This window comes from Ureibacillus sinduriensis BLB-1 = JCM 15800, from assembly GCF_000772955.1.
Taxonomy (GTDB): Bacteria; Bacillota; Bacilli; order Bacillales_A; family Planococcaceae; genus Ureibacillus; species Ureibacillus sinduriensis.
This window is the reverse complement of record NZ_JPVO01000043.1, coordinates 1-57,671: the sequence shown is the minus strand read 5'-3', so window position 1 is coordinate 57,671 and position 57,671 is coordinate 1. Positions and strand designations below refer to the sequence as shown.

Below are 57,671 nucleotides of genomic sequence, written 5' to 3'. Positions count from 1 at the left end.
ATGCATTCATAAAGGCAAATACCAAATAAAGCGGCATTCCCCCTAAATTGTATACCATTAGGCTTCGGGCAAATACTTCGATTAGCCCTACCTGCGTGAAATAAAAAATCATCCCCACACCTACTTGCCAGATTGGCCGTTTATCTTTTCTTGATTCAAATTTCAGCACTTTTTTAAAACTATTTCTTACATCCTCGACAACGAGAAGGGATAGACCGAACATGACAATAAACAATAGTGGTATATGTATGACTTCAGCTTTTAACCATGTATAAGGTGTTGCCTTAAATATCGAAGTAATAGAACAAGACATGATGAATGCCAGAAGTATATTTTGAATCAGTTGATTTACTTTGAACAACTTCCATTCCTCTTTTCACATAATATACCTTTATAGTACAACAGAAGTTATATTAATAGAAAGTAGTAAATACTGTATCTTTTATACTAATTTTTAATAAATCTATGAAGCTCTAGTTAAAAAGGTATAACCTTAAGCAAATTGGTTATACCTAGTGATCTAATTTATTTTTATGTCCGTGTAGGTGCATTCCCCACCTTCAAAAGCATAAAAACCCCACATACCATGTTGGAAGGTATCATCTTGTACAGTCAACAAAAGTTCATCATTTATATAAAAAGATAAATTATTATCCATTGCTTTCAATTTTAAGCGGTACAACTCGCCATGCTTCCACCTGTAGTCGGCTTCAGCCAATAAAGTTGCCCCAAAATCCCGTGAACCGAGTATCACTTTATTTTCAGAGTCAAACCCTGCAAAATAATATTGCTCTATTCCAGACGATCTAAAGAGAATACCATGTGAATTTCCTTTTATAGGTTTAATATTGGCTTCAATAATCGCATCTTCCATAAAATAATGTCCCGTGAAACAAAATGCACCTTCATTGCTTTCCATTTTCATTGCATCCTCTTCGAGCGTCCATTTTCCCCGATGATGAGAAAACGGTGTCACGCACTTGAACTCGACAACTTGTTTTTTAAAATCAATTTCGTAGGACGGCTTACCATAAATTCGAAACTCATCCAAAAAGATTTTACCAAACGCCCTCTCTGTTCTAGAAGAGTCCGAGTGAATCATCAGACCCACTTCTTCTATTAAATCTCCTTTTGTATTTGGTACTGTGAATTCAATCGTTTGCCAGATCGAATTGACTATTATAGGATCCTTCGTCTTGATTATTTTTTTATCGGATGTAGTACGCACGTATGGCGTCAAAACGATGGCTTTACCATGCAACCGCTCCACCTTCACTTTCATGGAAACCGTTTGCCCACTATAGGCGGTGGGGGCAAAGGTTGGTGAATATTTTTCATCCATGAAAAGATTTCGCCTGTAAAAAGTTCTATAAAAAACTGTCGAAATATCCCCTTCATACATCCTAAATACGATAATTTCCAAGGAACCGTTTGTGGAAAACCCTTTATTACCGGAATTTCGCAAAAATGTTTTAAACGGATAACTCGTGCAAAATCCATGTGTTGACCCTGGCAATGTAAAATCAAAATAGATTTCCTTCTCTTTATAGCTTTCGACTAATCGGGGTGGCGGTTCTTCCCTTGCTTCCCGATAGCCCAATAGAGCAATCTGTTTTGCAAATGTAGGCAAATCCACGTTATTTAAATAACCCGAGACACTAGATGCAACGATGGCGTCATTGATAGGCTTTCGATAGTTGGAAGCAATTCCATCGAGCCCACTCAAGGCTCCAACAATCGATCCAACAGTCCCTGCATTACAATCCGTATCCCAACCACACATCGTTGCAATTTCAATTGTCCGGCTTACATTCCCTTCGCCGTATAAAAGGGCGAGGATGCATACACCCGCATTGGGGATGATATGGCAAACTCCAGTAAATTTATCGTATCCCCACTCGTCTTCCAAAAAATCGCGGCAAGCACGGAAATCATCAGGATGCAACTTATGAAAATCTATAACCGCTCGAACTACCTTGGCATAAGTACTTTCTGCAGGAATCTGTTCTAGAGCTTCCAAAAGTATTTCAAGTACTGTCTCCTTTGTGAATGCCAAAGCGATGCATGCAGCTATAAAACGCGCCCCATATATCCCGTTCCGATCGTGGGAGACACTCGCCGCAATTTCGGCGTATTGTGCTGCCTTGACGGGATTATTCGGAAAAATCAAACCAAAGGAATCAATAAAAATTTGACCGCCAATTTGTTCTGCCAGAATCTCACCATTCAGTTCGATTGATCCAGAACGTGGTGCCTGAATTCCTTTTTTCAAATTTAGATATACCGTATGCTCAGTGCTGATTTGGTCGCCCCCCCACCAAACCATGCCTAACCCTTCGCGCAAATAGTTCAGCCAAGTTTTCGCAACATCCTGCGGTTCTAATTGCCGGTTCCTTGCATGATCCAGCAAAGCCCTTATAAAAAATATCGGGCCGTTTGCATCATCATCTGCAGAAAAAACATCATACACCTTCACATAATCTTTGATTTCCCCGAAAACATCTTGAATCATTTCCGAAGTCCATTCAGGTGGTTCAACAGGCGCACCTAATCGTATTCCGGCGTTCATCGCCAAAATACTCGCATATACTTTTTCTAGATAGTTTTTTGGGATCATCTTATGGCCCCCCATTAATGCCCAATAATTCCTTCCTGTTTACGTGCAATTTGCAAGTCTCTTTCAAGTATCTCTTTTGCTGCTTCCGCGAAAGAGGCGGCTTCTGCATCAAAATCCAATCGGTTTGTCTTGGAGAGCAAATGGACATCTTCTTCTTCAATAAACTTTGTGCCATACATCGCTCCCAGGATTGCGCCCACCATAACACCAATCGAGTCTGTATCTCTTCCGGAATTTATGCCATCCAAAATAGATTTGTAATATCCCCCATCGTTATAGACGATGAAGGCCAATGCAAGGGGCAACTCCTCGATAGAGAACAATCGGCTTGGTGTATAATGGTTTGAAGGAATACCAACCTTCTCAATTTTGCGGTGCACATCGTCCCCCATTGGCGAAAAAGGTGCAATGCACTCATGCAAGATCGCCACCACTTCCTTGTATGAGCTATGGATTTTCTTTAACTCCCCCGCTTTTTTTGTAAGCGCTATTATTGCTTGTTTAGTGCCATCCTTAGCCAAAGCAATTGCGGTTTCAACAACATCTTCCACTGCTGCATCCGGTGAGAACGCACATGCCACACAAGCTGCCAATACTCCAGCCGCTTCAAGACCGTAGCTTACTTGGTGCCCCGAAGCAAAAGCTATTGCTTCATTATATGCAGCAAGTGGATTTCCTGCGTTTACGATTCCAATTGGGGCAATATACATCGCTGCACCACAGTTCACCATATTCCCCATCCCGCCTTCACGCGGCTCACAGTTTGCCAGCACATGGCGCAGGAAAATATGTTTTTCTGGGTAAAATAATCGATCCAATATAAAGGTCTCACGGTCAAATTCAGGAATAAACGTTTTGCGGAAAGCTATTTCTTTCGTAAACTCATTGGCTAAATCATAGGCATCCAAATGACGTTTTTCCTTCTTATATACACGACATAGCGCAAGAATCATCAAAGTATCATCAGTAATAATCCCGTTGCCTCTCCGTTTGCCAAGTGTCACCTCTTCCCCTGATGCTTCTTTATACCACCTTGTTTTTAATGTGGTGACATAGCCATATTTTTGTTCTATTTCTTCCCTTGACAATTTTTCAACAGGAGCACCGAGCGCATCGCCCAGTGCTGCTGAAATTAGAACGCCTTTCACACGATCCTCAAATGTTGTCATTTTGAACAGTCCTTTATTTTAACTTTTCATTCGCCAATTTTGTAATGTCCTCCCCACCTGCCCCGTACCATTCGTCTACAAATGTATCAAAGGCATCGATGGACACCTTGCCCGTAATAATATCCGCAGCATATTCCTTATATAAGTTTTCCATAGCATCCCATTGGCTTATATTTTCCTCGGGTATGGTGAAGTCGTTATCGGCCTCGTAAGACTCGATTACCGCATTTGTAGATGCTTGACCTGGAGGGCTTAATAGAGGCGTCCTCTCACTGATGGCCGTATCGAGCTTTATTGTTTGCGGTTCCCAGAATCGAGAAAACCATTCAGAATAATATTTATCTGTCAACACGATTTCGCCATTCTCGATATTGTAGTGCTCGCCTTCGTACCCCAATAAATCCAGCTTCATCCCTTCAGGACTAGCCAAAAAATCCAAGATTTCAAATGCAATGTTTTTGTTTGGCGACTGGGATGAAATTGCAAGTCCTCTCGGCTCCTTTGTAACGCTCGTTGCCGCATAGCCGGATGAGATGCCAGATGCCCCCGGCAATACAGTCAGCTCCGCACTCTCTCCATTCACTGCCTTTATGCGGGTATTGTATAAGTCGATTACTTTTCCATTTGTACCGACAATGACTCCCGCTTTGTTGTTATAGAAATCATCTTCTTTTACGTCCCATTGTTTTGTTAGATACTGATTATCCAGTAACCCACCAGCATAAAGCTCTGCATAAAATGCGAGTTTTTCCTTTTCGGCATTTGATACTTTTTTATATACATAGCCTCCATTTCCATCTTCCAACCAAGTTGATGTAACACCAAATGCGCGGTTAAAAATGAAATCAAGCTCCGCTATATCACCTGCGACAGTTATTCCATATTCGGTCAATCCTTTATCGACCAATTCTTGAAAGAAAGCCCGGTAGTTTTCAATAGTCGGATCGGCTAGCAAAGTTTCGGATGAAGATAGCTGTTCCAAATAGTCCGTTCGCACAACGGGTACTTTATGATTGATTGGTTTTACCCACAATAAATATGGATAATTATCCAACCTTGTACCATTGTGATCATACAAAATATCTTTCAAATATTCGGAGCCTTCGATATATGGCGTTAGATCTTCCAACAATCCTTGCGCTGCAATTTGTTCGTCACTTCCTTGGAAGTAAATGATGTCAGGAATTTCCCCGCTATAGAGAAGCAGATTTAACTTTTCCGCATAATCGCCTTGGGCAATTTCGACAATGTTAAATTCCACATCCAAATCCCGATGTTCCTTTAATGCGGCTTCAAGAGCATCATAATATTTCACAGAATCCTCACTTGAAGGTCCATCATCTTTATAAGCAATTGTAATGGCTGTTTTTCCATCCTCTGACGGCTCTGGTGCAACAGCTTCCTCATCCCCTTTGTCACTACATGCCACCAAGAAAATCGCAAGCAGCCCAAACAACATCCATAACAGTTTCTTCATTCCGTAACCCCCAAAATATATTTGTAGTCCCTCATTTCCAGGCGGTACCCGCGGAGATGGTAATCCCGCTTATTCCTTCACTCCACCATCCATAGTCCCTTTCGTAAAATACTTCAGTATTAATGGATAAAGCAATAACATAGGAATAACGGCCACCACTATCGTTGCAGACTGCAGGGAACCAAAATCCAGACTAGCCAGCAGTTCCGGTGTCATCCCTTCCACTCCTTTTAGCAATGTGGTGTTGTCTTGCGTTACAACAAATTGTCGCAACACCACTTGAAACGGCCATTTATTCGGATCTGTTAAATAGATGGTTGCCCTGAAGTACTCATTCCAATGATAGACGCCATAGAATAACGCTAAAGTAGCAAGGGCCGGCTTAGACAAAGGCAGCACAATGGTCGTGAAAATTCGGAAATGCCCTGCACCATCTATTTTGGCCGCTTCCAATATACTGTTTGGCACCTCTTGGAAGAAACGCATCAGGATGAATAAATAATAAACATTAATTGCCTTGTATAAAATGACGGCAGCATATGAATTCAATAAATGCAAATCTTTCATTAATAAATATTCGGTGATCATGGAAGGTTCAAATACCATTACGGCAATCAAGACAACCAGCACAAGCCGTTTCCCTACAAATTCCGTTCTCGCTAATACATAAGCGGTAATGGCGGTTAAAAACAGGTTTAAACAAGTACCCACAATGGTTATGAAAACCGAATTCACAATGCTTCTTACTATGAACGGATTGGACATGATAATTTCAAAGTTAATAAGTGAAAATCCTTTCGGGATAACCCCAAGTCCTGATAATTCATCGACTCTCGAGGGCTCAGATAACGAAAGCGCAAGGATATTTAATAAAGGAATCAAGACAGCCAATGTAAATAGAAATAAAATAAATTGAATAATCGCCTTTGTCATGCTGAATTGCTTCATCTTAACTCCTCCTCTACCATACGCCTTTTCCCGTTAAGCGTTTTGACAGAAAATGGGTGCCTAATATCAATATCAACCCAATGGCGCCTTTGAACAAGCTTGCTGCCGTCGCATAAGAATATTGACCATTCAAGATACCGATTCTATAAACATACGTATCTAAAATATCAATGACGCTTAACACGGAATCATTCATTAAGTTAAACACTTGGTCGAATCCCGCACTCATAAAGAATCCCAAGTTTAAAATAAACAACGTGACCACCGTACTCATAAGCGACGGGAGGGTGATATACCTCATTTGGTGAAGGGTGGATGCCCCATCTATTCGGGCTGCTTCATAAAGAGAAGGACTAATCTTTAAAATAGCCGCCAAATATAAGATAGAATCCCACCCTGCACTTCTCCACATCTCGGAGTACACAAGCACCCAACGAATATGTTCTTTGCTCGTCATATAGTCAAGGGAAGGCAATTGAAAAAAATTCCGAATCACATTGGCTCCCCCATCAACGGGATCAAGCAACGTAATCCAAATTCCCGCTATGACCACCCATGATAGGAAATGGGGTAAATAAGAAACCGATTGTACATATTTCCGGAAAGGACCAAAACGCAATTCGTTTACTAAAAGCGAGAAAAGAATGGGGATTGGAAAAATAAAAATAATCTTCATCGAGCTGATGATTACGGTGTTCATTAAAACATCTTTAAACGCCGGGGAGCTGAATAGCTGTTCAAAATGCTTCCACCCAACCCACACGTTTTCGCCAATGATTCTATAATCTTGGAATGCCAGTTTCATATTGATGATGGGAACAATGTGGAATATTGCAAAATAGAGCATTCCGGGCAATAACATTACATACAATAGCCAGTCTTTTCGTATACGCTTAATGCGGTTCACCTTTTTCATCCCCCACTCCCTTCTAAAAGGCTTTCTATGTTAAAGTTCAAGATTCATTAATGGGACATGCTGTTGGGCACCATAGACATCCCGATCCCCCGGGCTGCCGGATGAGATTTTTCTGGCCATGGTTATTTTTATGCCAAGCGCCTGATCGAAATAAACGAGATGGTGTATATCCTCAATACTCAAATGATAAATTTTTGCCACTTTCTCTTTTGTAATAACCCCCCCATTCTTTATTTGGTCGTAGATTTCTTTATCATCAAACAACACATCCAACGTTATTTCGAACGGACCTGCATTTTTACTGCGTAAAATCTTTGCAACCTCAACTAATTTGACCATACTTTACACCTCCACTATTTCCAAAAGAAATGGATCTTGTGTAATTCGCATTAAATGGTAAATAGAAAATTCATACACCGGGCCAAATTCAATATCACTTGGAGCAAATGGGAAAGCCAAATTACCTGCAGTCGATTTCCTTCCCTCATATCCAAAATGCAGAAAGGTAGATCTGACATTGGCACAAACAGCATTGGCCAATTCCTGATTTTTCGCCAATACTTCAAACATAACGCCGATTTCATGTCCACTAAAAGTCGATGGCTCATGATTGCCCAGCACTGCATCCTTCCCGTAATGATAAAAGTTTATTTTGTAATCATCTTCAGATATTTCGGCAAAATAATTACTGACCTGCCCGACAACCTCTTTTTCAACCTCTTCCAGTTGATTGATCAACAGCGGATCCCGTATCCCGGCAACAACAAATGTACGATACGCAACTTTCCGGGCGCCCTCCAGCTTAATTCGCACCTCTTTATCTTGTGTATATTGACTGTTGCGAACTTCGACTATCCCATTTGCTTTTTCATTAAATTCGCAGTTTTCCAGATTTAATGTAAAACCTGGCCCATGCAAAATATATGGATGCTCTTTTTCGTAAAAAGTATGTGCAGCGACACTCGTTGGCGTACATTTACGGATTGGGTTCAAAGCTTGAACAGTAAAAGAGTCATGATAAAGGGTGCCGATTATGCCGTCCTTTGTCGTTCCAGGCTCAGCACACAAAGCACCGCATTCCAATATTTTCCCTAAATGATACGATAGCCCCGGATCCATCCCATGATAAATGCCTAATGCCGCAAAAGGTGAAGGATCGTAACTTCTTCCACATAAAATAATGTCGCATTGCTGTTTCAATGCTTTAAGGATTGGTTCGTGCCCCATCTGCGCCACAATTGTTCCGGTATCCAAAATCTTTTCAATCGTAAGGTCTGGAATATTGGAGCTTAATGGTGTAATGCGACCTTCCCGCAGCGCATCAATGATGGTCCGTTGTTTAAAATCCGCCCAAATGATGCCTATCTTAGCATGGATATTTTGTTCAACCAAAAGTTCTTTTACAACCTCAAGAGTCAATTCAACATGTGCCCTCGCTCCTGCCCCTCCAGCAGAACCAATAATGACAGGAATGCGATGTGATAATCCTTTCTCAAGAATGATGGACAAATCTTTTTTCAGGGCACGGCGGCTTACGATTGAAACATTTGCCCCCAATTTATGTGGACCAGCATCGGTAGACCCTGCATCGACTACAATGCCATGAATTTTTTCTTTAAAGGCATCAAGAAATGGTTGTTTGGGAAATCCATACCCAAGAATGCCACAAGGAGATAGTATCTTTACGCCATTTTGCAAACAGTCCCTCTCCGTTTCTTCACAAATTTTGTAATCGGTTACACTTTTATGAATCATCCGTAATATTCATCACACTTTTGAATTGAATGAGCCCGTGCAGCAATCCAATGTTTCCAGTTGGCTATTGAACAAAGGAATTCTATGCTTCATGCATATAAAGAGAGTATAATCATCGCACTTCTGATAAAATGGTCCACAATTTTGTCGAACCCTATATAATATGCGTGCAATTTCTAAAATTTGAAATGGTTGCTTGAAAAGTTTTAAAAGGAGTGAGTTTATTGGGAGATTGCCACTGGAAGATGCTTGCAAGTTCATTGCCGGTGCTTCCCAGGGTCCCACATATTCATTTTACCTGAGGAGGAGGGTGGAATTTGTTTTCATCGTTTAGTCGTCCCACTGGTTTAGGGAAACCTATACTATGGAATGAGTCATGGTATTGAAAAAATGGTTACTTGCGACTTGCACTGAAACTGAAGTATGAAGTATGCTCCTAGCAATAGTTAAATCTATCGTTGACCATTCAATTCACTTCCACATATGCAAAATGGGTTGGCCTCTTTAAGACCAACCCATTGAACTATTCTAAATAACCTGACAAGATTCTTGCATATGGTGAATCCGACGGCAAAATGATGACTGTATCTTCACCGATAGTTTTTTTGTATGATTCCAGTGTTCGGTACAGTCCATAAAATTCAGGATCACGGGAGAAGGCCGCATTGTAAATATGTGCAGCTTCTGCTTCTCCTTGTGCACGAATAACGGATGCCTTTTTCTGTGCAGTGGCTAAAAGTTCTTGAACTTCACGATCGGTTTGGGCTACAATTCTGTTCTTATCAGCATCCCCTTCAGACAAATACCTTTGAGCAATTGATTCACGCTCGGAAATCATACGTGTGTAAACTGAATGCTCATTTTCCTCGGGTAGATCGGTACGTCGGATACGAACATCGACCACTTCGATACCGAAGTTACCATTTTTAAGGGATTTATTTACTTCCTCTGTTACACGGTCATTGAGGCTGCCCCGTTCTGAATTTTCATCATTAATAATTTGATCGTAATTTAATTGCCCAAGTTGCGTACGAATGACCGAGTAAATAAACTCCTCCATTCGGGATTCCGCATTGATAAGGGTACCTGCATTTGAAATCAGGGATTTTGGATCTGTAACACGCCAAACAGCATAATTATCGATGATAATGCGTTTTTTATCCAATGTATTAATTTCTTCTTGAGTCATTTCATAAGTCATCAAGTTTTTTGGTAGCGTCGTGACACTTTGGATGAATGGGATTTTAAAATTCAATCCTGGTTCCTCTTCGTATTTTACCACTTCTCCAAATTGCCGCACGACCTTGTATTCATTCTCTTTCACGACATATACATTAGCGATCAATATAACAAGCACGGCGAAAATAACGGTTAGAAGAATGGCAGATTTGAAGAATTGACGGCCGTTGAATGGTTTTTTCGCCTTTTCTTTTCCAATCTTTGTTTCCTGCATAGGAGCGCCTTCATTTTTTCTTTTGTTTTTATTATTCCCGAACAACGATTTAACAAATTTCTCTAAATCGCCATCATATTGATTATTGTTGTTACTCATTGCTTATCGCCCCCTTGAGTGGATTCTTCTGCATTTTGCACAGGAGCATTTGTCGTCGGTTGAAGCGGTAAATATTTCAATGTTTCTCCATCATCATTCATAATATAGATTTGCGTGTTCGGCAAGACATTTTCTAGTGTTTCCAGAACGAGACGCTGTCGAGTAATTTCTTGGTTGCCTTGGTATTCTTCATATAACTCTGTGAAAATAGCCACTTCTCCTTCAGCCTGTTGAACACGGGCCACTTTCTCCCCCTCTGCACGTGACAGAATGGCATCTTCTTCACCTTTGGCTTCACTTAACTTCTGGTTTTTATATTTTTCTGCTTCATTTGTTTTCGTGCTTTTTGTTTCGCGCGCATCTGTTACTGCGGTAAAGGCGGCACGAACTTCCTTATTCGGCAATTCAACATCCTGAAGCTTAACACCTAATATACTGATTCCGATGTCATACTTATCTACTAATGAAACTAGTAAATCACGTGTGCTTAGTTCAATATCTGCTTTTCCATTCGTCAACGCATCGTCTATTGTGGAGCTGCCGATAATAGAACGAATTGCACTGGACGTGGCGCTATGTAATATTTGTTTTGGATTTTCTGCATTGAATAGGAATTTTTGAGGGTCTGTTATTTTCCATTGTACGACTAAGTCCGTTAAAACAATGTTTTCATCACCAGTAATCATCTTCGTCTCGTCGTCATATGCCTCGATTGCCCCATCTTCCGTTTGTTCATATCCAAATTGCAAACTATACGTCTCTTTTGAAAGTATCTCTACCTTCTGAACCGGCCATGGTAATTTGAAATGCAGCCCTGAATCGGTGATTGTTTCTTCGGCCTGGCCAAATGTGATCACGACAGCTTGTTCGGATTCATCGACTGTATACCAAGATGTAAATACGGCGATTAATGCAATAATCGAAAACAAACTTAGTGCTGTAATCATCAAAGTACGTTTCACACTCATTTTTGGATCCTCCTCATAATAATTATGAAATCTTTAGTTTATTTACGGATGATGGTGTGAAAAGTTTCAGGAAGAGGGGATATTTATCTAAGAAAAAAATGCCCCTGCCAAAGAGGATCAGATTGTCGACAAAAGGCCTTTTGAATGGTCACATTCTGAAGGCTTTTTGTATTTCGAGATTTTTCCAGGTATTTTCTAGTCTGATTTTAAGTAAAAGTACTCTTCAAATTTTGTAATTTAGACCATTACCGGAGCTTGCTATGTCCAATTGGCAAGCTTCTTTAGGTTCATGGCATTCAAGCTTTCTGACAAGATGATCCCGTGGAACAAGTTGTTCAATTGTAATAATTTGATCGCGTTCATTTATTTGATTTTTCTTTCATCTATCCATTCACCTCAACCTATATTTAGAGAGTAGTTGATTGTAGTGTAGGCGGCGACTCCTGCGGGACAAGCGTGACGGCCGATACCCCACAGGAGCACAGCGACGAGGAGGATTGGCCCACGCCCGCGGAAAGCGTCCGCCGAAACGGAAATCAACTAACTCTATTTTCAAAAGCAATTAATTTTATTCTATAAGAAAAAAGACTGTAGGCAAACTCGAAAATTCGAGTTTGTCTACAGTCTGGATGCCCCTGCCAAAGAGGGGCATTTTCTTTCATGTATACTTATCTAATCACAATATTTGAAACAGGGGGGTTTCTATGAATAATCATATGATAGAAATATGAAGTATCAATAACAGTATTGTAAAGCTATTGTTAAGTTACTTTTTTAACGGAATTAATACCTTCATGCAAGTACCTTTCCCGACTGTACTTTCAACATTAATTTTCCCATGATGAGCTTCCACCAAGTGTTTTACTATGGCAAGGCCCAATCCAGTCCCCCCCGAATTGCGGTTCCGAGCTTTATCAATACGGTAAAAACGTTCAAAAATACGGGCAATCTCGCTCTTCTCGATGCCCATTCCCTGATCTTCCACTTCAATTATTCCATAATCGGCATTGGCCTTTATCCGCAATGTAATGGTTGTATTTTCCGGTGAGTAGGTAATTGAATTCGTAATTAGATTCGTAAAGATTTGAATAAGTCGGTTGAAGTCGCCCATAACCATGACGTCACGCATAATATCCACATCGAACTGCATATTCTTCTCATCAAGACGCGGGCTCGTTAATTCCACTGCCCTTATCAGGACTTCCTGCAAACTCGCCGGTGCAATATTGACAGAGAATCCATGCTGTTCAATTTTTGATAACTCAAGCAAATCTTGAATCAGCATTTGAAGTCGATTACTTTCCTGATATATGATATCTAAAAATGAAATAAGCATTTTTTCATCTTTAAATGCTCCATCTAATAACGTCTCCGAAAACCCTTTTATGGAAGTTATCGGCGTTCTTAATTCATGGGATACGTTCGCTACAAAGTCCTTCCTTATTTGTTCCAGTCGAATCAATTCAGAAATGTCATGCATGACGATGACCACACCGAGCCAACGCCCATGGTCTCCAACTACGGGGGCACCGTAGACTTGCTTGTATTGAATTTCCTGTTGGATTTCCACTTCTATTTGTTTTCGGTAAGGAAGTTCCGTTAGAAAGACGTGATCTATAAATTTCTCCAATTCATTCGGCAAACCCAAAGTTAAAAAGTTATAACCTTTGACTTCGTCGATTGATAATTCAAATCCCTCCAGAAACTGTCGATTCACGATTGAGACGACTGCTTCCCGGTCGATCATGATAAGCGCACTTCCCATGTTCTCAATTAAGGTTTTTAGTCGCTCATCTTCTATTTCCCGTATTTTCTCGATTTCCTGCAGGTTTCTGGCTAAAATGTTGATGGAATTTCTTAATTCCACAATACTTGCCGGACCTAGTGCGTAGGCACGTGCACGGTAGTTTCCTTTTGTCAGCTCTTTAGCGGTCAGCGTAATATTTTCGATTGGCTCCAGCAAATTTCGGATGAGATGATTGGCAACAAGGCATATTAAGACAAAACTAACAAAAATTAAAAAAGCAATGATGGAGGCAAATTGTCTCCGTATTTCTTCCAGCTGCATAGCATTGAACTCAATATTGCTTTTGGTTGCAAAGTCTTCAATTATAAATGGAAAAAGCTGACCCAAGATAAAGCCAAGGACAGCTAAAATAGAACCTGCTAGAATGATGAAGGTAACAAATAATCGGTTCCGATATGCCTTCATAGGCTTTTTGGCTCCTCAAATTTATAGCCGATACCCCTTATCGTTTTAATGAATTTTGGCTTACGGCTACTTTCCTCTATTTTATCGCGCAAATGACTGATATGCACATCAACAATTCGTGTATCACCTGCAAAATCATAATTCCAAACAGCACTTAACAGCTGATCACGTGTAAGTACACGATTTTTATTTTCAAGCAGATAGACCAAAAGTTCGAACTCCTTTGGTGTGAATTCCAATGATTCTTCTTCAAGAAATGCTTCGAATCGATTTGGATATACTTGTAGTTTGCCAAAGTGATACACTACATTTTCCGGTTCTTCTTCTTCATGCTGCAAAACAGGAGTAAAGCGTCGCAGTACGGCTTTTACACGTGCAATCACTTCGCGCGGACTGAATGGTTTTGTCATATAGTCATCCGCACCCAGTTCTAAACCTAATACTTTGTCGAACTCGTCATCTCGAGCTGTCAGCATAATAATAGGAATATTGCGTTTTTGACTGCGAAGCTCCTTGCATACTTCCATTCCATCCATAGTTGGCAGCATCAAATCTAGCAATATAAGATCTGGTGAGTGCTCAATCGCCATCTCAAGACCTATTTTCCCATCGTGCGCCAGCAGCACTTCATATCCGGCACGTTCTAAATTGTATTTTAATAGTGTTGCGATTGATACTTCATCTTCTACGACCAAAATTGTTTTTAACATATACAACCTCCAATAATGATTTGAAACCCCCATTCCAAATCGCAAAACAAAACTTTAATAAGGTGGCACTACCTTTATTACACCATGCAATACCTGTATACTCTTTTCTTTTGATGCTTTCACGTATATTTCCACTACATTTTGTATTAGATCAATATGTTGGATTTCCAGTGAAATTTCGATTGTTTCATTATGGTACACTGGCTCCAAGTAAATAATATTCTGTTCACGGATATGTGAACCGGGACCTGGTAGATGTTTGGATATGGCGGAAGTAATGATTCCATTCAACATGATAACAGGAATAATCGGTTTTTTGTATGGTGTTCCGATTGCGTAGTCATATTGAATATATAGCGGATTGTTGTCGTTCGTTAAGCCTAAGTAAAGAAGTAGATCTTTGTCTTCAATCTTTTCGTTCAACTGCAGCTTTTCTCCAACAGTGATTTTATCAATCTTCTTTCCAAGTTTCATATCCTTGCGTAGCAGCAATTAAGCAACCCCTTACTTTCTCGATTAATTTCATAGTATCAATTTTTACACAAAATAACAATCTATAGAAATAACTACTCTTTAAAGCTTACTTATCCGCAGGCTAGAAATTCTTCTTAATTTTACCGCCACTACATTTTTAGGAACACTTAAAAGATTGACTTACTTTAAACAATTTCAAGGAGGGGAATAATGAGCTTTTTAGTCCCTTTTTGTATATTTATAATGCCCTCGATTAATTCTATGAATCTAGTTCCACATTAGTTTTCCTACAGGCGTTAAAAAACGAGTGAGGTACTTCCCACTCGTTTTAGCCATATCTTTATTCCAACACGTCCATTACTTCTCTTACCGCGTTAGCAGACACATCCAATGCCGCTCTTTCTGATTCTGTTAGTTCTAATTCATAGATTTTTTCAATTCCATTGGCACCTAACAATGTAGGGACACCGAGATAAATTCCATCATATCCATATTCGCCTTCCAGATATGCGATAGAAGGCATGATACGCCGTTGATCTTTAATAATTGCTTCCGCCATTTCTATAAGTGAAGCGGCTGGCGCATAGTAGGCTGAGCCGTTACCGAGCAGGTTTACGATTTCACCGCCGCCAACCCGCGTCCGTTGCACAATTTCTTCCAAACGCTCAGGAGCAATAAGTGTTTCCAAAGGGATACCGCCCGCATATGAATAGCGAGTCAAGGGCACCATCGTATCGCCATGTCCTCCTAATACGAATCCTCGAACATCCTTCACTGAAATCTTTAATTCTTCTGCAACAAATGCACAGAATCGAGCTGTATCCAAAACGCCCGATTGCCCGATAACACGGTTTTTTGGGAATCCAGATTCCTTAAATACTGTATAAGTCATAGCATCGACAGGGTTTGTCAGCACAAGGATGATTGAGTTTGAAGAATATTTGGCAATTTCGGATGCCACTGATTTCATAACCTTTTGATTTATTTGGACCAAATCATCCCGACTCATCCCAGGTTTACGAGCTACACCAGCAGTGATAATTACTAGATCGGAATCAGCCGTGTCTGCATAATTGGAGGTGCCTTTAACATAAGAATCAAATCCTTGGACAGGGGCCGCCTCCCACATATCCAAAGCCTTCCCTTTTGTCGGATTGTGAGATTCCGGAATATCGACTAATACAACATCTGCCAATTCCTTTTGTGCAGCTAAAAATGCTGCAGTTGCACCAGTAAAACCAGCCCCAATGACAGAAATTTTTTTGCGCTTTAACGGCATATTGCCAACACTCCTTTTGAACCTTGTTCAGTAATGGTGCTCAACATTCATCTAAAGGGTGGATCGTTCTCCCAGAACCCCCTCTTAAGAAAATTTCAACATTGATAAGCATGATCTATCTATTATTACTATATCCAATTAAGGGAAACATATTAAAAAAAGGATAGCTGATAATACATAAAGCATTGCTACTTTAATGTTATCAGCTACCCTTTTATTTAATTTATCTTATTAGCATTGCTATGAATTAAAGATTTTTGATTAATTCGTTAGCAAACTCAGAACATTTAACTTCTGTAGCACCATCCATTAAACGTGCAAAGTCGTAAGTTACAACTTTAGAAGCAATTGTTTTTTCTACAGAGTTAGTAATTAAGTCTGCAGCTTCTTGCCATCCTAAGTGTTCAAGCATTAAAACGCCAGAAAGCAATACTGAAGATGGGTTTACTTTGTCTTGGCCAGCATATTTAGGAGCTGTACCGTGAGTTGCTTCGAAGATCGCATGTCCAGTTACATAGTTGATGTTAGCTCCAGGAGCGATACCGATACCACCAACTTGTGCAGCCAATGCATCAGAAATATAGTCACCATTTAAGTTCATTGTAGCTACTACGTCGAACTCATTTGGACGAGTTAAGATTTGTTGCAAGAAGATATCAGCGATAGAATCTTTAATGATTACTTTACCAGCAGCTACAGCTTCGTCTTGAGCTTTATTAGCAGCTTCTACACCTTCTGCTTCTTTGATGCGGTCATATTGATCCCAAGTGAATACTTTATCGCCGTATTCACGCTCAGCTAAATCATAACCCCATTGTTTGAATCCACCTTCAGTGAATTTCATGATGTTCCCTTTGTGAACTAGAGTTACAGAAGGACGGTTATGTTTGATTGCGTACTCGATAGCAGCGCGTACTAAACGCTCAGTACCTTCAACCGATACTGGTTTAATACCGATACCTGAAGTTTCTGGGAAACGGATTTTATTAACGCCCATTTCTTCTTTTAAGAAGTTGATAACTTTTTTCACTTCTTCTGAACCTTGAGCATATTCAATACCCGCATAGATATCTTCAGTGTTTTCACGGAAGATTACCATATCAACATCTTCTGGCTTTTTAACTGGAGAAGGTACACCTTCAAAGTGACGCACTGGACGTAAACATACATATAGGTCAAGTTGTTGACGTAATGCTACGTTTAAAGAACGGATACCGCCACCGATTGGAGTTGTAAGAGGCCCTTTAATAGCAATTAAGTATTCGTTGATTTTATCTAAAGTTTCTTGTGGTAACCATTCGCCAGTTTGGTTGAATGCTTTTTCGCCAGCAAGTACTTCTAACCACTCAATTTTCTTTTCGCCATTATAAGCTTTTTCAACAGCTGCATCGATTACACGAGATGCCGCAACCCAGATATCTGGACCAATTCCGTCACCTTCGATGAAAGGAATCGTTGGATTATTTGGTACTTGAAGTACACCGTTTTCTACTGCAATTTTAGACATATAGATGTTGCCTCCCTATTTTCATAAATCTAGGACTGTGATTTCACAGTCCTAGACAATTTTAACATATATTATAAAAATTATCTTTCCTCGATTGATACGTATTTTTGCATTCCAGGTCCAACATATTCTGCACGAGGACGAATTAAACGATTATTCGCATATTGTTCTAAGATATGTGCAATCCAACCTGATGTACGAGAAACTGCAAAGATTGGTGTGAATAAGTCATGTTCGATTCCTAATGAATCATAAACTGATGCTGAGAAGAAGTCCACGTTTGCAGGAAGATTTTTTTGCCCAACGATCATGTCATGGATTTTCACTGACATTTCATATAGTTCTGGTTTACCAGTTAGTTTAGTTAATTTTTCGCTCATTACACGCAAATGTTTTGCACGTGGGTCGCCTTTGCGGTATACGCGGTGACCGAAGCCCATAATTTTTTCTTTATTATCCAATTTCGTTTGAATATATGATTCAACATTTTCAAGTGAACCGATTTCTGATAACATTTTCATAACTTGCTCGTTTGCTCCACCGTGTAAAGGTCCTTTTAAAGCACCGATTGCGGAAGTAATTCCTGAATATACATCAGATAATGTAGCTACACAAACGCGAGCTGTAAATGTTGAAGCGTTTAATTCATGGTCAGCATGTAAAACTAAAGCTTTGTTAAATGCTTCAATTTCGATTGGTGCTGGTTCTTTACCATGTAACATATATAAGAAGTTTGCAGCATATCCTAATTCAGGTTTTGGTGCAATTGGTTCCAAACCTTTGCGGATACGAGAGAAACCAGTAACTACAGTAGCAATTTTAGCTTGTAGACGGATCGCTTTGCGGTAGTTTGCTTCAGGAGACATTTCATCCGCTTCAGAATCAAAAACACCTAATAGTGAAATAGCTGAGCGTAGAGCTGCCATTGGATGTACTGTATCTAATGGATATGTTTTGAATTGATCAAAGATAGCTTGAGGCACTTCAGCATTTTCTGCTAATTCTTTCGTTAACTGTGCTAGCTCATCCTTTTTCGGTAAACGTGTATGCCAAAGTAAGTATACTACCTCTTCAAATGTAGCATTTTCAGTTAAATCATCAATATCATATCCAACGTATGTAAGTGTGTCATCGATAATTGAACTGATTTTACTTTCTGCAGCTACGATACCTTCTAAACCGCGTGTTGCTGTCATAAAAAATCGCTCCCTCTTGTAAAATATTTTAGTTGTAAGTGCTTTCTTTTTGCAGCACCTAAAATAATTCTGCTCATATGAACCTATAAGTAAATCGCTTACATCCCATATTATAATAAATTTTGACGTCTTTGTGAATGAAATTAGATGAAATTAAGAAAAAACTGATTATTTAATGAAAAATATGCTTAAAGGAGAAAAAAACGTTACAAGTGACATATGAATTACATGAAATAGAGGTGTGAATTTTGCAAACAAGTAAAAAGAACGTCATTCCGTATAAAAAAAACCTTAAATATTTACTGTTGATTTTGTACTTTGTTGTATTATGGCTTATATTACCTGTATCCATAGCCATATTTTTTGCCTATTTTTTGTTCCCTATCATCAACTTTTTTCACAATAGGTTAAGAATACCATACATATTAAGCGCTATTTTGATTTCCATGTTAATATTTCTTTCGACTTATGTATTCTTTTTTATGACTGTCCAGAGCATTATTTCTATTTACCCTGAAGTGAAGGTGCAAGTTCAAAATTTGGATATTCTAAATTCAGGTGACCACATCTTATTGGAAACTGTGTTCAATAAGTCATTGTCTTATATCGATGGCGCCATCATGGGTATTGCAAATGTACTTCAAGATATCTTGTCCTATATTATCGAACTTTTTATTTTTATCGTTGCGTTCTTTTTCTCCATATTCGAATCAAGAAAAAACAAATATTGGTTTTTCGTTTATGTTCCAAAACAATATCGTGAAGAATGGAAAGGCTATTTTACTAAGGCGACAGGTCTTTTTGGGTACTTTCTCTATGTTGAATTTCAACTGTTCATCATTACCTTCTTATTATTGAGCGGTGGACTGGCATTGTTGCAGTTTGAACATCCTATCAGCAAGTCCTTTTTAATTTCATTGGCGGACGCCCTTCCGTTTTTCGGAATCGGCCTATTCCTCATCCCGATTGCTATCTATTTCTTCGTAATTGGAGAAAAATTTCTATGTTTCTCATTGATCATTCTTTATATTTTCATTCAGTTAACACGGCAAATTGCGGAATCTTTATTATGGGCTTCCACTTTCCATCTAAGAACTGTACATACTTTCTTTATCAGTGCGGCCTCCATTTTATTGTTTGGTGTCTATGGAATATTAATCAGTCCGTTCCTACTGTTGATTGCGGTGAAAATCAAGCAAAAATCTATTTATGAATAATGAACATTTGCCCATTTTTCATTTTATTTCTTAACCAGTAGTAGATTGCAGGCTTAAACAACTTTCTCGTATATGGAAGAATCAAAGATACACCTAAGAGATCTGTTAAAAACCCTGGAGCGACTAATAAAACTCCACCTGCAAAAATTAGAAAAGTATCGATGATGGCAACTCCCGGGGCGTTCCCTTCAGCGAGGTTCGTTTGTAATCTACGTACAGACTCGATCCCTTGTTTTTTGGCGACCAAAGCGCCAATCACACTAGTCAACATGATCAACAATAATGTTGGCAAGACACCCAGCAATTTTCCAACCACTATAAAAACGGCTATTTCAACTAATATCGCAGCTATCAGTGCACCTATTATTTTTCGCATTAATGAACCTCCACTTTTGGACTTGTTTCTATAATAGTATATACGCTTTCATGGAATAATAGTTTCAACCTGCTCACAAGAAAAAAGGGGCAGCCTCTAAAGTCGAGGCGCCCCCTTTAATTTTACTCAGTTCTATTGTTTACAAAACACTTGCATGGCCTTTATAAATTACACCAGTTTCTGCGTCCATCGTAATTTCTTGGCCGTGTCGGATAAGTGTTGTAGCTTCATTTACGCCAACAATTACAGGAATGCCGAGGCTTAAACCAACGACAGCAGCGTGGCTTGTCAAGCCGCCTTCTTCCGTAATAATTCCGGCACATTTCTTAATTGCTTCCATCATTTCACGGTCGGTTCCTACAGTTACTAAAATAGCATCCTCAGCATCGTAGCTGCGTGCTTCTTCAGCGTTCTTCACTACAATTGCCTTACCAACAACCGAACGCTTGCCAACACCTTGCCCTTTTGCCAATAAATCACCAATTACATGTACCTTCATTAAGTTGGTCGTACCTGCCTCACCAACAGGAACTCCCGCCGTAATGATCACGACATCTCCATGGTCCACGTAGCCGTGCTTCAACGATTCATCCACTGATAATTCCAAAATTTCGTCAGTTGTCGTCACTTTCGGTGTAACGATAGGTGTTACCCCCCAAACAAGCGTTAACTTTTGTGCTGTCGATGGAATATTCGTTATGGCGATAATGGGCACCCCTGGACGATATTTTGCGATCATTCTAGCGGTTGTGCCGCTTGCTGTAGGTGCAAGTACGGATTTTACGCCAAGGTTTATGGATGTATAAGCAACCGCTTGGGAAAGAGCCTCCGTCATTGTAGCTCCTCTTTCTTTACTGCGCTTGTTTACAATCGCTCGATAATCTTGCGAGTTCTCTGTATACTCCGCAATTTTATTCATCGTGATGACCGATTCGACCGGGTAAAGTCCGGCAGCTGTTTCACCGGAAAGCATGATGGCATCTGTTCCATCAATAATTGCGTTGGCAACATCACTTGCTTCAGCACGTGTTGGACGTGGATTGCGCTGCATCGAATCCAACATTTGAGTCGCGGTAATGACTGGTTTGCCTACTAAATTGCATTTTTTAATTAATGTTTTTTGAACAAGCGGAACTTCTTCTGCCGGAATTTCAACCCCCAAATCCCCTCGGGCAACCATTAAACCATCCGAGACTTGGATAATTTCATCAATATTATCGACACCCTCTTGGTTCTCGATTTTTGGAATGATTTGAATATGGCTACCATTATTTTGTTCAAGCAATTCACGGATTTCAAGAACGTCTTTAGCTGTACGAACAAAGGATGCAGCGATAAAATCAACCCCTTGTTCGATACCGAATAAAATATCCTGGGCATCTTTTTCGGTAATTCCAGGAAGTTTCACGGATACGCCTGGTACGTTGACACCTTTTTTATTTTTCAAAAGGCCGGCATTTTCAACAATTGTATGGATTAAACCTTTTTCAAGATCCTTTGCAAGTACACGGAGTTCGATCAACCCATCATCCAATAAAATGCGATCGTCCTGGTCTACATCTTCAATTAGGTTTTCATACGTCACAGAGAAGCAGTTTTCATTTCCTATTACCTCTGTCATCGAAATGTCGATTACTTGTCCTTGCTTAAGATGCAACTCACCATTTTCCATTGTATGTGTACGAATTTCAGGACCTTTTGTATCTAATAATATTCCTACAGTTTTATTCAATTTTCGTGCCACTTCACGAATTGTCGCAATTCTGACTGAATGTTCTTCATGATTCCCGTGGGAAAAGTTTAATCTTGCTACATTCATTCCTGCTTCCATTAATTTGGTAAGCGATTCACTCGATTCACTGGCTGGACCAATAGTACAAACGATTTTTGTTTTTCTCATAGTCTTCTCTCCGTTTACTATAGTTAGATTGAAAGTTCTTTTGATAATGTATATAGACTTAAGTCTGCCTTATGCTTGTTCGAAAATGCTTCTTCCAAGTCATAGTCGTAAAGTTGATGATTTTTGATGCCGACTGCCCTTCCACTTCTTCCTTCAAGCAGCACTTCTACGGCTTTGGCCCCAAATTGCCCTGCCAGCACCCTGTCTCGGGCAGAAGGTGATCCACCACGCTGGATATGACCAAGAACCGATACTCTAGTTGTAATGTTTGCTTTTTCATTTAAGATTTTTGCCAATTCATTTCCGGCCATCACACCTTCAGCCACAATGATGATGCTGTGCTTTTTACCACGGGCAATACCGTGTTCAATACGAGCTACTATGTCATCGATATCGAATTCTTCTTCGGGTATCAAAATTGATTCGGCACCCGCTGCTAGCCCTGCCCACAATGCGATATCCCCAGCATCTCTGCCCATTACCTCGACAACGAAGGAATTTTCGTGCGAAGTTGCGGTATCACGAATTTTATCGATCGATTCAATTACGGTATTCAGTGCCGTATCAAAGCCAATCGTGTATTCCGTACCCGGAATATCATTATCAATAGTTCCTGGAACGCCTACACTTGGGAAGCCTTTTTTTGTAAGTTCCATTGCACCTCTGTAGGAACCGTCTCCCCCAATTACAACAAGCCCTTCTACACCTGCTTCCCTCATTTTCTCGATACCTTGCAATTGATATTGTTCTTCCTTGAATTTAGGGCAACGAGAGGAAAATAATTTCGTCCCGCCCCGCTGGATAATTCCACCTACCGAGCCTAAATCCAACAGTTCCATTCTGCCTTCGATAAATCCTTCATATCCATGGTAAATCCCCATTACTTCAACACCATGGAAATTCGCTTTACGTACTACAGCACGAATGGCTGCATTCATCCCTGGAGAATCTCCCCCACTTGTTAATACGGCAATTCTCTTCATCTCGTAAAGAACCTCCTAATATATCCTCTTTTTACACACATTAGCATAAAACGAAATAAATGTGAGCATTTCAAAAAAGTATAACGATATTTTTACAAATAAAACAAAAGCTGGGGAAAGACTCAAAATTTAAACTAATAACTAATCCTTGTTAATATTTTACCCTTATTCCGAAAAAAAAACGAGCATCTCTATAATATCAAATCAAATGATTTCATAAACCTATCCAACGATTGAATTCCGTGATAAGAATACTAATAAAACTCCCTGTTTTTCATGATAGATTATCATGTAGAGAACGTTAAATTTATAACGATAACTTAAGTTCCATCGGCTCTGTGGTTAAATGCGATACCGCCACCCTCAGTCATTGGATCAGGACCTCTATTAGTACTCCTATCTCCAATCAGAATATCTTCTTAAAAAAACGACAAAACCCATTTAGGATTTTGTCATTTCGCTGGCATTATTTTCAAAGTATTCTATTAGCATCTCATGCTCAATCAGTTTACTTCTTCTTCGATGAATTCCCCTATTTTTCTAAATTTCTCGTATCGATCATCAATCAATTCAGCTTCTGATAAAGAATTCAGTTGCGATAACGCTTCGGAAATGCAATTTTTTAATTCTAGTGCTTGAGCTTGTACATCCCGGTGCGCTCCCCCAGCAACCTCATTGACAATCCCATCGATAATCCCCATCTCTTTCAAATCAAACGCAGTAATTTTCATAGCCTCTGCCGCTTGTTTAGCCAATGATGCATCTTTCCAAAGAATTGACGCAGCACCTTCCGGAGAGATAACAGAATATGTTGAATTTTCTAGCATATAAATTTTGTTTGCAACGCCTAACGCCAGTGCTCCCCCACTGCCACCTTCACCAATGACAACACTAATAACAGGTACTTTTAGTCCAGCCATTTCAAAAAGGTTTCTTGCTATCGCTTCACTTTGTCCACGTTCTTCAGCAGCTTTACCAGGATAAGCTCCCTTTGTATCAATAAAACAGATGATTGGCCGGTTAAATTTTTCTGCTTGCTTCATTAAACGTAATGCTTTTCGATAGCCCTCCGGATGCGGCATCCCGAAATTACGTCGTATATTTTCTTTTGTTGATTTACCCCTTTGATGACCGATAATCGTAATCGGCTGCCCTTCAAAACTTGCAATTCCCCCAATTATTGCTTCGTCATCTCCGAAAGATCGATCCCCATGCAATTCGATAAAATCCGAGAAGATTTCTTCAATATAATCGGATGTGGTAGGACGTTGGGCATGTCTAGCTACTTGCACCCTGTCCCAAGGCTCCATATTTGAGTAGATCTTTGCTTCTAATTGTTTAAGTCGCGTTTCAAGTGTTTCAATTTCGCTTGACATATCGACTTCTGCACTCTTGGCAATTTCTTTTAATTCACCGATTTTTTCACGTAGTTTTACAACAGGTTCTTCAAAGTCAAGAGACTTAGACATTCGAAACTCCTCCTTTTTGGTGCAGCTTAACAATTGTCGCTAACTTATCGCGCATTTCTTTGCGATGGAAGATAGCATCCAGTTGACCATGTGCAAGTAAAAATTCCGCTGTTTGGAAATCTTCCGGCAGCTTTTCACGAACCGTTTGTTCAATTACACGTCTCCCAGCAAAACCGATTAAAGCTTGTGGCTCAGCAATGTTTAAATCCCCTAGTGATGCAAAACTTGCCGATACCCCTCCTGTTGTCGGATGGGTCATAATAGAGATGAAAAGCAGCCCATGATCACTATGGCGTTTAAGTGCAACACTTGTTTTGGCCATCTGCATAAGCGAGATTACGCCTTCTTGCATACGTGCTCCACCACTAGCAGTGAAAATTATAAATGGCAATGAATATTCCGTCGCTTTTTCAATCGCCCGTGTTATTTTTTCGCCAACCACCGATCCCATCGAACCCATACGAAAATGCGAATCCATAATGGCTACAACCACTTGCGATCCATCAATGCTTCCCATTCCCGTCAATACCGCTTCGTTTAAACCCGTTTTATGTGAATCAATCTCAATTTTGTCTAGATAGGAAGGGAATTTTAATGGGTTGGAAGTACGCAGGTTCTCATCGAAAGACACAAATGTACCTTCATCCATTAAAATAGAAACTCGTTCCCATGCAGTCATTTTGTAGTGATGATCGCAATTAGGACAAACTTTTAAATTGTTGTCCAATTCCTTCGTTAAGTAGATTTTTTTACACTCCGGACATTTTGTCATTAAATCTGCTGGAAAGGAGTTTTCTTTGTTGCGGTCTACAATGACACCTTTTTGTTTCTTTTTGTTAATAGATAATAAACTTCTAATTGCCACTGTTTTTCCCCCTTGCATTTATGATGATGAATTTTTCAAATAGTGCATCCAGTTTTCATATGCGCTGGTAGCTTCATTTTCATAACCTAGCTGCAATGATTTTACTAGTCTTTGAAGCATCGGTTTTTCTTCTTCAGTGGATAGCTTTTTTAATGGTGTTGCACTATATGCGACGAGCTGCAGCCATATTTTTAAAGCTAATCTATTACCGGATGCAATCATTATTTCTCTTAGTAATAGGTCCCTGACAATTTCATTCTCTAGTTCCAGTTTCATGAACAAGCTCTCCCAAACCGGCAAACTTCTTAAAGATTGTTCTGAACATATGACTCTTATGGCTTCCTTTTCATGCATTCTTCTCACTATATGAACATCCTCTATCGCCTTATTTTCTTGTAAAATAAAGGATGCTAGGAGCTCAACCAGTTGGTTGGATGAAACAGAAGATAAAAAGGTACCCCCGCCATGTCTTGTTTCGATAAGTCCCAGCAGCTCCAAGCTGCGCAGCGCCTCTCTTACTGAAGAACGGCCAACATTCAGTCTTTCAGATAGTACACGTTCTGAAGGTAGTTTTTCCCCCGGTTTAATCCCCTCGTGTTTAATTAACTGTCTTAATTGATTAACAATCTCTAAAAATACTTTTTTGTTTTCTTGTTTTTTATCCATAAGCACCCCGCATGACGTTAGGAACTAAAGGCATTTTTATCCGCACAAATGTAAATCACATAACAAACATTAGAAATGATGATATTTTGGTTAGACTAGAAAATATAATGAGCTCTGAAAAACTGATTTTTGGTTTTTAAAATTTTATCAGCTTAAAAGTGGTCTGACCACTTTCCATTAGAATACATAATGTTGTTCCTTTTGTAAAGAAAAAACTGTGCAACAGTTGCACAGTTTTCGTAATTAACGTTTCTTTTTTCTCGCTATTGACCGATTTCCATCGTTTTTACTTTAATTTGCAAATTTCCATTGCGTTGTTCCAGTATTCCTTCAACACGCACAATCCTGTCCTCTTTGATCCAGCCGATGACTTCATTATAGCTTTGCGGAAAAAGTGTGGCAGAGATCGACCCATACTCGTCCTGCAGTTGGATAAAAGCCATTAACTCCCCTTTTTTCGTACGGATTTGGCGTATACTTTCAACCATCCCCACAAATTTTATAAAGCTATTTGATCGGGCTTGATCAAGGCCTTTTGTCGTAGCATTCACGTCTTGCCATTTCGCTCTCTCCAATGCAACCGGGTGCTCGCTTAAGTAAAAACCTAGCGCTTCTTTTTCAAACTGGAGCTTCATCTTTTCGGGTATTGTATGTGCTTCTACATATTTCGGTTTGCCAAAGATTAAGCTATCGGTTGTGAATAAGTCATTATCTTCTTCGTTTGGTCGAACGAGTGAAGCATGCTTTCCTGCAGCTTCGATGGTGGCCAAAAGTGTAGCTCTATCTTTCCCGAAATCATCTAAAGCTCCTGACTTCACCAAAGGTTCGATGACTTTTCGAGTAAAGTGGACAGCACTCAAAGATACAGCCAAATCAAAAATATCTTCAAAAGGTTGCTCTTTCGATTTTCGAATGGCGATAATTTTTTGCAAGAATGGCTGCGGTACACCTTTAATGGCCGATAAGCTGAACCGTATTTTCCCTTCTTCCACTGTAAAAAACCGCTGGCTCTTTCGGATAGAAGGCTTCAAGACAGCTATCCCCTTATTTTTTGCTTCTAGTATCAACTGGAAAAGCTTTTCATGATTGCCTGTAGCATTCGTCATCAGGGCGGCGTAAAAATTGGCCGGGTAGTTTGCTTTCAAATATGCCATTTGATAGGAGATTATACTATAGGCAACTGCATGGCTCTTTGGGAAACCATAATCCGCAAACCGAACAATTAAATCGTAAACTTCTTTTGCTATACTTTCCGGGTAGCCTTTCGATATTGCTCCGTTTACAAATGCTTGTTGCTGTTGTTCCATCACTTCCCTTTTTTTCTTACTGACAGCTCTTCTTAACAAGTCCGCCTGACCGATTGTAAAACCGGCAAATATATGGGCAATTTGCATTATTTGCTCTTGATACACAATTACTCCATATGTCTCCTTTAGAATTGGTTCCAGTACAGGATGCGGCATCCCGACACGCTCCTGCTTCGCTTTCCTTCTGGCGTATACTGGAATAAATTCCATCGGGCCTGGTCGATAAAGGGCATTTACCGCCACAATATCCAAAAACTCAGTCGGCGCTATCACTCTTAACGCATTTTTCATCCCATCCGATTCAAGCTGGAATATTCCCGTTGTATCACCATTTCTTAATAGCTGAAAGGTTTTTTCATCATTTAATGGGATTTGGTCAAAATCGATCCACTTTTTATGTGTGTAGTAAATTGATTGGCGGATATTTTCTAATATTGTTAAATTACGGAGGCCCAAAAAATCCATTTTTAATAAGCCTACTTGTTCAACTTCTTGCATCGGCCACTGTGTTAAATAAATCCCGTCATGCCCTTCTTCAATGGGCACTACTTCAACTAATGGCATTGGGCTAAGTACTACCCCCGCAGCATGTGTTGATGCATTCCTTGGCAGACCCTCAAGTTTTTTCGCCGCTGTAAACCAAGTTTTCCGAATTTCTTCGGCTTCCACCCACTTCCGGAAGCCTTCGGAAGTTGCATAGACTTCCTGCAAAGTAATTCCCGTTTTATTGGGTATCAACTTCGAGATCATGGCAAGTGTCTCACTTTCGAAATTGAACATCCGGGCAACATCTCTTGCCACAGCCTTTGCAGACAAAGTCCCAAAGGTGATAATTTGAGCTACATATTGTTTGCCGTATTTATTGGCTACATATTGAATGACTTCCTGTCGCTTTGTATCAACAAAGTCAATATCGATATCCGGAAGGGTAATCCGTTCAGGGTTTAAGAATCGCTCAAATAATAGGCCATATTTTAAAGGATCTACCTGAGTTATATTCAAACAATAGGCAACAAGCGAACTTGCAGAGGATCCACGTCCGGGACCCGTCAAGACTTTCGCATCTTTGGCGAAGTTCATGAAGTCGGCAACAATCAGAAAATAATCTGCATATCCCATGGAAATAATGACCTGTAATTCATATTGCAGCCGGTTAACGTACTGTTCATTTGGGGTGTTTGTCTGCAAACGTTCCCTCAGGCCCGACATAGCCATTTCAGCCAAAACTGTTGCCGAAGTCTGACCGGATTCTAAGGGGAATTTTGGCATGAAGTGTTGATCATACGAAAGGTCAACCCGACAGTTCAATAGAAAGTGCCTGCTATTTTCGAGCAATTGGGGTTGATCTTGATACCAATCTTGCCACTCCGCTGCTGTTGGGACAAACTTATTTTCATGAGGACTATGTATTGCTTCGTTCAGTTTGACACCCGTTTCGATTGCTCTCGCAACCTTATATGCAAAATGGTCTTCCCGATATAAAAATAAGCATTCGTGAGTGGCTATACATTTTATGTTGTATACTTGACTCAAGTGCATGGCTCTTTGTTCTATCGGCGAAATAATTCCTCCACTTCGAGCAATACCAAAGTAAAAATCAAATTGGAAAGTTTCGGCAACCTGCTCTACAAATCCCACATTGCTCTCACTGAACCACTGCTCAGATTCCGTTGAAATAACGGCCGCACACCCTTTTGAATAAGCTGCCAGCCAACGCCATGGAATCTTTTCATCTTTACGGATGGAAATACTACTGCTTATTTTCAATAGATTTTTATATCCGTCATTATCTTTTGCGTATATGATCAGCGGAAGGGAAATTTCATCGGTAAGTTCAACCATAATGGATAAACCGATCACCGGGTGAATTCCGTTTTTCTTCATCGTATACCAAAAAGGCAAAAGCCCGTACAATTTCGTATTAACCATTGCACACACTATTGCCTTCTGGGATTGTAAAAAAGGGATGAGCTCTTCCATACGAATTGTACTTTTCAATAAATCTGCACTCGTTCGTATTTGTGGATATACAACTGTCACACTTCATCCCTCCAATATTATTTTTTAAATTGTTGGCAGATTTCTTTTAATTCTTCTATTACCCGGCTTGCTTCTTCCCATGAATATGCGGTTGCACCTGAAGCAAGGGGATGCCCACCTCCGTTGAACTTCTTTGCTAGCTCATTGATGACAGGACCTTTCGAGCGAAGACGTACACGGATTTGTTCCGCTTCTTCCACCAAAAATACCCAAGCAACAACCCCTTTAATATCACTTAAAGAACCCACCAATAACGACGTATCGGAAGGCGTTACTTGAAACTTCTCCAGAACTTCTTTTGTCAGTTTTATAAAACAAGCTCCATTTTCATCTATTTCAAAATTTTCATAGATATATCCTTGCAGATGCAATAAATTTGGTTCTTTCTCATACATCCCGTTAAATACTTCAGTTCTGTCAAAATTATATTTGATCAATTGGCCTGCAATTTCAAATGTTCTTACAGAAGCACTTGGATAGATGAAGCGACCCGTATCACCAACGATACCCGCAAAAAGGAGACGTGCACTTGCATCTGGCAAATTCCAATTTTTATACTCTTTTCCTTCCATGAATAACTCATAAATCATTTCACTGCATGAACTTGCGCCTGTATCCACCCATAACAAATCACCGTATTGATCATCATTCGGATGATGGTCTATTTTAATCAGGAATTCGCCGGCATTATATCGAGTATCATCAATCCGTCCTGTATTTGCAGTATCTGTTACTATAACCAGGCTTTCATTAAATACTTCATCAGTGATTGTTTCCGGAGTTTCCAAAAAAGTTAGAGACGGATCGTGTTCCCCAATCGCATAGATTCTTTTATTTGGGTAGTTCGCTTCTAGTAGTCGTTTTAGTCCAAATTGTGAACCATATGCGTCCGGATCCGGCCGAACATGTCTATGGATGATTATTGTATCATATTGCTCAATTTTGTCGATGATTTGTCGTTTCAAAAGGAATTCCTCCTGTATCTTCTGTTTTTCGTTTTATGTGTTAGCTTTTTTTTATAAAAATCGTTACAATAATGGAAGCACTCAGTACATAAAGCAATTACGCACCTTTTGGGAGGTAAAATCGGTGAATATATTTTTCTTGTTTTTTATAATCGTCTCATTTGCAGCTTATCTTTACAACAAAGCGAAGGAATTCCGTTCCACTCTGCCTATTCAAAGGAAATGGTATAAAGCAAAAGCTGGTGTTGCGCTCGGAATTTTCGTGATTTTATTCGGCCTTAATACATGTGTCGTTAATCCAACAGTAGTCGGCTTTTTAATTGCCGCCGTATTTATTCTGGTTGGAGGCGTCAAAGCCTTTTCCAGCTATAAACGAGTTCGCCACGAAGGCCGGTTTGTTAAAGAAGAGTATGAATTAAATAAGTAAGTCCAATAGCCTAAGCAATATACAAGCATTTTTTGTATATTGCTTTTTGTTTTATTCAGCGTTCCAATAATTGGAACATCATCATTGCTTTACCGACAAGTACTGTCTCGTTAAAAATATCAAAATCCATTTTCACGAATTTGCGGCTCATATCCAAGATATGTGGAACAACTGTTAATACACTTTCCATTTGAACGGGTTTAATAAAGTATATCGTCATATTTTCTGCAACGGCGTCTCCCCGTTTTCTCCGTTTTAATGCAAAGGAACCCACTTCCGAAAGCAAGGTAGTAAATGCCCCATATGAGATAGCGCCATACTGGTTGGTCATTTGCGGGGTTACTGTAAACTCGACTACAACATCCTCTTCTCCCATAACTTTCATTTCCGCTTTTACCAAGTCGTCTATTGTCTCGCCATGCTGCGGCTGGCGTTGGGCATGCTGCAACGCTTTTAGTACATCTTGCCGACTAATGACTCCTTGCAGTATTCCATCATCATTGACAATCGGCAATAAATCGATTCCTTCCCAAATCATCCGGTGCCCGGCAGAGGCCACACTTGTTTTCATGGAGCCTGAAATCGGATTTTTAGTCATCACTTTATCAACCGTTTCACTTTCTTCCCTTCCAATAACATCTTTTACCGAAATCATTCCGATTAGCTTATTGGTCGCGGTCACTATAGGGTAAGCTCCATGTGTGGTCTGCAAGTTGAGCTTATGGAAGTCTGCGATTGTATCCGTTGTTTTTAATGAATACGTTTCCTCAATTGGTACATAGATATCTTCAATCAACAATATATCCTTTTTAATGAGCTGGTCATATATTGCTCGGTTAATCATTGTAGCCACGGTAAATGTATCATAACTTGTAGATATCACTGGCAATTCCAATTCATCAGCCAGTAGTTTATTGTCCTCGGTTGTATCAAATCCACCGGTAATCAACACGGCCGCCCCTGCTTTTAATGCATTTTGATGAGCCTTGAAACGGTTTCCTACAATGAGTAAACTTCCAGCATCGGTATAGCGCATCATGTCATCTAATTGCATCGCTCCGATGACGAACTTGCCTAGCGTTTTGTGCAACCCGTCTTTTCCACCCAATACTTGTCCGTCGACAATATTGACTATTTCGGCATAAGTTAGTCGCTCAATATTTTCTTTTTTCTTTTTCTCTATTCGGATGGTTCCAACACGTTCAATGGAACTTACTAAACGGCGGTTTTCAGCTTCTTTTATCGCTCTGTATGCCGTTCCTTCACTCACTTGCATTTCCTTAGCGATTTGCCGAACTGAAATTTTATCGCCCACAGGCAGTGATTCTATATACTGTAAAATTTTCTCATGTTTTGTTGACACACTTGATCACCTATTCCCATCTATCTTTCCTGATATTAGTGTACCATATTTGATATATGTATAAAAAAAGAAAGTAGCGTAAAATACAGGGTCACGAAGGATGTTTATCATACTTTGCTCCCTTTGCTACTTTCTTTTATTCAACTATAGTTCCACATTTTCACCAGGTTTTACAATCTGTACCTTACTGTCCTTAACAAGTTCGGCAAAGACTGATGGATCTTGTTTGATTACCGGGAAAGTATCGTAGTGGATGGGAACAACTGTCTTCGGTTTAAGCAATTCCACTGCATAAGCAGCATCTTCCGGTCCCATTGTAAAGTTATCGCCAATTGGTAGGAAGGCAACATCAATTGCATTTCTGTCTCCAATCAGTTTCATATCCCCGAATAGGGCTGTATCACCAGCATGGTAAATTGTAAGCCCTTCTGCATAGAATAATATGCCCCCCGGATTGCCTGTATTAATCACTTCGTTTTCCGTTTCATAGACGGAGCCATGAAATGCTAAGGTATATTTTACTTTTCCAAACGGAAATTCATATGCCCCACCGATTCCCATAGCATGTACATTTAAGCCTTGCTTACCGAGATAAACCGCCAATTCGTTTGGTGCAACCACGAGGGAATTATTTGCTTTCGCCAATTCCACAGTATCCCCTACATGGTCGTTATGTCCATGAGTCAAAAGAATAACATCAGGTTTTTCTTCTTCCACTTTCAAATCTGTCAGTCCATTCCCGCTAATGAAAGGGTCAATCAATATTGTTTTGTCGTTTGTTTTAATCTTTACAACCGAATGTCCATGATATGAAATTTGCATTGTCTGTCCTCCTGTGAATTATGATCAAATAATCTAATTCTTTTTTTAATCGTTTTTTTCCTTCTTTTGCTATACTATAGACAGCTGAATAAAGTAAGTGTTTCCAAAAGTTGAGAACTTCAACGAATCATGCTTTTATGCTGCACGGTAAAATTATACAGTTTATAACAATACCCGTGCAATTTTTTGATGAAACCGCTAGGAGGATTTTTATGAGCAAAATACAGCAATTACAAGCTTATTTAAAAGAAAATCAATATGATGCAGCTTTTATTACAACGCCAGATAATGTTTTTTATTTCACCAATTTCAAAAGCAATCCACATGAACGTTTATTGGGGGTGATGGTGTTCCAGGAGGCGGAGCCTTTCTTGATTTGCCCAAAAATGGAAGTACCGGATGCGGCCAATTCTGGATGGAGCCAAGAAATCGTTGGCCATTTGGATACGGATAATCCATGGAATCTAGTTGCGCAAGCAACGCAGTCACGAGGCATTACACTTTCCAATCTAGCAATCGAAAAGTCCCATCTAACGGTTGAACGTTTGGAGAGCTTACAAGAAATTTATCCACAAGCCAACTTTGTACGACTTGATGATAAATTGAACGAAATGCGTGTGATTAAAGACGAAGTTGAAATTGAAAAGCTGAGAAAAGCCGCTCAACTTGCCGATTATGCAATTGAAGTAGGTTGCAAGGAAATTGCGGAGGGCAAAACGGAAATTGAAATCTTGGCCGCAATTGAAACAGCTGTTCAAGCAAAGGGCTGTAAAATGTCCTTTGAAACGATGGTGCTTTCCGGTCCAAAAACAGCTTCTCCGCATGGTACACCTGGCGATCGCCAAATCCAGAAGGGGGATATGATTTTATTTGATTTAGGCGTTATTTACGAGGGCTATTGTTCGGATATTACACGTACAGTTGCCTATGGGGAACCAACTGAAGCACAGAAGGAAATATACAATACCGTACGAAAGGCAAATGAAAATGCAATTGCAGCCGTTAAACCGGGGATTCGTGCAATGGAATTGGACAAGATTGCACGTGAAACCATAACTGATGCCGGTTACGGGGAATACTTTACTCATCGTCTAGGTCATGGACTTGGGATTTCGGTGCATGAGTTCCCTTCTGTCACTGGAACGAACGAATTGGAGCTTAAAACAGGAATGGTCTTCACAATTGAGCCAGGTGTTTATAAATCGGATATAACTGGTGTCCGGATTGAAGATGATGTGGTTGTTACAGAAAATGGTGTGGAAGTTTTGACGAAGTTCACAAAAGATCTAATCATTCTTTAATATTAACGGCAAAAATGAAGGCTAGCCCAGACAGTCTTGAAAACGCTTGGCAGACAAGGCGGGCAGTCGAGTGAAGACCGGAGTAGAATAAAACGATCACAAGAGGACGAATGAGACAACCAACGCAAGGAAAGGGTTTCTCAACAATATGAGGTGGTGCAAAGACTTCCTTCGCACCACCTTTTTTAATCTTATTTCACCAGCGCTTGTTCACTAGTCGATTTTCTACCTAAATACGCTTCAACAATCCTAGGATCCACTATTAAATCTGATGCTTTTCCATCAATAATGATATTTCCCGTCTCCATTACATAACCGTAGTCTGCGATTTTTAACGCTTGTTTTGCGTTTTGCTCAACAAGAAGCACTGTTGTACCTGCATCTTTAATCTCCTTAATGATCTTGAAAATTTCCGCAACAATTAATGGCGCAAGACCCATTGAAGGCTCATCCAGTAATAGGAGCTTCGGTTTCGATAATAATGCACGGGCGATTGCCAACATTTGTTGCTGCCCTCCCGACAATGTTCCCGCCATTTGGGTTTGCCTTTCATGCAAAATCGGGAAACGTTGCATAACATTTTCAATATCCGCTTTCACGGCATGATCTTTTCGATGATATGCTCCCATCTCCAAGTTTTCCAATACCGTCATGCTCGATAAAATGGCACGTCCTTCAGGAACTAGGGCAATTCCTTTTCTTAATAATTGATCAGGACGTAATCCTGTTACATTCTCGCCCAAAAACTCGACGCTGCCGTTTTTAGGTTTTAGTAATCCTGCGATTGTTTTCATTGTCGTCGATTTTCCGGCTCCGTTTGCACCAAGTAAAGTAATGATTTTACCTTCTTGAACCTCCAAATTGATGCCTTTTAATGCTTGGATTTGACCGTAATACGTTTCAACATTTGATAAGTTAAGCACTTTCGTATTCCTCCTCTTTTCCGAGGTAGGCTTCGATAACTGCTTCGTTGTTTTGTATTTCAGTTGGCGTTCCTTCAGCGAGCTTTTCACCAAAATTCAGTACCGTAATACGATCACAAAGTTTCATGACCAGCGGCATATCATGTTCAATAATTAACACGGTGATTCCTTTTGATTGAATCATTTTAATCAAATCATACAAACTATCAGTCTCTTTTTCATTCATGCCTGCCGCAGGTTCATCCAATAGTAAAAGCTTTGGATTGCTTGCCATTGCACGTGCAATTTCCAATCTTCTTTGTTGGCCATAAGCCAAATTTTCCGCAAGTGTATCTTTATGTTCAAGGAGACCCACCAGTTCCAACAAGTCTTCAGCTTTCTGATTGAGCTGTATTTCTTCTTCTCTTTGTTTTTTTGTTCGAAACACACTGCTAAATACACCTGAAGAACTCCGGCTATGTCCACCAACCATTACGTTTTTAAGGGCTGTCATTTGTGAAAATAGGCGAATGTTCTGGTATGTCCGGCAAATCCCCTTCTCTGTTATTTTATGAGACTTAAGGCCGGTAATGGTTTGGCTGTCGAAAATGATGTCCCCGGAAGATGGCTCAAAAATATTTGTGATTAAATTAAACATGGTTGTTTTTCCTGCACCATTTGGGCCTATTAACCCGTAAATTTCTCCTTGTTTGATAGAGAAAGAAACATTTTTCAGGGCATGAATGCCGCCAAAGTTTTTTGAGACATTTTTTATGTCAAGCACCATTATCGCATGCCCCCTTTTGAACGTTTTATTCCTTTAAATCTTCCCAATAAATGGATGTCCAAGATTCCTTGAGGACGTACAGCCATTAAGATAACGAGCATGATACCGTATATAATATATCGATATTCACTTACAAAACGTAATAATTCAGGCATCAGCGTTAAGAATATAGCGCCAAATACCGATCCGATAATGACCTCGCTGCCGCCGAAGACAGTAAAGATCAAGATTTCAACAGCCCGGTGATATGAAAAATCGGAAGGAGATATATAACCCATTACATGCGCAAACAAAGCACCTGCAAGTCCTGCTAAAAATGCACCTTGCGCAAATGATAACACTTTGAAGTACATAATATTGATTCCCATGGATTCCGCCGCTTTTTCATCCATTTGTATGGATGAAAACGACCTTCCGACTCTTGAGTTCTGTTGTCTTACAACAAACCATATCGTTGCGAGAACAATAAGGAATAACAATATGAACACCAATAAAAAAACAAACTGGTTATTTTTCAAGCCAATCATGGAAGGTTCAAATCCAAATCCCCTAACTAGATTCAGTAGTTCTCTCCCGATTTGTGGAACTCCTGTCAAACCGATCGAACCTCTTGTCAGTGACTCCCAGTTTACAAAAATCACACGGATTACTTCTCCCAACCCCAGAGTTGCAATTGCTAAATAAACACCGGTTAATCTTAGAGAGGGTAGACCGACAATAATTCCTAAAATACCCGCCAAACATGCACCGGCCAGCACACCGAGAAAAATAGGCAAATCAAAATTGATGGTTAGTAGAGCCGATGTGTATGCTCCAATCCCCATAAACCCTGCACTTCCCAAGGATAATTGTCCAGATGACAAAGGAACATAAACACTGACAGCCAATAAAATATTGATTAAGATAAATGAACCAATTTGTAAGTAATACGGATTAATGAAATCTAACATGCCCTCACCTGCCTTCTGCCATCTTTGAACCAAAGATTCCTTGAGGCCTTAATAGTAGTATTAAAATAATCATTATGAATGCAATGGCGTCACGATAGCCCGAATCCCCATAAGCAACGAGGAACGTTTCGGAAAGACCAAGCAGCAATCCACCAACCATCGCACCTTTGACATTTCCCATTCCACCCAAAATAATGATTGCAAGGCCTTTTAGACCGATCGCCAATCCCATTTGTGGACTAACCGAGTTGAACGCCATTCCGACTAAAATTCCCGCGATGCCTCCCATCGCAGAAGCAATAATGACAGTTAAGGTAATGATTTTTTTTGTATCTACCCCGAGTATGCTAGCCGTCTCCAAATTTTCTGCAGTCGCACGCAAGGCCTTCCCAGCTTTAGTTTTTGATAGCCAAATTGATAAACCTATCATTAATATGATGGAGATTGCGAAAATAACAATTTGCACGATATAGACTGTCACCTGACCAATTTCAATACTAATTTCTGCAAATTCTGTTCGGAACGGTTTATTTCCGGCCCCAAAAATATGATGCGACAAATTTTCAAGCAAGATGGAAACACCAATCGTACTAATTAGTGGCGCTAAATGGGAAACCCCCTTTTTGCCTCTCAAGGGGCGCAGAGTCATTCGCTCCAACAAATAGCCCAATATTGAAGTCACGACAATCGAAGCTGCAAATGCAAGCCATAAAGGCCATCCCAGTACCCCTGTCGTCATTACACCTACAAAGGCGCCAACCATAAAAATTTCCCCATGGGCCATATTGATAATCCCTAAAACACCAAAGACAAGGGTAAACCCTAGGGCGACAATTGCATATATACTCCCAAGGGTTATTCCATTAATTAATTGTTCTAATAGCACGCTAATCATCCTTTAATATCAATTTTGATGAAATCTATTAGTCTATTTGTAGATTCATATTTACATGCATGCATCCACCAATCGCTTGCGAGACGAATTACTCGAATTCTACGAATTTTCCGTCTTTAATCTCCACAACTTTTACGTCCATGACAACATCTCCTATTTCGTCAAAGGAGAAATTGCCTAGGAGACCTTCGAAGTCTTCCGTTGCAGCGAGAGCTTCATGGAACAATTCGCGATCAGCTTCTCCCGCTCTTTTTAAAGCGTCCGCATAAATATATAGCGCATCATAAGCCTGTGCAGCGAATTGGTCCGGTAGTTCACCGTACTCTGCTTCATATTTTTTATTGAAATCGACTACTTTCGTTTCTTCTGATTCCCCAAACCAAGGCGTAGCTACGATTAAACCGTTCGCTGCATCCCCAGCAATTTCAATCACTTGAGGAGAGTTGAAACCATTACCTCCAACAAATGGTACTTCAATGCCCATTTTACGAGCTTGGTCCATTATTACAGCCCCTTCGTTGTACAAAGCCGAAGCTAAAATCAAGTCAGGATTTGTATTTTTGATCTTTGTTAGCTGTGCATTATAATCGCTTTGTCCTTTTTGGAAAGTTTCAATCGTTAAAATTTCCAATCCCATATCTTCTGCTGTCTTCTTCATTGTTTCAAAACCGGATTGTGTTAAAACATCATCATTTCCATAAATCATTGCTACTTTCTTTGCTCCGGTTCTTTCAACCGCTTTTTCCATTGCTGTCGGAATGGCCAGTGCTTCTGGAATGGCGTTTCTGAAAACATAGTCACCAATTTCCGGAATCCCCTCGGCTGTTGTTGAAGTTCCCATGATTGTGATACCATTTAAGTCTGCTTCCGGTGCAACCGCAAAAAATTCAGTACTTAATGTTGGACCAATAATCGCAAGTATATTATCATCGCTCATTAATTTTTGCGAAGCTGAAAGAGCTTGCTCCGCTTCACCTGCGGAATCTTCTATTACCAATTCAATGTTAACTTCACCTTGTTCATTTATCTCGCTTTGCGCCAATTTCAAGCCCTGTGTTATTGCTTCTCCATAGGCGGCACCAGCTCCAGTCAAGTACGATACTACCCCAATTTTCGCATTGAGCGTTCCACTTTGTTCCCCAGTTGCCCCCTCACTTCCTGCATTCTCCCCGCTGCATGCTGCCAGTAAAAGCAACATCAAAACTGCACATAATGCGAATGATTTACGAAGTAACTTGTCCATAATAATCCCTCTTTTTCCTAATTTTACGAGCAATTCTATTAAATTACATTTCTGCGTAAAAGTAAATAGTAATTTCTAAATAATTCGTATTTTCAGATAACTACTAATGTGATCTACTAGAAAACTTGATAGATATACACCATAAGTATACTCGGGCAACATTGAGCATCATTTTGATAGTTCACCCTTCTGGTTAATTAAAAAAACTACCTGCCGGGTTTAATTTCCAGCAAGTAGCTTCCAAAAGTCTATTCAGGATTTTTTTATAAAAGGGAGTCCACAGGAACGTAATCGCGCCCTTGGTCTTCAGCAACTGCTTTATAAACTACATTTCCCTCTAATGTATTGATGCCTTTTCGCAACGCTTCATTATCAATGCAAGCCTGTTTAAAGCCTTTATTGGCAATTTGCAGGGCATAAGGAACCGTATTGTTCGTTAAGGCAATCGTAGCTGTACGAGGTACCGCACCAGGCATATTGGCAACGGCATAGTGCACCACTCCGTGTTTAATATAGGTCGGATCATCATGTGTTGTAACACGATCAGTTGTCTCGAAGCTCCCACCTTGGTCTATGGCAATATCAACTATGACAGAACCAGGACGCATCGATTTCACCATTTCTTCTGTTACGAGCTTCGGTGCTTTTGCGCCTGGAATCAAAACAGAACCGATGACTAGATCGGAATCTTTCACCGATTCAGCAATATTGTAAGGATTGGATATTAAAGTTTGTACAGATGAGCCAAAGATATCTTCAAGCTGACGAAGACGTTCCGGATTTAAATCCAGAATGGTTACTTCCGCACCCATGCCAACAGCGATTCGAGCTGCGTTGGTGCCAGCCATTCCACCACCGACAATCGTTACTTTGCCACGTGGCACTCCGGATACTCCACCTAATAAAATTCCTTTTCCGCCATTCATCTTCTCCAGGTATTGAGCGCCAATTTGCACAGACATTTTGCCTGCCACTTCACTCATAGGAGTTAGCAATGGTAAAGATCGATTTGGCAATTGTACCGTTTCATATGCAATCCCAACCACCTTGTTGTCCAGTAAGCTTTGTGTCAATTCCAGCTCCGGTGCCAAGTGTAAATACGTAAATAATACTAAGCCTTCGTGGAAATATTGATATTCACTTTCGATAGGCTCTTTTACCTTCATCACCATTTCTTGTGCCCATGCTTCTTTTGCTGTGCCAACAATTGTTGCACCGGCTGCTACGTAGTCCTCATCGGAAAATGAAGACCCAATCCCAGCACCTGTTTCAATAAATACCTCATGGCCAGCACTTGTTAATGTTACTACTCCAGCAGGCGTCATTGCTACACGATTTTCATTGTTTTTGATTTCCTTCGGTATCCCGATTTTCATAGCTGATCTCTCTCCCTGTTGTAGAATTTATGTATCCATTAATATGAATGCAAATCCATAATACCAATATTTTCCCTATATTGTAAGATACTAAATTCACGTTCGTTAAAATTATTTTCTAAATTGTAAAAAAATAGGATTTTTAAGTAGTTTCCAGTTAATATCAAGTTTATTCCCACAAAAAAGAGGAATATTTTTAAAGAGCATATATTGTGCGACAAATTTATGACTACTTTGAAAAATGAATGTGAACGTTTTCATTTTAACATTTAATTGACGTTCATTCCATATCTTGTCTGCTATAATTAGAGTATTGATAAAGGAGGAATTATTATGAGTCAATATAAAAGTATCATCGTTGCAGTGGATGGTTCGAAAGAAGCGGAGTATGCTTTCAAAAAATCGATTGATATCGCTAAACGCAACCCAGAAGCCAAACTCAATTTAGTAAACGTAATTGATACTCGCTCCTTTGCAGCAATCGAGGCTTATGATCGTTCGATGTCTGAACGTGCGCAAAACTTCTCGGAACAATTATTGAACGACTATAAAGTGAAAGCGGAGGCTGCTGGTCTTGCAAATGTCAATACAATCATTGAATATGGCTCCCCTAAAACAATTATTACAAAAGAGCTTTCAAATATTGTAGAAGCGGATTTAATCATCTGTGGTGCAACGGGACTTAGTACTGTCGAACGATTCCTTATTGGCTCCGTTTCGGAAGCGATTGTACGTTCATCAAAATGCGATGTGTTAGTAGTAAGAACACCGGATTGATATTAATTTCAAATATGCGGCTTATCGATATTCCCTTCCACACAAGGATGATTAACCGTGGAAGGGTTTTTGTTTGTCTTTCCTTTGAATGACCCCCCCCTAAAATCAGGCTCATTTCAACAAAAAAGGTATCTGGGCGCGTAACTTCAAACACTCAGATACCATTTAGTTATTTACTTTCTTTCCACATTTGAACCTTTTCAAAAAACATGGACAAGGCTTCTTTATTGGACATACTTGGTACTTTTGCCAGTAATACTTCTCGAGGAGCTCTTAAAGTTTTCGCTTGTTTTTGCAGTATTAAAATGCTTTTCTCATGAGCTTTCGCTGAAAACAAGTTTTCCGGAAGTTGAATGACCGCCTGAATCCAAGCCGATTTTTTCAGGAATTTATGTAAATCCTTTGACTGTTCGGATTCAAAGAGATTTGCCGGGATTAGGAAAAATAAATATCCCCCTTCTTTTGTGTGATTGAGGGATTGCTCGATGAACAGATGGTGAGCATAGCTCATCCCCTCATGTGCACAAAGCTCATAGTCAACGGCCACTTCCTCATTCGGGTAATATCCTACTGGCAAATCGCAAACTACCGCATCAACCGGATCAACCAACATTTTTTGCAATGCATCTTGATGGTATAGAACTACTGGTTGTTCGATAAGCTCTGCAGTGTCGGCCGCCAGACGAATTAACAAATCATCTACTTCAATCCCAGTTGCAGACACTTTTCCCTCCAGTAAATTCATTACTGTCAATAACAAATTCCCTGTACCGACAGCTGGATCCAGCAAAGAAATTTGGCCCGTCTTTAGTTGCTCGGTAAAGAATTGTTCTACAAAATAACCAACTAACAAACCAAGCGTATCAGGTGTCATTTGATGGTTTGGCTGCGAAGTTTTCCGCATCCCTTTTAAGATGGCAATTTGAATGGCTTTTCGAACTTCTTCTTTCGATGCATCCTGAAAGGCCCATTGTACCTTTTCGTCAAGAACATCTTCAAGTGATTGCAATACACCGTCCAAAAATGAATGACCGTCAGCCTTCTCATACTTTTCAGCTTTTTCATTAATAAATGAAAATATTTGTTCAAACTTTTCCAATTAAAAAAACTCCTTTTGAAATGAACAACCCACTCCGAAAAATTCTCGAGTGGGTGTACATCTAGGCATTCCTATATTCTAGACAATTCTAAGTCTATCATTTATCTATTAGATAAACTTAAATCAATGCTTTTACAGCTTCAATCGCTGCATCATAATCGGGATGGCTTGTACCTTCCGAAACGTATTCAACATACGTTACAGTACCTTCCTTGTCGATTACAAATACAGAACGAGCAAGCAAACGCAGTTCCTCCATATAAACTCCGTAAGCTTTTCCGAAAGATAACTCTTTATGGTCGGATACAGTGTGGACACCTTCAAGACCAGCAGCAGCACACCAGCGTTTTTGAGCAAACGGTAGGTCAACAGAAATCGTATAGAATGCTACTCCATCTCCCAATGCTACTACTTCCTCATTAAAGCGTCTAGTTTGTGCATCACAAACACCCGTATCCAATGATGGTACAACGCTGAACAAGCGTACTTTCCCTTCGGAATCCTTCAATGTCACTGGCGATAGATCGTTTGCCAAAACTGTAAAGTCAGGCGCTTTCTCCCCTACTTTCACTTCATTTCCAACTAATGTTACCGGGTTGTTTTTAAATGTTACTTGTGCCAATTTGGAACCCTCCCTTATTTTACATAAATAATCTTACTAAAGTTAATTCCTTCTTTGCAAATAACTTATCTTACTTTTTTTAATGCACTGATAAAAAGGGCGAAGAATTGCTTCTTCGCTCCACAGTATAGATAAAGTCGATATTCGACTTTGTCTACACGTTATTTAGGCTATTTCCTTAAACGAATGATTAACCAGACTGTCTTGAAAACGCTTGGCAGACAAGGCGGGCAGTCGAGTGAAGACCCGAGTAGAACATAAACGTTCACGAGGGGACGAACGAGACAACCAACGCAGGATGAAAGCGTTTGTCAACAGTCTGGGCGAAGAATTACTTCTTCGCCCTTGTCTGTTGAACTGTTTAAACAGTCGGTGTAATGGAATTTTGAGTGTCAAGATCATCCACTTGAGGATTTTCTGTCACTACTTCCTTTTTCCTTTTAACAAACACCTTTTCCTGCACGACCATAGTATCGGCGATAATATCGTTCAAGCCTTTATTGTTTGGCATGAAGGCAACCATTAGGTAAATTATCGGAATCTTATTGCTAATAAATCGGCCCACCAGTTCCCTAAACAAAACCGTTAACCAATCCAACTTTTCTCCATTTTTCCCTTTTACCTTTAAGCCAAAAATCATCTTCCCTACTGTCTGTTGCCAATATTTCGTTAGAATTGTGAAATATGCATAATAGAACACCCCTGATACAATGGACATCGGGGAATACCAGTTCTTTTCAGATAGACTCCAGTCAAATAAGTGGAATAGTGGATTAATTACAATCCCCACAAGAGCCGACACAATCAATATGTCTACCACAAACGCCCAAAAGCGCATCCAAAAACCTGCCGTTTTCTCTTCAATGTGTTCTACAATTTGAGTTTTTCTTTTTGGAAGGTTTGGAACAAGTTCATCTTTAGGAAGCGAAACATTTGAGTCATAATTTTCATTTTCTGACATCCATAACCCCTCCTTAATTCTCACCGTATAGATACATCATACGTGGTCCACCATGTGAAGACATCAGTTTAGTTAAGAATTGTTGTTCGGGAGAATGGCCTAAGAATGAACTGATTTTCATGCCAAACATTGACGTCAATCCACCGAAGTTCGATTCATATTCAAATACTTCTGCATCTTCTAACCCATAGTCTGCTCTTAATGCCGCTATAGCTTCTTCCATTCCACCAATTTCATCAACAAAACCAGCTTTAATGGCCTGAGTTCCACCCATAATGCGTCCGTCCGCGAACTTTTTCACTTGTGCTTCTGACATACCTCTGCCTTGCTCGATCACGTCAACAAAGTCTTCATAGGATTCGTCGATCATTTCTTGTAGCATGGCTATTTCCTCAGGTGTCGTCGGTCTTGTTCCACCAAACATATCTTTGTGCGCACCTGATTTGATTGTTTCAAATTCGATTCCCAATTTATCGGCAAGCTCCGAGAAATTATAACTTTGCATGATGACACCGATCGAACCAGTTATCGTTTCCTTATGTGCAAAGATTTTATCCGCAGGCGCAGAAATATAATATCCTCCTGATGCTGCATAGGAGCCCATCGAAACGTAAATCGGAATATTTCTTTGTTCCTTGATTTCGACTAGTTTTTCATGAATCTCGGCAGACTCAATGACTCCACCACCTGGCGAGTTAACATATAATACAACGGCCTGGATGGACTGATCGTTTAAAACCATTTCCAGTTGTGCCAAGAAGTTTTGGTGATCGTATTCAATATCTGTGAAAGGCGTGCTCGATCCGACATCTTGGATTGTACCATCGACGGATAATAAAGCGATTCTGCTTCCCATATCACCTGGTTCCACCACGTTTTCGATCATTGTTTGTTCCGTTGCGGTTAAGCTATCAAAGTTTGAAAAAAAATCAGTTTTAAATATGGAAATCACCGTATTCAAACCAATTGAAAAAACAATCAACACAACTGCCGCTACTAGTGCTAGCCATCTTTTTGTATTCATCTCATTACTCCTCCTTCATTGTTACATACGGATTAATTGTATATTTGTTTCAAAATCCATCTACTTTTTTTAGAAAAAAAATCCATAATGTGAACAAATTAATTATACTAATAATTAAAAGAGATTTTAAAGCCATATCATATGACTTTAAAATCCCCTTTAAAATTCGACATTATTCCCTAGGAAATATATCTTTGTATTCTTCTAAATACTATTGCACGTTAGTTTGTTAATTCTTTTTTGAATTCTTTCTCGCGAAGCTCAATACGTCTTATCTTACCTGATGATGTTTTTGGTAATTCATCTACAAATTCAATAGCCCTCGGGTATTTATAAGGTGCCGTAATTTCTTTCACATGACTCTGCAATTCCTGAACAATTGTCGAACTATTTTTTTGTTCGGGCTCGCGCAGCACCACAAACGCCTTTACGATATTGCCTCGAACTTCATCCGGACTTGCTACGACCGCACATTCTTTAACAGCCGGATGTTTCACTAGAGCATCCTCTACTTCGAAAGGCCCTATTGTATAACCCGAGGAGATGATAATATCGTCGCCACGGCCTTCAAACCAGAAGTATCCTTCTTCATCTTTGTAGGCACGGTCCCCTGTTAAGAACCATTCCCCACGAAATTGCTGATTTGTTTTTTCTGGATCGTTTAAATATCCCTTAAATAATGCCGGAGTTGAGGAATGCACCGCGATATCCCCTACTTCACCAATTTCAGTAGGTTCACCTAATTCATTGATGACTTCCACAAGGTTCCCTGGAGTCGGTTTCCCCATAGAACCTGGTTTTGGCTTCATACCTAACAATGTTCCAACCAGCAATGTATTTTCCGTCTGTCCATAACCATCGCGGACTTGAAGAGAGAAAACATTCAAGAATTTGTTAATTACTTCACTGTTTAAAGGCTCACCGGCGGAGACGGCACTTTTAATACTTGATAAATTATATTGCTCAAACTTGTCCACTTTGGCCATTAAACGGTATTCAGTTGGTGTACAGCATAATACATTTATTTGGTGGTCCTGCAGCTTTTGAAGGTATCCTTCCGGATCAAATTTACCTAGATGAATAAATGCTGTTGCGCCACTTCCCAATGTAGCCAGGAATGGACTCCAAACCCATTTTTGCCATCCAGGTGCCGCGGTTGCCCACACTAAATCATCTTCCTGCACTCCAAGCCATTGCGCAGCTGTAGTTCTTAAATGCGCATAACCCCAACCATGGGAATGCACCACTCCTTTAGGGTTGCCGGTTGTGCCACTTGTATAGGATAAAAAAGCGATATCCGAATCTTCCGTCTCCACTCCAGCAAAGACATCGGACTCATTCTCCAGGTATTGTTCCATAGATAACCAGTTGTTTTTGGACTTTCCAAATACGAAAAGTTTCAACCCATCTAAATGCTGTGCATCATCGAATTGTCCAAGTTCCTTATCGAAAGCGACAATTGCCTTGGCACCTGAATGCGTAATTCGATAATCGATATCTTTTGCGCGAAGCATTTCGGAACTTGGTATAATTGTTAAGCCGGCCTTTAATGCTCCGATGTATGTAACATATGCCTCTTCTGAGCGAGGAACCATGACGAGAATTACATCACCTTTTTTCAATCCACTGCTTTTAAATAGATTGGCTACCTTATTTGCTTTTTTAATCAATGTTTCATATGAAATTTTTTGGATTTTTCCATCTTCTTGATGAATCATCAATGCGATTTTTGAACTTGTTTTTGCATATTTTTCAATTTCATCGACTATGTTGTATTTCGAAGGAGCTAGTAAATCTTCTCTTCTCATATTTATCCCCCTTTTATGCACCCAAGAAAGATACATTTACTAATTATAATAATATTCAACTATTATATCAAAATATTCCACGAAAACGAGAAATAACCGTATTAAATGCATATTAGGTATGTATAAAGTAATAACAATTATTAGGTAATGAAGATACAAAACTAAACTTTTCACCGAGCAGCCTGCACGATTCCAGCTTACAGAACTGTATTGACCATTTCAATATTCAACAGACATATTTACTGTCCAGTTCCCTGAGCCAAACCATAAGGTATTCATTCATAGTTTCGTGCACAATAAAAGCTAGCAGCCATATAGCTGCTAGCCCTTTACTAATTATTGTTGTCCAGATGAAGAACCACGTAATTGTGATTCAGCCATTTGTACAAGACGTTTAGTAATCTCTCCTCCAACTGATCCGTTTGCACGAGCAGACGCTTCAGGTCCGAGTTGAACACCAAACTCTTGTGCGATTTCGTATTTCATTTGATCTAAAGCTTGTTCTGCACCTGGTACAGTCAACTTGTTACGGCTACCGCTGTTGTTTGACATTTACCTCACCTCCTTGTGCATTTAGATTGTGCGAAAATCTTCTTTTAATACATACAAAATAGCAATTTTTTTGTTTCTAGCTCTATAGTGTAGACAACTTACAATTTTTTTAATATTCTTATTTCAATTTTCACAAACTTTTATCAATGATTTCTAAACACGCTTTTTTATAGAACGGATAGATTAATCGCTTGGGAAAAGGAAACTATAAAGGTGTGGTCTCTATAATGATTCATATACGCTTTTAAGAGTATTTGTTTGACAAAATGAAAGAGGCTAGCAGCATTAGCCACTAGCCCTGGTAATTTTAAATATTATTGTCCTGATGAAGAACCACGTAATTGTGATTCAGCCATTTGTACAAGACGTTTAGTAATTTCTCCTCCAACTGATCCGTTTGCACGAGAAGACGCTTCAGGTCCGAGTTGAACACCAAACTCTTGCGCGATTTCGTATTTCATTTGATCTAAAGCTTGTTCTGCACCTGGTACAGTCAGCTTGTTACGGCCACCGCTGTTGTTTGACATTTATCTCACCTCCTTGTGCAATTAGATTGTGCGAAAATAATCTTTTAATACACGCAAGAATAAAGGTAAGTATTTCCTATTAAATGTCACTGAAATGGCTACAGTAATCCTTCGAATTTATCTTTTACTTTATTTTCTTCCGGGAACTTATAGACTTCTCTGTTTCGAACAGCACGGTCAATTAGTTCATCAAATTCAGTAAAACTTTCATAATACGTCACTTTTTCAACTTTAGGTTTTGTTTTTGGATTTGCAGGCGTAAAGATTGTGCAGCAATCTTCAAATGGTTGAATCGATGTTTCGTAAGTTCCGATTTGTTCGGCAATATTGATAATCTCAAGTTTATCGAATGCGATCAACGGACGAAGGATCGGCGTATTTGTCACATCATTTATCGCAGTCAGGCTTTCAAGTGTTTGACTGGCTACTTGTCCCAAACTCTCGCCGGTAACAATGCCCATTGCACCGATTTCGCTCCGCACCTGGTCCGCGATGCGCATCATCATTCTCCGTGTTGTCGTCATGATTGTATTGCTTGGAACACGGTCTTTTATCAAAACTTGAATCTCTGTAAATGGAATGACGTGCAATCGAATATTAGCGCCGAATTTCGTCAATTCATTTGCCAGCACTTTCACTTTTTCCAAAGAATTATCACTTGTATAAGGAGGACTGAAGAAATGAATTGCTTCCAGCCGAACCCCGCGCTTCATTAATAGATAGCCGGCAACAGGACTATCGATACCACCGGACAACATCAACAATGATTTGCCATTTGACCCAACCGGCATACCACCGGCACCTTGAATTATTTGTGCCATCATATAAATAGCATCTTGCCGCACTTCAATGCGAAGTTCAACATCCGGTTTTTTTACTTGTACCGTTATATTTGGATTATTTCTCAGTACATGCCCGCCAATTTCACGTTGTATTTCATGTGATTCCATCGGGAATTTCTTATCGGATCTTCGAACTTCCACCTTGAATGTTAGTTGTTGGTCTTTAAATTGTTCCATTATTATAAGAGATAACTTTTTCATGTCATCCAGATTTTTGCTGCTTACTGCAACCGGGCTAAAGGATTGAATACCGAAAACAGTTGGTAATTTATTCATTAACACTTCATATTGCTCTTCATTTTCCAACTTAATATGCATGCGATCACGTTCACTTACAATTTCCAAAGGTGCAATATCAGAAAATGTGTGACGAATATTTGCACGAAGCCGATTAATAAAATCTTTTTTATTTCGCCCCTTTGTTGATAGTTCACCATATCTAATTAATATTTCTTTCCAGATCATTGACTTTTATCTCCTTTTAATTCTTTCATCACATCGGTGAAAGCCTTTTTAAATTCAAGAATATCTTCGTCAGTATTCAATTCGCCAAAACTTAATCGAATAACCCCTTTTTTAAAATTGGAATGTATATTTAATGCTTCAACTACATGACTTGTTTTCTTTTGCTTGGATGAGCAGGCGCTTGAAGTCGATACAATAATCCCTCTCTTTTGAAGTGCATTGATCAGGATCTCACCCTTTAAATCTTTTACACTGAAGGATAAAATATGCGCGGCACCAGGTTTGCCGGACAGCAGATGAATATTTTCACCGAATTCCGTTAAAAATTCTAATAAATCATTATGCCATTTTCGATACTTTCGGGTCGATTTTCCCATATTTTCGCAAGCAATCCGCGCAGCTTTAGCGGTTGCAACTGCCAAGGGAACCGCCACAGTCCCGCTTCGCAGTCCCTGTTCTTGGCCTCCACCCAACAAAAGCGGAATTATATTCATTTTTTTACGAAATGCAATAATACCCGAACCTTTTAATCCATGAATTTTATGTCCTGATATTGTTATAATATCGGGACCTTCTTCATCCTTGAAGCCAATCGGTAATTTTCCGAAACTTTGCACTGCATCCACATGAAACGCTGCACGGCTATTTTCATGTATTATTTTTGCTGCCTCATTGATTGGCTGAATCGCACCAATTTCATTATTCACGTGCATAATGCTTACAAGTACTGTATCTTTTCGAAGTTTTGTTTGGAGTTCTTCCAACGAAATAACCCCATTTTCATCAACTTTCAAAAAGTCGACCTCATATCCATCATTTCGCAATGATTTTACCGCCTCTATAATGGATGGGTGTTCGACTTCCGTCGTAATAATATGTTTTCCTTTATGAGTATTTGCTTTCGTTATACCGAATACTGCAAAGTTGTTGGATTCGGTTCCTCCAGCTGTGAATAATACATATTGATTTTCCGTATGTAGAAGATCGGCTATTTGGCCTCGCGCACGGTCCAATAAAGCATTTGCCTCGACTCCTGCTTCATGAATGGAAGAAGGATTGGCATAGTAAGATTCATTCACTTGTAAAAATGTATTTAAAACCTCTTTGTGCGGTTTTGTTGTAGCGCTGTTATCTAGATAGATCATTTTATACTCCACCTTCAATTCTTGCATTTAGAAATTTTAAAAAATTCGGTTCCACTCGTTAAGAAAGCCACCAGCACGAAAGTGCGGTGGCTTCTCTATTAATTATAACGCTATTGTCAAGTTGTGTGATCGCTTAATATTGAGATCTCTCGTAAAGCTCATCTTGAACAAGTTCTTCTATCCGCTTGATCGCTCCAGGCTCTGCCAATTCAACGGCGGCCGCTGCATCTTCCAACGCTTTTATGTAACGGTATTGATGAAAAGCATGTTCTGATTCGAGCAGAAGGTCATTCACCTTTTGGTTCGTTGCACGATAACGGTTTCCATATTGAATAATTCTCTCTATCAACAGGACATTTTCTATCATTTCCTGAGCATGTTTATTTACTTCCTGTATACATTTTTCAGCATTTTCTATGTTTCCTTGCACACGGTGCATATTAAGTGGCACATCCTGCAAGCTTTGCATCACGATATAAATCTGTTCCTCGGCTTCCTCTATTCGGGCATCCATTTCTTCGGGAATTCCTGGAATATTCGCCTTATTTAGCTGACGATCGGTTTCTTGTAATGTCCGTTTTAGTGAATCCAGTTTTGCTCGAGCTCTATTTTCATCTATCCTCAAGTTCTTCAAACGACTGGAGAATTGTTCTTGTTCGTCTTTTATACGATCAATTTCTTCACTGATTTCAACCAGTTCTTCCTGCAAACTAGAATAGGCAGATTTTTCATCCTTCACCCTGGATACAAGAAGTTCAAAACGCTTTTGAATGATTTCCAGCTGCTTTAGACCAAGCTTTGGAATTTCGGCTTCGTTTTCTGGTAGATGGTAGCTATTTTGTACATATACAGCTTCATTGCTAATTTCTTTCGTTGCTTTGACTACTTCGGTAAGTGTTTGGAAAGTGTCATCACAATTTTTGTCGACATAATTTCTTGCGATGACTTCTTTTTCTAATAGGTCATAATAATTCTCGATCTCGTCAGTTATCTCATTAAGTCTTGGAGCAACTGAGGCTACATCCAAGTCTGCCAGTTTAGATTTTAATGTTTCAAGTTCTTCTTCAAGTTGGTCCAGGTACTTTGTTAACTCCAAATGATTTAGATAATAAGATTGTTCTTCCATCTCTCGTTGCCCGCTACGCAACTCATGTATGGATGCGGGTATTTTTGTTTGAATTTCAGAAAGCAAAGTTGGGACTTCCGAGAGTAAATGATAGATTGTTTGCGCTTCACTATTCAGCCCTAAAACAATTTCTCTGGCTTGGAGATAATTACCCTCTACCGTTAATTCATCGTATTCTTCAAATTTTGGACCAAATTGTTCTACTCTTTTTTCTAGTGCTGCTAGAGCCGGACCAAATGAATATTGGTGGGCAAGCAAGGTTTTTCGGGCGGAACGATAATGTTCTTTAATTTGTTCAATCTCGATACGATTTTTTTCTTCGCTTCCAATCAACTCTTCCAATTCACTAATGATTTGATTTTTGCTTTTTTCACATTTAGCGATATAATCTTCTATCGCGCGTTCAACATTGGAAGCTTTTTTAAATTTAAAACGGTCGATATATTCCTCCGCATCAAAGAGCATGGAATCTATTTTGATTACGTGGACATCGATCACTTCCGTCCAAATATTACGCCAATGTTCAAATTTTTCCTCTGTCTGGCCATTCATATTCAAAGACTTTACTTTAGTTAGCTCCTCAAATATAGGATAATGCTGAATTTGCATTTTTTCTTGTTCAAGTCGCTGTATAACAACATTATGTTTCCGACGGATGATTAATCCGACGATAAATAATGCTAATAGTACGATGACGACAATGATGATATACTGCATCATAAGCCCCCTATTCCCAAATCACTGTACGTGCTACAATTTTGTAACTATAATATACCATGTTTTTTTTCATTTGTTTAAAAAAATACAGCTTTTTGCTAGTAAATTGTAATAATTATATAGCAGATTATGTTAATCGAACATTTCTTGAATAATTCAAGTCGTTCCACTAACAAAAAATCGATATATTAGACTATTATTTTATTAACTTGGCATATATATATATAATAGATACGATAGCTTCCATTTGCTTTTGGAAGCCTTGACTCCTTAATCAGATGTGGAGGTTTGTTCATGAAAAAAGATGGCCATATACACTCACCTTTTTGCCCGCATGGTACGAAGGATCCATTTGAAAAATATATAGAAAAAGCAATTGAAGAGAACTTTTCAGAAATTACTTTCACCGAGCACGCTCCATTACCGACCAACTTTGCGGACCCCACACCCAATAAGGACAGCGGGATGAAGCCCAAGGATCTTACTGCCTATTTGGAGACACTAAAGCAGCTGAAACAGCATTACAAAGATCGAATTACCATTAAAGTTGGATTGGAAGTAGATTATATAATTGGCTATGAAACGGAAACAAGAGCTTTACTGGACATCGCGGGCCCATTACTTGATGACGCGATTCTCTCTGTTCATTTCCTAAAGCACAACGATACATATGCTTGCATTGATTTCTCAGATGGTGTTTATATGGATTTCGCTCGGCAACTTGGTGGAATTGAGACACTTTATAATCTATATTATGACACTATCCTACAATCCATCGATGCCAATCTCGGTCACTTTAAACCTAGAAGGATCGGTCATCCAACCCTTGTTCATAAATTCCAGCTTGTACATGGGGAAAAAATCGATGACGATCGCCGTATTATTGAAGTGCTAACAAAGATGAAAGAAAAAGGCTATGAACTGGATGTGAATAGTGCGGGATTAAGCAAACCTTTTTGCAAGGTGCCTTACCCACCAATGCACATGATTGAATATGCGCGTTCTATTTCTTTGCCACTTATTTTCGGCTCAGACGCACATAGCGTAAAGGATTTGCATCAACATTATGGTACAATAATGGGATAATGAAACTTGAAGACTTAGAGGCAAGTCCCGACTTGACTTTTTCAACTACTATTTATAACGATAAATCATTTGGAGGTTTAATATGTTTTCAAAAGTACAATATGAAGGTCCGGTTCTAAAAAAATATGAAACATTATCTAAACAATTAGACGCATTATTGGAAGGCGAACCTGATCTAATTGCCAACTTAAGTAATGCCTCAGCACTGTTAAATCAATTTTTGGACAATATTAATTGGGTTGGATTTTATTTAATGAAAGATGGCGAACTTGTTTTAGGACCCTTCCAGGGGTTGCCGGCTTGTGTACGGATAGCTGTCGGTCGTGGTGTTTGCGGAACGGCAGTGTCGGAACAAAAAACAATGCTAGTGGATGATGTACATGCATTCCCCGGACATATTGCATGTGATGCAGCATCCAATTCGGAAATTGTGATCCCTATCTACAAAGAGAAAGAAGTAATTGGTGTATTAGATATCGATAGCCCGATTAAATCCCGATTTACCCTGGACGACCAGCAAGGCCTGGAATTATTTGTCAAAACTTTACAAAAGCATTTATCATAACAGGATAACGCTTGACCTGACCTTTTAACATTTTGCAGATTGCACTTTTAGGTCGATCACTCGATCCATAAAAAAGAAAACTTACTACTCCAAATAAGTTACTTATTAGGAAGTAGTAAGTTTTTTATTGTTGAAAAAGCATGGACTCCTTAAAAGTCAGATATTTATTTTTACCTGTTGATTTAGCGTTGTAAAGTGCGGTATCAGCATATAAAAAGAATTTATTGTATTCAGGCCTGTCAGTTGCATTCCAAGTAATTAAACCGGCCGATACTGTAACTGCGGGATTCGTGGCTTCCGGTATCGACATTACGATTTGTGCGGCTAATTTCCCCGCTTCCTCGACTAAAATATTGGGTACATAAACCGCTAACTCCTCGCCACCCCACCTTGCACATATTCCACGGGTGCCAATGATTGTTCTTAGCTGGTTCCCTATCTGGACAAGCACCTCGTCTCCAACTTGGTGTCCATAGGTATCATTAACTTTTTTAAAATTATCTATATCGATCAATAGAAACATCCCTGAACCGTCATGTTGCAATGAATTTTCTATATATTTATCGAGGAAACTACGCGCATGTAATTTAGTCAAGTGATCATGATCGACCATTTCCTGTAATTTATTGCGCAAAATAGAGTTCGCAATGGCTAGTGAAGAGTGGTGTATGAGTGATTGCATTAATTTAAAACTATCGAAAGAGAAAAAGTAGGATTCACGATGTAGAACAATACTAAAACCATTAATACGTTGTTCCACTATCATCGGGATAGCCATCATCGAATTGTACTGGAGATTTTTTCCGATCAAACGGCTGCAATCTGCAATAAACAATGGCTCCTGGCTATTTTCAAAATGCTTTGAGACATGATTAATAAATACAGAACCTTCTTCGGTATGAAAAAGCTCTGTAGACTCCTCCACAAGCTCCAACTCGGAGTCATTTTTCAAAACAAAACATATTTCCATCGGCTGGAATGATTTCTTTAGCTGTTTATGCAAAAACATAAACATCTCTTTACTTCCCAATTTCATATTCAAGCGATGCGATGTTTCATTAATCAATTGAAGGTCGCTTATCAACCTGTGGGACTGATGATAAAGTTTCGCATTCTCCAAGGCATTTCCTGATGCATGTGCCAGCATCCTTATAAAATCCTCTTGTGTTTTTGAAAAGGCATACCCCATCGGAGCACTTACCTGCAAAATACCATATATAGCTTGCCTACCTTTAATAGGAGCATTCAATAAGCAATGGTTCAATTCTTCAGCCTGGTCGACCGTAATTTTCCCTGAAACAAAAGCCTCGATCGCCGCAGGTCTTTCCGAAAGGTAATCAAACGGTTTAATATGTACCTTGGTCTGCCGATCGTGATCGTTTGATAAAATTAACTCGACATTAAAGTCGGGAAAGTTATCCTGTATTGTTATCAACATATTCTCCAAAATTAAATCGATATCCATAGTGGAGTGAAATAAGTCCGTCATGTTATATAATTTACGGTATTGGTTTTCATTGTGGATGATGTCTATATTTTTGCATAATACTTTTAAGACTTTCGAAAGTGTATCTACAAAATTTTCGAAATATTCACCATGAGAAAAGGACATCCACTTTGCAGTTGCATCTAGCAATATCATACAACATACACCGGATGATCCTGTATTTAGTAAAAATAGATGAGAGAATTCATTCAATTCTTTTTCATTTAAAAGAAATTTTGGAACTTCAATTAACTTCTCCGTTGGGAGCTGAGTGCAAAGATTACTCAACTGAATATCGGCAAAGTCCACTTTAACTGATGACTTTCTATTTAAGGGGTTTAATGAATCATTTTCGTATAAAAGAAAACAGCATCGATCGATTTCAAAATACTGTTTGAAGCAATTTTGTATTAATTGTACATATTCATCATAGCAGTTTTTTTGATTCATTGAGTCTATACATAAGCTTAATAAATCGGATTTGACATTCGTTAAAATCTCCCGATGTTCACTCATAAAAATCACCTTTTCTCAAGTAACAAAAATATATTTAATGTAACTTAATGTAAATTATACACTTGTTATGCCAATTTGACTATTAATTTCTATTTATATAGGATTATATATTCAAATAATTCAATTTATTATAGCATACCTATTTCATAATTTTAACAATTAATCCAACCTTAATAACTATTCACATGTACGATACTGCCAAAATAACATTTCTTGACTCATGGGTAAAAAAATAATATAATAATCCTCGTGTAAAATAAACGCAGCAGTTGTATAAGCTGTGCCTGTATTTTATTCCTCTTGGTTAACATAAAGTTTTCCAGGATGGTGTATTGTGTAACCCTATCGGCTGCAAGGGCGAAGATGCATGAATATAAAATCCAGCAAGTTTCGGGTACAACTGGTTTTTGTTTTACTATAGAAAAAACATCACTTCGATATTATAACGAAAAAATGTCTTTTCTAATACTGAAAGCAGAAATTTATTATCTTTCAGTGCAAAAAACCAAATTAAAAGGAGGAGACAAAATTATGTCTCGTTATACAGGTCCATCATGGAAAGTGTCTCGTCGTCTTGGTATTTCATTAAGCGGCACAGGTAAAGAATTAGAAAAACGCCCTTATGCTCCAGGTCAACACGGTCCAAACCAACGTAAAAAATTATCTGAATACGGTTTGCAATTACAAGAAAAGCAAAAACTTCGTCATATGTTCGGTATGACTGAACGTCAATTCAAAAACGTATTCGTTAAAGCTGGTAAATTAAAAGGTCTACACGGTGAAAACTTCATGATCCTTCTTGAAACTCGCCTTGACAACTTAGTATACCGCCTAGGTTTAGCTCGCACACGTCGTGGTGCTCGTCAATTAGTTAACCACGGTCACGTTTTAGTAGACGGTAAACGCGTTGACATCCCTTCTTTCAGCGTTAAACCAGGCCAAGTGATTTCTCTACGTGAAAAATCTCAAAGCTTAGCTGTAGTACAAGAAGCTATCGAAGTAAACAACTTCGTTCCAGATTACTTATCATTTGATGCAGACAAAAAAGAAGGTACATTTGTACGTCTTCCAGAGCGTTCTGAATTATCAGCTGAAATTCAAGAACAATTAATCGTAGAGTTCTACTCTCGTTAATCTCTTTGCCTTGCATAACGCAATGTTAAAAGCCCTAGAAACCTTGTTAACTCAAGGTTTCAGGGCTTTTTTTATTTTATTTATCAAGGCAGAATAATGAATAATATAGCATAAATTTGGGGCTAATTGGGGCTATATTGGGGCTATATTGGGGCTAAAAATTTTCAGGGCGTGTGTACAGTAATGAGTATGTAATATATCCCATTTACTTATTAAACTGGCTAAAGTAAAAGGACTTACAATTATATGGAAGTCCTTTTAATAGCTTTTTTACCTCTGGCTGAAAAGGTAAATTTACTTGACCTTTCCTTTTAGAAATTCATTTCCAAATGGCATATGTGAATTAATTAACAAATTCTTTAGGAGTGTACATAAGTATAAAGAGACCACTGAAATTTGGGATGCTCAGTGGTTAAAAAGCTAATAAGTTTTCGAGCTTCAATAAACAGTACCTCATTATTACGGTTTCTTTTACCATTTTTTAAACATCTCCATTGGCACCTTGTATAATTTCTCCAAGAAGCATAGTAATTACTCCTGTATTTTGCAAGAGAAAAGTGCAGAGAATTGCAACGAAAAATACAG

The 57,671-nt window shown here is 39.3% G+C and carries 50 protein-coding genes (1 of these 50 running past the window's edge); 7 read left to right on the top strand and 43 right to left on the bottom strand.

Features of this window, described 5'->3' with window-relative positions:
* The 16 genes from CD33_RS04800 to citZ form a co-directional block, all read right to left on the bottom strand.
* Window positions 1–361, bottom strand: partial view of a hypothetical protein gene (locus tag CD33_RS04800; RefSeq protein ID WP_036198693.1) — the 5' portion only. Its footprint begins 65 nt before the window's first position; the window shows 361 of its 426 coding nt (coding positions 1–361); it begins with the start codon at window positions 359–361; its stop codon lies beyond the left edge, outside the window.
* A 159-nt stretch (window positions 362–520) separates the two neighbouring features.
* Window positions 521–2,617, bottom strand: coding sequence for an ADP-ribosylglycohydrolase family protein (locus tag CD33_RS04795; RefSeq protein ID WP_036198691.1), 2,097 nt, complete (start codon window positions 2,615–2,617; stop codon window positions 521–523).
* 14 nt (window positions 2,618–2,631) lie between these two features.
* On the bottom strand, window positions 2,632–3,786 hold the full coding sequence (locus CD33_RS04790; protein ID WP_036198689.1) for an ADP-ribosylglycohydrolase family protein: 1,155 nt from the start codon (window positions 3,784–3,786) through the stop codon (window positions 2,632–2,634).
* Window positions 3,787–3,799: 13 nt separating this feature from the next.
* On the bottom strand, window positions 3,800–5,263 hold the full coding sequence (locus CD33_RS04785) for an extracellular solute-binding protein (RefSeq protein WP_036198686.1): 1,464 nt from the start codon (window positions 5,261–5,263) through the stop codon (window positions 3,800–3,802).
* Window positions 5,264–5,332: 69 nt separating this feature from the next.
* Entirely contained in the window at window positions 5,333–6,211 is an 879-nt protein-coding gene (locus CD33_RS04780; RefSeq protein ID WP_036198684.1) for a carbohydrate ABC transporter permease, read from the bottom strand.
* A 13-nt stretch (window positions 6,212–6,224) separates the two neighbouring features.
* Window positions 6,225–7,127: an ABC transporter permease gene (locus CD33_RS04775; RefSeq protein WP_036198683.1), complete on the bottom strand. Its 903-nt coding sequence runs from the start codon at window positions 7,125–7,127 to the stop codon at window positions 6,225–6,227.
* 30 nt (window positions 7,128–7,157) lie between these two features.
* Window positions 7,158–7,466 (bottom strand): DUF4387 domain-containing protein, encoded by a 309-nt coding sequence (locus CD33_RS04770; protein WP_036198682.1) that lies wholly within the window; start codon window positions 7,464–7,466, stop codon window positions 7,158–7,160.
* 3 nt (window positions 7,467–7,469) lie between these two features.
* On the bottom strand, window positions 7,470–8,825 hold the full coding sequence (locus CD33_RS04765) for an acyclic terpene utilization AtuA family protein (protein WP_036198681.1): 1,356 nt from the start codon (window positions 8,823–8,825) through the stop codon (window positions 7,470–7,472).
* A 580-nt stretch (window positions 8,826–9,405) separates the two neighbouring features.
* Entirely contained in the window at window positions 9,406–10,434 is a 1,029-nt protein-coding gene (gene hflC / locus CD33_RS04760; protein WP_036198679.1) for a protease modulator HflC, read from the bottom strand.
* Window positions 10,431–11,402 carry an FtsH protease activity modulator HflK gene (gene hflK / locus CD33_RS04755; protein ID WP_036198677.1) on the bottom strand — a complete coding sequence of 324 codons (972 nt, stop codon included), beginning with the start codon at window positions 11,400–11,402 and terminating at the stop codon, window positions 10,431–10,433. The genes hflC and hflK overlap by 4 nt, the downstream gene beginning before the upstream one ends.
* Window positions 11,403–12,168: 766 nt before the next feature.
* On the bottom strand, window positions 12,169–13,614 hold the full coding sequence (gene pnpS, locus CD33_RS04750) for a two-component system histidine kinase PnpS (RefSeq protein ID WP_036198675.1): 1,446 nt from the start codon (window positions 13,612–13,614) through the stop codon (window positions 12,169–12,171).
* Window positions 13,611–14,324, bottom strand: coding sequence for a response regulator transcription factor (locus CD33_RS04745; protein ID WP_036198673.1), 714 nt, complete (start codon window positions 14,322–14,324; stop codon window positions 13,611–13,613). Before CD33_RS04745 ends, pnpS begins: the two co-directional genes overlap by 4 nt.
* Window positions 14,325–14,378: 54 nt before the next feature.
* Window positions 14,379–14,816, bottom strand: coding sequence for a MaoC/PaaZ C-terminal domain-containing protein (locus tag CD33_RS04740; protein WP_036198772.1), 438 nt, complete (start codon window positions 14,814–14,816; stop codon window positions 14,379–14,381).
* 322 nt (window positions 14,817–15,138) lie between these two features.
* On the bottom strand, window positions 15,139–16,077 hold the full coding sequence (mdh, locus tag CD33_RS04735) for a malate dehydrogenase (RefSeq protein ID WP_036198671.1): 939 nt from the start codon (window positions 16,075–16,077) through the stop codon (window positions 15,139–15,141).
* 247 nt (window positions 16,078–16,324) lie between these two features.
* A complete protein-coding gene (gene icd / locus CD33_RS04730; RefSeq protein ID WP_036198669.1) occupies window positions 16,325–17,584 on the bottom strand; it encodes an NADP-dependent isocitrate dehydrogenase in 1,260 nt (419 codons plus the stop codon).
* An 80-nt stretch (window positions 17,585–17,664) separates the two neighbouring features.
* Window positions 17,665–18,780: a citrate synthase gene (citZ, locus tag CD33_RS04725; protein ID WP_036198667.1), complete on the bottom strand. Its 1,116-nt coding sequence runs from the start codon at window positions 18,778–18,780 to the stop codon at window positions 17,665–17,667.
* A gap of 248 nt (window positions 18,781–19,028) precedes the next feature.
* Between citZ and CD33_RS04720 the strand changes: the two genes are divergently transcribed.
* Window positions 19,029–19,997: an AI-2E family transporter gene (locus CD33_RS04720; RefSeq protein WP_084591260.1), complete on the top strand. Its 969-nt coding sequence runs from the start codon at window positions 19,029–19,031 to the stop codon at window positions 19,995–19,997.
* Here CD33_RS04720 and CD33_RS04715 read toward each other — a convergent pair.
* From CD33_RS04715 to CD33_RS04680, 8 genes are all read right to left on the bottom strand, one after another.
* Entirely contained in the window at window positions 19,984–20,373 is a 390-nt protein-coding gene (locus tag CD33_RS04715; RefSeq protein WP_036198665.1) for an FxsA family protein, read from the bottom strand. The genes CD33_RS04720 and CD33_RS04715 overlap by 14 nt on opposite strands.
* A gap of 139 nt (window positions 20,374–20,512) precedes the next feature.
* Complete coding sequence (gene pyk / locus CD33_RS04710) at window positions 20,513–22,273, bottom strand: pyruvate kinase (protein ID WP_036198664.1); 1,761 nt, start codon at window positions 22,271–22,273, stop codon at window positions 20,513–20,515.
* 23 nt (window positions 22,274–22,296) lie between these two features.
* Window positions 22,297–23,256: a 6-phosphofructokinase gene (pfkA, locus tag CD33_RS04705; protein ID WP_036198662.1), complete on the bottom strand. Its 960-nt coding sequence runs from the start codon at window positions 23,254–23,256 to the stop codon at window positions 22,297–22,299.
* A gap of 503 nt (window positions 23,257–23,759) precedes the next feature.
* Entirely contained in the window at window positions 23,760–24,725 is a 966-nt protein-coding gene (locus CD33_RS04700; RefSeq protein WP_036198661.1) for an acetyl-CoA carboxylase carboxyltransferase subunit alpha, read from the bottom strand.
* Window positions 24,718–25,590 carry an acetyl-CoA carboxylase, carboxyltransferase subunit beta gene (accD, locus tag CD33_RS04695; RefSeq protein WP_036198658.1) on the bottom strand — a complete coding sequence of 291 codons (873 nt, stop codon included), beginning with the start codon at window positions 25,588–25,590 and terminating at the stop codon, window positions 24,718–24,720. Before accD ends, CD33_RS04700 begins: the two co-directional genes overlap by 8 nt.
* Before the next feature lie 18 nt (window positions 25,591–25,608).
* Window positions 25,609–26,256: a FadR/GntR family transcriptional regulator gene (locus CD33_RS04690; protein ID WP_036198656.1), complete on the bottom strand. Its 648-nt coding sequence runs from the start codon at window positions 26,254–26,256 to the stop codon at window positions 25,609–25,611.
* Between the two features lie 263 nt (window positions 26,257–26,519).
* Window positions 26,520–29,603, bottom strand: a complete 3,084-nt coding sequence (gene dnaE, locus CD33_RS04685) for a DNA polymerase III subunit alpha (RefSeq protein WP_036198653.1) — start codon at window positions 29,601–29,603, stop codon at window positions 26,520–26,522.
* A gap of 17 nt (window positions 29,604–29,620) precedes the next feature.
* Window positions 29,621–30,568, bottom strand: coding sequence for a DHH family phosphoesterase (locus tag CD33_RS04680; protein WP_036198651.1), 948 nt, complete (start codon window positions 30,566–30,568; stop codon window positions 29,621–29,623).
* A 124-nt stretch (window positions 30,569–30,692) separates the two neighbouring features.
* On the opposite strand from CD33_RS04680, the gene CD33_RS04675 reads away from it, so the two are divergent.
* The gene (locus tag CD33_RS04675) at window positions 30,693–30,995 is read left to right on the top strand and encodes a YtpI family protein (protein WP_036198649.1); all 303 of its coding nucleotides are present in this window, start codon (window positions 30,693–30,695) and stop codon (window positions 30,993–30,995) included.
* 55 nt (window positions 30,996–31,050) lie between these two features.
* Here CD33_RS04675 and CD33_RS04670 read toward each other — a convergent pair whose 3' ends face one another.
* Together CD33_RS04670 and CD33_RS04665 are read right to left on the bottom strand one after the other, a co-directional pair.
* The gene (locus CD33_RS04670) at window positions 31,051–32,358 is read right to left on the bottom strand and encodes a DRTGG domain-containing protein (RefSeq protein WP_036198647.1); all 1,308 of its coding nucleotides are present in this window, start codon (window positions 32,356–32,358) and stop codon (window positions 31,051–31,053) included.
* A gap of 144 nt (window positions 32,359–32,502) precedes the next feature.
* The gene (locus CD33_RS04665) at window positions 32,503–33,180 is read right to left on the bottom strand and encodes a metal-dependent hydrolase (RefSeq protein WP_036198645.1); all 678 of its coding nucleotides are present in this window, start codon (window positions 33,178–33,180) and stop codon (window positions 32,503–32,505) included.
* Between the two features lie 212 nt (window positions 33,181–33,392).
* Here CD33_RS04665 and CD33_RS04660 point away from each other — a divergent pair, with 212 nt between their 5' ends.
* Window positions 33,393–34,481, top strand: coding sequence for a M24 family metallopeptidase (locus CD33_RS04660; RefSeq protein WP_036198643.1), 1,089 nt, complete (start codon window positions 33,393–33,395; stop codon window positions 34,479–34,481).
* 191 nt (window positions 34,482–34,672) lie between these two features.
* Here CD33_RS04660 and CD33_RS04655 read toward each other — a convergent pair whose 3' ends face one another.
* The 6 genes from CD33_RS04655 to ald form a co-directional block, all read right to left on the bottom strand.
* A complete protein-coding gene (locus CD33_RS04655) occupies window positions 34,673–35,404 on the bottom strand; it encodes an ABC transporter ATP-binding protein (protein WP_036198642.1) in 732 nt (243 codons plus the stop codon).
* Window positions 35,397–36,170, bottom strand: a complete 774-nt coding sequence (locus CD33_RS04650; RefSeq protein ID WP_036198640.1) for an ABC transporter ATP-binding protein — start codon at window positions 36,168–36,170, stop codon at window positions 35,397–35,399. The genes CD33_RS04655 and CD33_RS04650 overlap by 8 nt, the downstream gene beginning before the upstream one ends.
* A complete protein-coding gene (locus CD33_RS04645; protein ID WP_036198638.1) occupies window positions 36,170–37,120 on the bottom strand; it encodes a branched-chain amino acid ABC transporter permease in 951 nt (316 codons plus the stop codon). Before CD33_RS04645 ends, CD33_RS04650 begins: the two co-directional genes overlap by 1 nt.
* A 4-nt stretch (window positions 37,121–37,124) precedes the next feature.
* Window positions 37,125–38,006, bottom strand: a complete 882-nt coding sequence (locus CD33_RS04640; RefSeq protein ID WP_036198636.1) for a branched-chain amino acid ABC transporter permease — start codon at window positions 38,004–38,006, stop codon at window positions 37,125–37,127.
* Window positions 38,007–38,103: 97 nt separating this feature from the next.
* On the bottom strand, window positions 38,104–39,258 hold the full coding sequence (locus CD33_RS04635) for an ABC transporter substrate-binding protein (protein WP_036198634.1): 1,155 nt from the start codon (window positions 39,256–39,258) through the stop codon (window positions 38,104–38,106).
* Between the two features lie 263 nt (window positions 39,259–39,521).
* Entirely contained in the window at window positions 39,522–40,634 is a 1,113-nt protein-coding gene (gene ald, locus CD33_RS04630; RefSeq protein ID WP_036198632.1) for an alanine dehydrogenase, read from the bottom strand.
* A 330-nt stretch (window positions 40,635–40,964) separates the two neighbouring features.
* Between ald and CD33_RS04625 the strand changes: the two genes are divergently transcribed.
* Window positions 40,965–41,411 carry a universal stress protein gene (locus CD33_RS04625; RefSeq protein WP_036198630.1) on the top strand — a complete coding sequence of 149 codons (447 nt, stop codon included), beginning with the start codon at window positions 40,965–40,967 and terminating at the stop codon, window positions 41,409–41,411.
* A gap of 169 nt (window positions 41,412–41,580) precedes the next feature.
* Here CD33_RS04625 and CD33_RS04620 read toward each other — a convergent pair whose 3' ends face one another.
* The 10 genes from CD33_RS04620 to ezrA all read right to left on the bottom strand — a co-directional run bounded on the left by CD33_RS04620 (window position 41,581) and on the right by ezrA (window position 52,299).
* Entirely contained in the window at window positions 41,581–42,510 is a 930-nt protein-coding gene (locus CD33_RS04620) for a class I SAM-dependent methyltransferase (protein WP_036198628.1), read from the bottom strand.
* 118 nt (window positions 42,511–42,628) lie between these two features.
* Window positions 42,629–43,132, bottom strand: a complete 504-nt coding sequence (tpx, locus tag CD33_RS04615; RefSeq protein WP_036198626.1) for a thiol peroxidase — start codon at window positions 43,130–43,132, stop codon at window positions 42,629–42,631.
* Window positions 43,133–43,493: 361 nt separating this feature from the next.
* Entirely contained in the window at window positions 43,494–44,093 is a 600-nt protein-coding gene (locus CD33_RS04610) for an RDD family protein (protein WP_052129998.1), read from the bottom strand.
* Window positions 44,094–44,106: 13 nt separating this feature from the next.
* Complete coding sequence (gene sppA, locus CD33_RS04605; RefSeq protein WP_036198625.1) at window positions 44,107–45,117, bottom strand: signal peptide peptidase SppA; 1,011 nt, start codon at window positions 45,115–45,117, stop codon at window positions 44,107–44,109.
* Between the two features lie 221 nt (window positions 45,118–45,338).
* Window positions 45,339–46,925: an acyl-CoA synthetase MbcS gene (gene mbcS, locus CD33_RS04600; protein ID WP_036198624.1), complete on the bottom strand. Its 1,587-nt coding sequence runs from the start codon at window positions 46,923–46,925 to the stop codon at window positions 45,339–45,341.
* Window positions 46,926–47,261: 336 nt separating this feature from the next.
* On the bottom strand, window positions 47,262–47,477 hold the full coding sequence (locus CD33_RS04595; protein ID WP_036198623.1) for an alpha/beta-type small acid-soluble spore protein: 216 nt from the start codon (window positions 47,475–47,477) through the stop codon (window positions 47,262–47,264).
* Between the two features lie 314 nt (window positions 47,478–47,791).
* Entirely contained in the window at window positions 47,792–48,004 is a 213-nt protein-coding gene (locus CD33_RS04590) for an alpha/beta-type small acid-soluble spore protein (RefSeq protein ID WP_036198621.1), read from the bottom strand.
* A 98-nt stretch (window positions 48,005–48,102) separates the two neighbouring features.
* Window positions 48,103–49,311: a tRNA uracil 4-sulfurtransferase ThiI gene (thiI, locus tag CD33_RS04585; protein WP_036198619.1), complete on the bottom strand. Its 1,209-nt coding sequence runs from the start codon at window positions 49,309–49,311 to the stop codon at window positions 48,103–48,105.
* Entirely contained in the window at window positions 49,308–50,456 is a 1,149-nt protein-coding gene (locus CD33_RS04580; RefSeq protein ID WP_036198617.1) for a cysteine desulfurase family protein, read from the bottom strand. Before CD33_RS04580 ends, thiI begins: the two co-directional genes overlap by 4 nt.
* A gap of 133 nt (window positions 50,457–50,589) precedes the next feature.
* A complete protein-coding gene (ezrA, locus tag CD33_RS04575) occupies window positions 50,590–52,299 on the bottom strand; it encodes a septation ring formation regulator EzrA (protein WP_176400117.1) in 1,710 nt (569 codons plus the stop codon).
* A gap of 294 nt (window positions 52,300–52,593) precedes the next feature.
* Between ezrA and hisJ the strand changes: the two genes are divergently transcribed.
* Together hisJ and msrC are read left to right on the top strand one after the other, a co-directional pair.
* Window positions 52,594–53,385, top strand: coding sequence for a histidinol-phosphatase HisJ (hisJ, locus tag CD33_RS04570; protein ID WP_036198613.1), 792 nt, complete (start codon window positions 52,594–52,596; stop codon window positions 53,383–53,385).
* Between the two features lie 82 nt (window positions 53,386–53,467).
* Window positions 53,468–53,950: a free L-methionine (R)-S-oxide reductase MsrC gene (gene msrC, locus CD33_RS04565; RefSeq protein WP_036198611.1), complete on the top strand. Its 483-nt coding sequence runs from the start codon at window positions 53,468–53,470 to the stop codon at window positions 53,948–53,950.
* Window positions 53,951–54,074: 124 nt separating this feature from the next.
* On the opposite strand, the gene CD33_RS04560 is transcribed toward msrC, so the two are convergent.
* Window positions 54,075–55,952 (bottom strand): sensor domain-containing diguanylate cyclase, encoded by a 1,878-nt coding sequence (locus CD33_RS04560; RefSeq protein ID WP_036198610.1) that lies wholly within the window; start codon window positions 55,950–55,952, stop codon window positions 54,075–54,077.
* 531 nt (window positions 55,953–56,483) lie between these two features.
* On the opposite strand from CD33_RS04560, the gene rpsD reads away from it, so the two are divergent.
* Window positions 56,484–57,086 (top strand): 30S ribosomal protein S4, encoded by a 603-nt coding sequence (gene rpsD / locus CD33_RS04555; RefSeq protein ID WP_036198769.1) that lies wholly within the window; start codon window positions 56,484–56,486, stop codon window positions 57,084–57,086.
* The last annotated feature ends 585 nt before the right edge of the window (window positions 57,087–57,671 follow it).

Bases quoted from the DNA above. Each gene is read 5' to 3' on its own strand.
- ezrA (WP_176400117.1), bottom strand. From the start codon at position 52,299: ATGCAGTATATCATCATTGTCGTCATCGTACTATTAGCATTATTTATC.
- pnpS (WP_036198675.1), bottom strand. From the start codon at position 13,614: ATGAAGGCATATCGGAACCGATTATTTGTTACCTTCATCATTCTAGCA.
- CD33_RS04660 (WP_036198643.1), top strand. From the start codon at position 33,393: ATGAGCAAAATACAGCAATTACAAGCTTATTTAAAAGAAAATCAATAT.
- CD33_RS04790 (WP_036198689.1), bottom strand. From the start codon at position 3,786: ATGACAACATTTGAGGATCGTGTGAAAGGCGTTCTAATTTCAGCAGCA.
- CD33_RS04645 (WP_036198638.1), bottom strand. From the start codon at position 37,120: ATGTTAGATTTCATTAATCCGTATTACTTACAAATTGGTTCATTTATC.
- CD33_RS04595 (WP_036198623.1), bottom strand. From the start codon at position 47,477: ATGTCAAACAACAGCGGTAGCCGTAACAAGTTGACTGTACCAGGTGCA.
- CD33_RS04785 (WP_036198686.1), bottom strand. From the start codon at position 5,263: ATGAAGAAACTGTTATGGATGTTGTTTGGGCTGCTTGCGATTTTCTTG.
- pfkA (WP_036198662.1), bottom strand. From the start codon at position 23,256: ATGAAGAGAATTGCCGTATTAACAAGTGGGGGAGATTCTCCAGGGATG.
- rpsD (WP_036198769.1), top strand. From the start codon at position 56,484: ATGTCTCGTTATACAGGTCCATCATGGAAAGTGTCTCGTCGTCTTGGT.
- CD33_RS04650 (WP_036198640.1), bottom strand. From the start codon at position 36,170: ATGGTGCTTGACATAAAAAATGTCTCAAAAAACTTTGGCGGCATTCAT.
- CD33_RS04770 (WP_036198682.1), bottom strand. From the start codon at position 7,466: ATGGTCAAATTAGTTGAGGTTGCAAAGATTTTACGCAGTAAAAATGCA.
- msrC (WP_036198611.1), top strand. From the start codon at position 53,468: ATGTTTTCAAAAGTACAATATGAAGGTCCGGTTCTAAAAAAATATGAA.
- ald (WP_036198632.1), bottom strand. From the start codon at position 40,634: ATGAAAATCGGGATACCGAAGGAAATCAAAAACAATGAAAATCGTGTA.
- CD33_RS04780 (WP_036198684.1), bottom strand. From the start codon at position 6,211: ATGAAGCAATTCAGCATGACAAAGGCGATTATTCAATTTATTTTATTT.
- CD33_RS04700 (WP_036198661.1), bottom strand. From the start codon at position 24,725: ATGTCTAAGTCTCTTGACTTTGAAGAACCTGTTGTAAAACTACGTGAA.
- sppA (WP_036198625.1), bottom strand. From the start codon at position 45,117: ATGAATACAAAAAGATGGCTAGCACTAGTAGCGGCAGTTGTGTTGATT.
- CD33_RS04665 (WP_036198645.1), bottom strand. From the start codon at position 33,180: ATGCAAATTTCATATCATGGACATTCGGTTGTAAAGATTAAAACAAAC.
- thiI (WP_036198619.1), bottom strand. From the start codon at position 49,311: ATGATCTGGAAAGAAATATTAATTAGATATGGTGAACTATCAACAAAG.
- CD33_RS04560 (WP_036198610.1), bottom strand. From the start codon at position 55,952: ATGAGTGAACATCGGGAGATTTTAACGAATGTCAAATCCGATTTATTA.
- mbcS (WP_036198624.1), bottom strand. From the start codon at position 46,925: ATGAGAAGAGAAGATTTACTAGCTCCTTCGAAATACAACATAGTCGAT.
- CD33_RS04610 (WP_052129998.1), bottom strand. From the start codon at position 44,093: ATGTCAGAAAATGAAAATTATGACTCAAATGTTTCGCTTCCTAAAGAT.
- CD33_RS04590 (WP_036198621.1), bottom strand. From the start codon at position 48,004: ATGTCAAACAACAGCGGTGGCCGTAACAAGCTGACTGTACCAGGTGCA.
- mdh (WP_036198671.1), bottom strand. From the start codon at position 16,077: ATGCCGTTAAAGCGCAAAAAAATTTCTGTCATTGGGGCTGGTTTTACT.
- hflK (WP_036198677.1), bottom strand. From the start codon at position 11,402: ATGAGTGTGAAACGTACTTTGATGATTACAGCACTAAGTTTGTTTTCG.
- CD33_RS04775 (WP_036198683.1), bottom strand. From the start codon at position 7,127: ATGAAAAAGGTGAACCGCATTAAGCGTATACGAAAAGACTGGCTATTG.
- CD33_RS04745 (WP_036198673.1), bottom strand. From the start codon at position 14,324: ATGTTAAAAACAATTTTGGTCGTAGAAGATGAAGTATCAATCGCAACA.
- pyk (WP_036198664.1), bottom strand. From the start codon at position 22,273: ATGAGAAAAACAAAAATCGTTTGTACTATTGGTCCAGCCAGTGAATCG.
- CD33_RS04715 (WP_036198665.1), bottom strand. From the start codon at position 20,373: ATGCGAAAAATAATAGGTGCACTGATAGCTGCGATATTAGTTGAAATA.
- CD33_RS04795 (WP_036198691.1), bottom strand. From the start codon at position 2,617: ATGATCCCAAAAAACTATCTAGAAAAAGTATATGCGAGTATTTTGGCG.
- CD33_RS04690 (WP_036198656.1), bottom strand. From the start codon at position 26,256: ATGGATAAAAAACAAGAAAACAAAAAAGTATTTTTAGAGATTGTTAAT.
- icd (WP_036198669.1), bottom strand. From the start codon at position 17,584: ATGTCTAAAATTGCAGTAGAAAACGGTGTACTTCAAGTACCAAATAAT.
- CD33_RS04635 (WP_036198634.1), bottom strand. From the start codon at position 39,258: ATGGACAAGTTACTTCGTAAATCATTCGCATTATGTGCAGTTTTGATG.
- citZ (WP_036198667.1), bottom strand. From the start codon at position 18,780: ATGACAGCAACACGCGGTTTAGAAGGTATCGTAGCTGCAGAAAGTAAA.
- hflC (WP_036198679.1), bottom strand. From the start codon at position 10,434: ATGAGTAACAACAATAATCAATATGATGGCGATTTAGAGAAATTTGTT.
- hisJ (WP_036198613.1), top strand. From the start codon at position 52,594: ATGAAAAAAGATGGCCATATACACTCACCTTTTTGCCCGCATGGTACG.
- CD33_RS04580 (WP_036198617.1), bottom strand. From the start codon at position 50,456: ATGATCTATCTAGATAACAGCGCTACAACAAAACCGCACAAAGAGGTT.